General features: G+C 66.0%; 45 protein-coding genes, 1 tRNA gene and 2 pseudogenes (2 of these 48 running past the window's edge). 28 read left to right on the top strand and 20 right to left on the bottom strand.

Annotated elements, in window-relative coordinates; all coding sequences use genetic code 11:
* Both pdxH and EPN51_RS06610 read left to right on the top strand, forming a co-directional pair.
* Window positions 1–272, top strand: the final stretch of a protein-coding gene (gene pdxH, locus EPN51_RS06615; RefSeq protein WP_293038999.1) for a pyridoxamine 5'-phosphate oxidase. 358 nt of this gene lie to the left of the window's left edge; 272 of the gene's 630 nt are visible here — the last part of the coding sequence; its start codon lies beyond the left edge, outside the window; the stop codon is at window positions 270–272.
* 183 nt (window positions 273–455) lie between these two features.
* Window positions 456–1751 carry a citrate synthase gene (locus EPN51_RS06610; RefSeq protein ID WP_293038838.1) on the top strand — a complete coding sequence of 432 codons (1296 nt, stop codon included), beginning with the start codon at window positions 456–458 and terminating at the stop codon, window positions 1749–1751.
* Between the two features lie 45 nt (window positions 1752–1796).
* Here EPN51_RS06610 and EPN51_RS06605 read toward each other — a convergent pair whose 3' ends face one another.
* The 5 genes from EPN51_RS06605 to EPN51_RS06585 form a co-directional block, all read right to left on the bottom strand.
* Window positions 1797–3389, bottom strand: a complete 1593-nt coding sequence (locus EPN51_RS06605; RefSeq protein WP_293038996.1) for an NAD(P)/FAD-dependent oxidoreductase — start codon at window positions 3387–3389, stop codon at window positions 1797–1799.
* Window positions 3386–3649 carry a DUF2630 family protein gene (locus EPN51_RS06600; protein ID WP_293038836.1) on the bottom strand — a complete coding sequence of 88 codons (264 nt, stop codon included), beginning with the start codon at window positions 3647–3649 and terminating at the stop codon, window positions 3386–3388. Before EPN51_RS06600 ends, EPN51_RS06605 begins: the two co-directional genes overlap by 4 nt.
* 71 nt (window positions 3650–3720) lie before the next feature.
* A complete protein-coding gene (locus EPN51_RS06595; RefSeq protein WP_293038834.1) occupies window positions 3721–5058 on the bottom strand; it encodes a HAMP domain-containing sensor histidine kinase in 1338 nt (445 codons plus the stop codon).
* 15 nt (window positions 5059–5073) lie between these two features.
* Window positions 5074–5784, bottom strand: a complete 711-nt coding sequence (gene prrA, locus EPN51_RS06590) for a two-component system response regulator PrrA (RefSeq protein WP_293038832.1) — start codon at window positions 5782–5784, stop codon at window positions 5074–5076.
* Window positions 5785–5904: 120 nt separating this feature from the next.
* A complete protein-coding gene (locus EPN51_RS06585) occupies window positions 5905–7386 on the bottom strand; it encodes a carboxyl transferase domain-containing protein (protein WP_293038830.1) in 1482 nt (493 codons plus the stop codon).
* A gap of 27 nt (window positions 7387–7413) precedes the next feature.
* On the opposite strand from EPN51_RS06585, the gene EPN51_RS06580 reads away from it, so the two are divergent.
* The 8 genes from EPN51_RS06580 (at window position 7414) to EPN51_RS06545 (ending at window position 15451) form a co-directional block, all read left to right on the top strand.
* Window positions 7414–8145: an enoyl-CoA hydratase gene (locus tag EPN51_RS06580; protein ID WP_293038828.1), complete on the top strand. Its 732-nt coding sequence runs from the start codon at window positions 7414–7416 to the stop codon at window positions 8143–8145.
* A gap of 6 nt (window positions 8146–8151) precedes the next feature.
* On the top strand, window positions 8152–9261 hold the full coding sequence (locus EPN51_RS06575) for an MBL fold metallo-hydrolase (protein ID WP_293038827.1): 1110 nt from the start codon (window positions 8152–8154) through the stop codon (window positions 9259–9261).
* Between the two features lie 96 nt (window positions 9262–9357).
* Window positions 9358–10941 (top strand): serine hydrolase, encoded by a 1584-nt coding sequence (locus tag EPN51_RS06570; RefSeq protein ID WP_293038825.1) that lies wholly within the window; start codon window positions 9358–9360, stop codon window positions 10939–10941.
* Complete coding sequence (locus EPN51_RS06565; protein ID WP_293038823.1) at window positions 10938–13331, top strand: cation-translocating P-type ATPase; 2394 nt, start codon at window positions 10938–10940, stop codon at window positions 13329–13331. The genes EPN51_RS06570 and EPN51_RS06565 overlap by 4 nt, the downstream gene beginning before the upstream one ends.
* 66 nt (window positions 13332–13397) lie before the next feature.
* Window positions 13398–13586: an antitoxin gene (locus EPN51_RS06560; protein ID WP_293038821.1), complete on the top strand. Its 189-nt coding sequence runs from the start codon at window positions 13398–13400 to the stop codon at window positions 13584–13586.
* A 3-nt stretch (window positions 13587–13589) separates the two neighbouring features.
* Window positions 13590–14063, top strand: a complete 474-nt coding sequence (locus EPN51_RS06555; RefSeq protein WP_293038819.1) for an SRPBCC family protein — start codon at window positions 13590–13592, stop codon at window positions 14061–14063.
* 89 nt (window positions 14064–14152) lie between these two features.
* Window positions 14153–14923, top strand: coding sequence for a VOC family protein (locus EPN51_RS06550; RefSeq protein ID WP_293038817.1), 771 nt, complete (start codon window positions 14153–14155; stop codon window positions 14921–14923).
* Window positions 14924–15016: 93 nt separating this feature from the next.
* Complete coding sequence (locus EPN51_RS06545; RefSeq protein WP_293038815.1) at window positions 15017–15451, top strand: hypothetical protein; 435 nt, start codon at window positions 15017–15019, stop codon at window positions 15449–15451.
* A gap of 4 nt (window positions 15452–15455) precedes the next feature.
* Here the strand turns inward: EPN51_RS06545 and EPN51_RS06540 are convergent, their stop codons facing one another.
* From EPN51_RS06540 to EPN51_RS06530, 3 genes and pseudogenes are all read right to left on the bottom strand, one after another.
* Window positions 15456–15944, bottom strand: a complete 489-nt coding sequence (locus tag EPN51_RS06540; RefSeq protein WP_293038813.1) for a VOC family protein — start codon at window positions 15942–15944, stop codon at window positions 15456–15458.
* A complete protein-coding gene (locus EPN51_RS06535) occupies window positions 15944–17458 on the bottom strand; it encodes a carotenoid oxygenase family protein (protein WP_293038811.1) in 1515 nt (504 codons plus the stop codon). The genes EPN51_RS06540 and EPN51_RS06535 overlap by 1 nt, the downstream gene beginning before the upstream one ends.
* Before the next feature lie 2 nt (window positions 17459–17460).
* Window positions 17461–17694 (bottom strand): annotated as a pseudogene (locus EPN51_RS06530) (hypothetical protein); the annotation flags it as partial.
* 1066 nt (window positions 17695–18760) lie between these two features.
* On the opposite strand from EPN51_RS06530, the gene EPN51_RS06525 reads away from it, so the two are divergent.
* Both EPN51_RS06525 and EPN51_RS06520 read left to right on the top strand, forming a co-directional pair.
* Entirely contained in the window at window positions 18761–20296 is a 1536-nt protein-coding gene (locus EPN51_RS06525; RefSeq protein WP_293038809.1) for a DUF4185 domain-containing protein, read from the top strand.
* Between the two features lie 47 nt (window positions 20297–20343).
* Complete coding sequence (locus EPN51_RS06520; protein ID WP_293038807.1) at window positions 20344–20730, top strand: hypothetical protein; 387 nt, start codon at window positions 20344–20346, stop codon at window positions 20728–20730.
* A gap of 47 nt (window positions 20731–20777) precedes the next feature.
* Here EPN51_RS06520 and EPN51_RS28975 read toward each other — a convergent pair whose 3' ends face one another.
* The 3 genes from EPN51_RS28975 to EPN51_RS06510 form a co-directional block, all read right to left on the bottom strand.
* Window positions 20778–20996 carry a hypothetical protein gene (locus EPN51_RS28975; RefSeq protein ID WP_366509397.1) on the bottom strand — a complete coding sequence of 73 codons (219 nt, stop codon included), beginning with the start codon at window positions 20994–20996 and terminating at the stop codon, window positions 20778–20780.
* Between the two features lie 262 nt (window positions 20997–21258).
* Window positions 21259–21331, bottom strand: a tRNA-Arg gene (locus EPN51_RS06515).
* 463 nt (window positions 21332–21794) lie between these two features.
* On the bottom strand, window positions 21795–22916 hold the full coding sequence (locus tag EPN51_RS06510) for a dihydrodipicolinate reductase (RefSeq protein WP_293038805.1): 1122 nt from the start codon (window positions 22914–22916) through the stop codon (window positions 21795–21797).
* 63 nt (window positions 22917–22979) lie between these two features.
* On the opposite strand from EPN51_RS06510, the gene EPN51_RS06505 reads away from it, so the two are divergent.
* The 3 genes from EPN51_RS06505 to EPN51_RS06495 all read left to right on the top strand — a co-directional run bounded on the left by EPN51_RS06505 (window position 22980) and on the right by EPN51_RS06495 (window position 25194).
* Window positions 22980–23396 (top strand): hypothetical protein, encoded by a 417-nt coding sequence (locus EPN51_RS06505; protein ID WP_293038803.1) that lies wholly within the window; start codon window positions 22980–22982, stop codon window positions 23394–23396.
* Window positions 23397–23478: 82 nt separating this feature from the next.
* On the top strand, window positions 23479–24552 hold the full coding sequence (locus EPN51_RS06500) for a dihydrodipicolinate reductase (RefSeq protein WP_293038801.1): 1074 nt from the start codon (window positions 23479–23481) through the stop codon (window positions 24550–24552).
* Between the two features lie 78 nt (window positions 24553–24630).
* On the top strand, window positions 24631–25194 hold the full coding sequence (locus EPN51_RS06495; RefSeq protein WP_293038799.1) for a TetR/AcrR family transcriptional regulator: 564 nt from the start codon (window positions 24631–24633) through the stop codon (window positions 25192–25194).
* Between the two features lie 52 nt (window positions 25195–25246).
* On the opposite strand, the gene EPN51_RS06490 is transcribed toward EPN51_RS06495, so the two are convergent.
* The 6 genes from EPN51_RS06490 to EPN51_RS06465 all read right to left on the bottom strand — a co-directional run bounded on the left by EPN51_RS06490 (window position 25247) and on the right by EPN51_RS06465 (window position 30435).
* Window positions 25247–25444, bottom strand: a complete 198-nt coding sequence (locus tag EPN51_RS06490) for a hypothetical protein (protein ID WP_293038797.1) — start codon at window positions 25442–25444, stop codon at window positions 25247–25249.
* A gap of 31 nt (window positions 25445–25475) precedes the next feature.
* Window positions 25476–26453, bottom strand: coding sequence for a nitronate monooxygenase (locus tag EPN51_RS06485; RefSeq protein ID WP_293038795.1), 978 nt, complete (start codon window positions 26451–26453; stop codon window positions 25476–25478).
* Between the two features lie 113 nt (window positions 26454–26566).
* A complete protein-coding gene (locus EPN51_RS06480) occupies window positions 26567–27535 on the bottom strand; it encodes an alpha/beta hydrolase (RefSeq protein WP_293038793.1) in 969 nt (322 codons plus the stop codon).
* Between the two features lie 48 nt (window positions 27536–27583).
* Window positions 27584–28738: an NADH:flavin oxidoreductase/NADH oxidase gene (locus EPN51_RS06475; RefSeq protein ID WP_293038791.1), complete on the bottom strand. Its 1155-nt coding sequence runs from the start codon at window positions 28736–28738 to the stop codon at window positions 27584–27586.
* A 2-nt stretch (window positions 28739–28740) separates the two neighbouring features.
* Window positions 28741–29634, bottom strand: coding sequence for a hypothetical protein (locus EPN51_RS06470; protein WP_293038789.1), 894 nt, complete (start codon window positions 29632–29634; stop codon window positions 28741–28743).
* Between the two features lie 69 nt (window positions 29635–29703).
* Window positions 29704–30435 (bottom strand): ArsR family transcriptional regulator, encoded by a 732-nt coding sequence (locus EPN51_RS06465; protein WP_293038787.1) that lies wholly within the window; start codon window positions 30433–30435, stop codon window positions 29704–29706.
* A 143-nt stretch (window positions 30436–30578) separates the two neighbouring features.
* Between EPN51_RS06465 and EPN51_RS06460 the strand changes: the two genes are divergently transcribed.
* The 5 genes from EPN51_RS06460 to EPN51_RS06440 all read left to right on the top strand — a co-directional run bounded on the left by EPN51_RS06460 (window position 30579) and on the right by EPN51_RS06440 (window position 46188).
* A complete protein-coding gene (locus EPN51_RS06460; RefSeq protein ID WP_293038785.1) occupies window positions 30579–30725 on the top strand; it encodes a hypothetical protein in 147 nt (48 codons plus the stop codon).
* Window positions 30726–30883: 158 nt separating this feature from the next.
* Window positions 30884–31759 carry an LLM class F420-dependent oxidoreductase gene (locus tag EPN51_RS06455; protein ID WP_293038783.1) on the top strand — a complete coding sequence of 292 codons (876 nt, stop codon included), beginning with the start codon at window positions 30884–30886 and terminating at the stop codon, window positions 31757–31759.
* A gap of 1330 nt (window positions 31760–33089) precedes the next feature.
* Entirely contained in the window at window positions 33090–39887 is a 6798-nt protein-coding gene (locus tag EPN51_RS06450; protein ID WP_293038781.1) for a type I polyketide synthase, read from the top strand.
* Window positions 39877–45189, top strand: a complete 5313-nt coding sequence (locus tag EPN51_RS06445; protein WP_293038779.1) for a non-ribosomal peptide synthetase — start codon at window positions 39877–39879, stop codon at window positions 45187–45189. The genes EPN51_RS06450 and EPN51_RS06445 overlap by 11 nt, the downstream gene beginning before the upstream one ends.
* A gap of 12 nt (window positions 45190–45201) precedes the next feature.
* Window positions 45202–46188 carry an NAD-dependent epimerase/dehydratase family protein gene (locus tag EPN51_RS06440; RefSeq protein ID WP_293038777.1) on the top strand — a complete coding sequence of 329 codons (987 nt, stop codon included), beginning with the start codon at window positions 45202–45204 and terminating at the stop codon, window positions 46186–46188.
* A 312-nt stretch (window positions 46189–46500) separates the two neighbouring features.
* Here EPN51_RS06440 and EPN51_RS06435 read toward each other — a convergent pair whose 3' ends face one another.
* The 3 genes from EPN51_RS06435 to EPN51_RS06425 all read right to left on the bottom strand — a co-directional run bounded on the left by EPN51_RS06435 (window position 46501) and on the right by EPN51_RS06425 (window position 49190).
* The gene (locus tag EPN51_RS06435) at window positions 46501–46899 is read right to left on the bottom strand and encodes a hypothetical protein (protein ID WP_293038775.1); all 399 of its coding nucleotides are present in this window, start codon (window positions 46897–46899) and stop codon (window positions 46501–46503) included.
* A gap of 92 nt (window positions 46900–46991) precedes the next feature.
* Entirely contained in the window at window positions 46992–48026 is a 1035-nt protein-coding gene (locus EPN51_RS06430) for an alpha/beta hydrolase (RefSeq protein ID WP_293038773.1), read from the bottom strand.
* 207 nt (window positions 48027–48233) lie between these two features.
* Window positions 48234–49190, bottom strand: coding sequence for a hotdog domain-containing protein (locus EPN51_RS06425; protein WP_293038771.1), 957 nt, complete (start codon window positions 49188–49190; stop codon window positions 48234–48236).
* Window positions 49191–49631: 441 nt separating this feature from the next.
* Between EPN51_RS06425 and EPN51_RS06420 the strand changes: the two genes are divergently transcribed.
* The 8 genes and pseudogenes from EPN51_RS06420 to EPN51_RS06385 form a co-directional block, all read left to right on the top strand.
* Entirely contained in the window at window positions 49632–50117 is a 486-nt protein-coding gene (locus EPN51_RS06420) for a hypothetical protein (RefSeq protein ID WP_293038769.1), read from the top strand.
* Between the two features lie 85 nt (window positions 50118–50202).
* On the top strand, window positions 50203–51246 hold the full coding sequence (locus tag EPN51_RS06415; RefSeq protein ID WP_293038993.1) for an ABC transporter permease: 1044 nt from the start codon (window positions 50203–50205) through the stop codon (window positions 51244–51246).
* Window positions 51247–51248: 2 nt separating this feature from the next.
* Window positions 51249–52301 (top strand): ATP-binding cassette domain-containing protein, encoded by a 1053-nt coding sequence (locus EPN51_RS06410; protein ID WP_293038767.1) that lies wholly within the window; start codon window positions 51249–51251, stop codon window positions 52299–52301.
* A gap of 202 nt (window positions 52302–52503) precedes the next feature.
* Window positions 52504–52680, top strand: a pseudogene (locus tag EPN51_RS28970) (DUF4190 domain-containing protein); the annotation flags it as partial.
* Between the two features lie 801 nt (window positions 52681–53481).
* Window positions 53482–54000 carry a DUF4190 domain-containing protein gene (locus tag EPN51_RS06400; RefSeq protein WP_293038763.1) on the top strand — a complete coding sequence of 173 codons (519 nt, stop codon included), beginning with the start codon at window positions 53482–53484 and terminating at the stop codon, window positions 53998–54000.
* Between the two features lie 132 nt (window positions 54001–54132).
* Window positions 54133–54639 (top strand): hypothetical protein, encoded by a 507-nt coding sequence (locus EPN51_RS06395; protein ID WP_293038761.1) that lies wholly within the window; start codon window positions 54133–54135, stop codon window positions 54637–54639.
* Between the two features lie 51 nt (window positions 54640–54690).
* Window positions 54691–57333: a vWA domain-containing protein gene (locus tag EPN51_RS06390; protein WP_293038759.1), complete on the top strand. Its 2643-nt coding sequence runs from the start codon at window positions 54691–54693 to the stop codon at window positions 57331–57333.
* Window positions 57333–57671, top strand: partial view of a tubulin-like doman-containing protein gene (locus tag EPN51_RS06385; RefSeq protein WP_293038757.1) — the beginning only. The gene runs 3237 nt beyond the window's last position; 339 of the gene's 3576 nt are visible here — the first part of the coding sequence; its start codon is at window positions 57333–57335; its stop codon lies beyond the right edge, outside the window. Before EPN51_RS06390 ends, EPN51_RS06385 begins: the two co-directional genes overlap by 1 nt.

Raw genomic sequence — 57671 nt, 5'->3', positions numbered from 1 at the left:
CCGAGGACTACTGGTCCAAACGGCCGCGCGGGTCACAGCTGGGCGCCTGGGCATCGCACCAGTCGCAACCGATCGCGTCGCGGGCGGCGCTGCTCGACCGGCTGGCGGGGGTGACCGCGCGCTTCGCCGACCGCGAGCGGGTTCCGGTGCCGCCCGGCTGGGGCGGCTATCTCATCGCGCCGGAGGTGGTCGAGTTCTGGCAGGGACGGGAAGACCGGTTGCATAACCGCATCCGGGTCAGCGGCGATCGCGTCGAGCGCCTTCAGCCGTAGCGTGCCGCGCAGGGGTGCCCGGAGCGGTTCGCGCCCACACCGAGAGCAAGGCTCACGCCACCGATTGGTGGCATGACCAGCAGACTCGACCCCGCGCAGGCGCCCCGTCGCCATAACGACTACCTTCAGCAGTAAGCATCCAAGTCAGGGCAGCGATATCAGCCGGAGCGCAAAGGGGTTCTCGTGGCCGACACCGACGACACCGCCACTCTGAAGTACCCGGGCGGTGAGACCGACCTGGAGATCGTGCGCGCCACCGAAGGCGCTGACGGCTTCGCGCTGGGCTCGCTGTTGTCCAAGACCGGTTACACCATGTTCGACAACGGCTTCGTCAACACCGCGTCGTGCAAGAGCTCCATCACCTACATCGACGGCGACGCCGGAATCCTGCGGTACCGCGGTTACCCCATCGAGCAACTGGCCGAGAAGTCGACCTTCATCGAGGTGAGCTACCTCTTGATCTACGGTGAGCTGCCCAGCAAGGAGCAGCTGGCCGAGTTCACCCAGCGGATTCAGTTGCACACGATGCTGCACGAGGACCTGAAGCGGTTCTTCGACGGTTTTCCCCGCAACGCCCACCCGATGCCGGTGCTGTCCAGCGCGGTCAACGCGCTCTCGGCGTACTACCCGGACTCCCTTGATCCCACGGACAACCGGCAGGTTGAGCTGTCCACGATCCGGCTGTTGGCCAAGCTGCCGACCATCGCCGCCTACGCATACAAGAAGTCGGTCGGTCAGCCGTTCCTCTACCCGGACAACTCGCTGACCCTGGTGGAGAACTTCCTGCGCATGACGTTCGGGCTGCCCGCCGAGCCCTACCAGGCGGACCCCGAGATCATCCGGGCGCTCGACATGCTGCTCATCCTGCACGCCGACCACGAACAGAATTGCTCGACGTCGACGGTGCGGCTGGTCGGGTCGTCACAAGCCAATCTGTTCACCTCCGTTTCCGGTGGAATCAACGCGCTGTGGGGACCGCTGCATGGCGGCGCCAACCAGGCGGTCCTCGAGATGCTCGAGCAGATCCGCCAAAGCGACGACAACGTCGGTGAATTCGTCCAGAAAGTGAAGAACCGCGAGGCCGGCGTCAAACTGATGGGCTTCGGCCACCGCGTCTACAAGAACTACGACCCGCGGGCCCGCATCGTCAAGGAACAGGCCGACAAGATCCTGGCCAAGCTCGGTGGCGACGACGACCTGCTCAGCATCGCCAAGGAGCTCGAAGAGGCGGCGCTGACTGACGACTACTTCGTCGAGCGCAAGCTGTACCCCAACGTCGACTTCTACACCGGCCTCATTTACCGCGCGCTCGGGTTCCCGACGCGGATGTTCACGGTGCTGTTTGCGTTGGGCCGGATGCCCGGTTGGATCGCGCACTGGCGTGAGATGCATGACGAGGGTGACAGCAAGATCGGCCGTCCGCGCCAGATCTACACCGGTTACACCGAACGCGACTACGCGACGATCGACGCGCGTTAGTTTCCCCGGCCGAGCGGATACAAAAACACCCCATACGGGCACTTTTCAGGTGCTTTGACCTCCGCTCGCGACGGAAGCGAGCACTGCCATCGCGGCGTTGTGCCCGCCGATGCCCGATACCGCTCCGCCGCGGCGAGCGCCCGAGCCGCACAACATGATTCGTTCATGGGCGGTGGCCACGCCCCAGCGCCGCGCCGGGGTGTCCAGCGGGTCGTCATCGTCGGCGAACGGCCAGCGCAGGCCTCCGTGGAAAATGTTGCCGCCGCTCATGCGCAAGGTGCGCTCCAGATCCGACGTGGTCGTCGTCTCGATGCACGGCCGGCCGTGTGCGTCGTGCAGCAGCAGGTCTTGAATTGGTTCGGCCAGAACAGAATTCAGTGACACCAGCACCTTGTCGGTGAGCTGGTCGCGCAGGGCGTCGGGGTCGGCGTTGCGCAACAGCGAGTGCGGGGTGTGCAGGCCGAACACCGTCATCGTCTGCGCGCCCGAGTCACGCAGGTCGTCCGACAGGATGCTGGGATCGGTCAGGGAATGGCAATAGGCCTCGCACGGCAACGGATTCGGCGCCTGTCCCGCCGACGCCTGCGCGTAGGCCGCATCCAGTTGGGTCCAGGTCTGGTTGGCGTGAAACGTCCCGGCGAATGCCTGTGCGGGTGTGACACCCCGGTCGCGTAACCGGGGCAGCCGCCCCAGCACCATGTTCACCTTGACCTGCGCGCCGGTGGCCGTCGGTGTCGGTCGTTCGCCGAGCAGCCCGGCCAGCACCGTCGGTGTGACACCGGCAAGCACGAAGCGGGCCCGGACCCGGTGCTCTAGCTCGCCGATGCGGTAGCGCACCTCGCCGCTGGGATCGATCGCGTAAACCTCTGCGCCGGCGAGTATTTCGGCGCCGTGGCCGACTGCCGCGGTGGCCAGGGCGGCGGTCAGTGCCCCCATCCCGCCGATCGGGACGTCCCAGTCGCCGGTACCACCGCCGAGCACGTGATACAAGAAGCAGACGTTCTGCGTCAACGACGGGTCGTCGAGGCGGGCGAAGGTGCCGATGAGCGCGTCGGTGGCGATCACCCCGCGCACCAGGTCGTTGCCCACCGCCGCGGCGATGGCCCCGCCGATCGGTTCCTCGATCATGGCCCGCCATGCGGCCGCGGCGCGGTGATCGCCACGCGCCACGACGTAGCGGCGGGCCTCCTCGCGGCCGCGCAGCGGTTCGAGCAGCGTCGGCCACAGCCGTCCGGTCACCAGCCGGCACCGTTGGTAGAAGGCGGCGAAGCCGTGCGCGTCGTCGGCGGCGCCGACGGCGGCGAAGGTCGCACCGTGCGCCCCGATCAGCAGCCCGCTGCGGCCACCGGTGGCGGGGTCGGGCGTGTACGAGGAAAAGGGCCGCCGGGCCAGCCGCACCCGCGCGCCCAGGTCGTCGACGATGCGGGGCGGCAGCAAGCTGACCAGGTACGAGTAGCGCGATATCCGGACCCCCACACCGTCGAAGGCTTGCGCCGAGACGGCCGCGCCGCCGAGCTGTTCCAGCCGTTCCAGCAGGCGCACCCGCAGGCCCGCCCGGGCCAGATAGGCCGCCGCGACGAGGCCGTTGTGACCGCCCCCTACGACGACGACGTCGACGTCTGCCGCGTGGACGCTCAGCTCAGGTAGCCTTCGACGTCGTCGGGCGGGCGCACCTCCGCTTCCCGCGGATCACCGCCGCTGTCGCGGAGCGCCCGGCGTTGCCGCAGCAGATCCCAGCACTGGTCGAGTTCGATCTCCATCCGCCGAAGGCGATCATGTTCCTCCGACGTGTCGATGTCGCCGCGCTGCAACTGGGCCCGCAGCGCCTTTTCCTCGGCGACCAGCTCGCGGATGTGTGCCAGGGTGTCGTTGTCGGTCGGTTTGCTGCCGTTGGCCATCGCTCCAGTCTGCCCGACTCGAGAAGGGGCTGATTGCCGTCGACCGCCAAAATCCGGCGGTGCCGGCGCGGCTAGCTGGGCCCGGGGAGGCGCAGCACCAGCCGGGCACCACCCAGCGGACTGCTTTCCAGCGCGGCCGTCCCGCCGTGCAGCTCGGCCTGCTGGGCCACCAAGGCCAATCCCAGGCCCGACCCGGAATGGGAGGCCGTCGATCCGCGGGAGAACCGAGCGAACACCGCTGTGCGCTCGTCCTCGGGCACTCCGCCGCCGTTGTCGTCGACGGCGATCTCCACGCCGGCGCGGGAGCTGACCGCCGACAGCTCGACCCGGGTGGCGCCGCCATGCTTGACGGCATTGGCGATCGCGTTGTCGACGGCAAGGCGCAACCCGGCCGGCAACCCGACGATGATGCAGGTGGGGGAGGGCACCAGCGAGACATCGAGCCCGGGGTAAATGCGGGTGGCGTCGTGGGCGGCGCGGTCGAGCAGCTCGGTGATGTCGACCGGGACGTGATCGTCGGACGTCGAGAGCTCGCCCTGGGCCAGCCGCTCGAGGGCGCTCAGCGTGGCCTCGATCCGCGACTGGGTGCGGATGACGTCGCTCAGCACCTCTTTGCGTTGGTCATCCGGCATGTCCAGGGTGGACAGCACTTCGAGGTTGGTGCGCATCGCGGTCAGGGGGGTGCGCAACTCGTGCGAGGACACGGCAGCGAAGTCGCGCGCGGACGCGAGGGCCTCCTTGGTCCGGTCCTGTTCGGTCCAGATGCGCTGCAGCATGCCCCGCATGGCCTCGGCGACCTCGACGGCCTCGGTGGCGCCGCGCACCGCCACCTGTGGCCGCTCGTCGGCGTCGATCGAGCGGGCCTGCTGGGCCAACCGCTTGAACGGCCGGACCGCGAAAGCCGCCAGGAGCCAAGCGAATACCGCCGCCGCGCCAATCGACAGCGCGCAGATCAGGATCACCCGGCGATGCAAGTTGTTGGTCTGGGCGATCGTGTCGTCGTAGGTGGCACCCACTTCCACCGTCGCCGGCTGCGGTGTGCGGAGTTCCAGGGTTCGCACGCGATAGCGCACCCCGTTGATGGAGGTGTCGGCATAGCCCTCCTGAAGCGGGGGCAGCGTGATGTCCGAGTTGGACTTGACCTGGCCGTCGCGTCGCACCGTGATCACGGTGTCCTGGTCGTGGGGGGCACGCGGAATCTCGCCGAGCCCGCGCGGCAGGAAGGGAATGGCGAAACCCGCCGCCTCGTCCAGCCGGCGATCCAGCCGCTCCTTCCAGGCGCTGGTGATGCCGAACCATACGACCGCTCCCGCGATGACCACCACGATGGCGGTGCCGATCGCGGTCGCGACCGCGACCCGGGCCCGTAGCGACGGCGTACGGGTCAGGATCCGGGACAGGAAGTTCATGGCCGCTCGACCGGGTTACTGCATGCGCAGCACGAATCCCACTCCACGCACGGTGTGCAGTAGCCTGGGCCCGCCGTTGGCCTCCAGCTTGCGGCGCAGGTATCCGATGAAAACGTCGACGACGTTGGTGTCGGCGGCGAAGTCGTAACCCCACACCAGCTCGAGCAGCTGCGCGCGGGACAACACCGCGGTCTTGTGTTCGGCCAGCACCGCCAGCAGGTCGAATTCCCGCTTGGTCAGGTCAACGTCGACGCCGTTGACGCGGGCGCGCCGACCCGGGATGTCGACTTCCAGCGGACCCACCGTGATGGTTTCCGAGGAAGAGCTGGCGGTGGCGCCGCGGCGACGCAGCAGCGCCTTGACCCGCGCGACCAGCTCGGCCAGCACGAACGGCTTGACCAGGTAATCGTCGGCCCCGGCCTCCAGGCCCGCCACCCGGTCGTCGACCGAGCTGCGGGCGGACAGCACACAGACCGGGACGTCGTTGTCCATGGCGCGCAGCGCGGTGACGACGCTGACGCCGTCCAGCACCGGCATATTGATGTCGAGCACGATAGCGTCCGGTCGCGTCTCGGTGGCGCTGCGCAATGCCTCGGCGCCATCGACCGCGGTGGACACCTCGAATCCGGACAGCCGCAGGCCACGTTCCAGCGACGCGAGCACATCAGAGTCGTCGTCGACGACCAAGACCCGCGGTGAGCTAGTTCCTGTGTCCATGCCGCCCATCTTGCCTGATTGTTGCGTGCGGGGGTGGGAGGCGCGAGCTGGTCGCCACCCTGACGCTGAGACGCAAAAGCACCCGGCACGCCGAGGAAAAAAGGCGCTTTTGTGTCTGCTCGCCAGGAGTCAGGGCACACCGATGTTGCGGTAGCGCCGCAACCGGGCGGCCAGCCGCTCGGCGGCCGGGATCGCGCGCAGCGCATGCACCTCGTCGGCGATGGCGCGCGACAATCGCTGCGAGAACTCGACCGGCTCGTCGGCGGCATCGGGATGTTCCGCGACGACGACGTCAACAATTCCGGACTCCAAAAGATCAGCCGACCGAATACCTTGTGCCGCAGCGAGTTCAGCGGCGTGATCGGTGTCGCGGAACACGATCGCGCTGGCGCCTTCCGGCGGTAGCGGCGCCAGCCAGCCGTGCAACGCGGCCAACACGCGGTCGGCGGGCACCATCGCCAGCGCCGGCCCGCCACTGCCCTGGCCCAGCAGCACCGACACCGTCGGGGTATCCAGCGTCACCAGCTCGGCCAGGCAGTGGGCGATCTGGCCGGCAAGCCCACCCTGTTCGGCTTCGGCCGACAGCGCGGGCCCCGCGGTGTCGATCACCAGCACCAGCGGCAGACGCAACTCGGCGGCCAGCGCCATGCCGCGCCGCGCCTCGCGCAACGAAGCGGGGCCCACGGTACTTGCCCGGCCGCCCGCTATCCGCTGTTGGCCGAGCACCACGGCGGGCTGGCCGGAGAATCGGGCCAGCGCCAACAGCGTGGTCGCCGCCTCTCCTCGGCCGGTCCCCGACAGCAGCACCCGGTCGGTGGCGCCGTGCCGCAACAGAAGTCCGACGCCCGGCCGGTCGGGCCGCCGCGATGCCACCACCGAGTCCCATGCCGCGACGTCGGGTGTCGCCTCGGGTGGTGGCGCCGCGGGGAGCGGCGCGGGGGCGTCGGCGATGACGGTCATCGCACGATCCAGCGTGCGACGCAGCTCGTCGAGCGGGATGACGCCGTCGATGACGCCGTGCCGCTGCAGGTTCTCCGCGGTCTGGACGCCCTTGGGGAACGGTTCGCCATAGAGCAGCTGGTACACCCGTGGTCCGAGGAAGCCGATCAATGCGCCCGGTTCGGCGAGCGTGACATGGCCCAGTGAACCCCACGACGCGAACACCCCGCCGGTGGTCGGATTGCGCAGATACACCAGGTAGGGCAAATGCGCCCGGGTGTGCAGCCGGACGGCCGCGGCGATCTTCACCATCTGCAGGAACGCGACCGTGCCCTCTTGCATGCGGGTGCCGCCGGAGCTCGGCGAGGCCAGCAGCGGCAGGCCCTCGGCGGTCGCCCGCTCTACCGCGGCGGTGATCCGTTCGGCCGCGGCCACCCCGATCGAGCCGCCCAGGAAGCCGAAATCGCTGACCACCACCGCGACCCGGCGCCCAAAGAGGCGCCCCTCGCCGGTCAGCACCGATTCGTCCAGACCCGTCGCGGCCCGGGCGTCGGCCAGCTCCCGCGCATAGGACGCGCTGAGCGGAACGGCGAGCGGCGCACTGTCCCAGCGGATGAAGGAATTCTCGTCCAGCACCGCGTCGCGTAATTGACCAGCCGTGATACGACTCACGTGACGAGGCTATATAGGGTGGCTGCCATGATCGGGGTTAGCCAGGCCGAAGCCGTTTTGACCATCGAGTTGCAGCGCCCCGAGCGCCGCAACGCCTTGAACTCGCAGCTCGTCGAGGAGCTGCGCGAGGCCGCGTCGAAGGCGGGCGACGGCTCCATCCGCGCGATCGTGCTGACCGGTCAGGGCACGGTGTTCTGCGCCGGCGCGGACCTGAGCGGTGACGCGTTCGCCGCCGACTACCCCGACCGGCTCATCGAGCTGCACAAGGTCTTGGACGCGACCCTCATCCCGGTGATCGGCGCCATCAACGGCCCGGCCATCGGCGCGGGTTTGCAGCTGGCCATGCAATGCGATCTCCGGGTCGTCGCGCCGGACGCCTTCTTCCAGTTTCCGACGTCGAAATATGGCCTGGCCCTTGATAATTGGAGTATCCGGCGGCTGTCGTCACTGGTCGGTCACGGCCGGGCCCGCGCGATGCTGCTGGCCGCGGAAAAGTTGACGGCGGACGTGGCGTTGCAGACCGGGATGGCCAACCGCATCGGGACGCTCGCCGACGCCCAGGCCTGGGCCGCCGAGATCGCCGGCCTGGCCCCGCTGGCGATCCAGCACGCCAAGCGGGTGCTCAACGACGACGGGGCCATCGAAGAGGCCGGGCCGGTGCATAGGGAGCTCTTCGACAAGGCCTGGGGTAGTCAAGACGTCGTCGAAGCCCAGGTCGCCCGGATAGAGAAGCGGCCACCGAAGTTCCAAGGGGTCTGACGAACCATGCGGGGGACGCTACGGCTGGTCGCCGGCACGGCGTCGCTGGCGGGCGGGGGTTGGCTGGTGCGCGCGCTGCACGGTGCGCCCGACGCCCTCGGCGCGCACCCCGCTTCGATCGCCGCGGTGACGGCCGGGTCCCCGCATTATCGCGACGGTGTCTTCGTCAACCTCGAGCCCGCCTCGGACGCCAAGATGGACCGCGAGCAACTGCGGCTCATCGCGTGGGAGCTGATGGGAAACCGGGGTGGGAGCCGGCCGCGGGGGCCGATTCCGCTGACGGCGCCGGGAATCTTCGGTGCGGATCCCAGCCGGCTGGCCGTCTGCTGGTTCGGCCACTCCACGGCGCTGCTGGAAATCGACGGCTACCGGGTGCTCACCGATCCGGTGTGGAGCGACCGGTGTTCACCGTCGGACATCGTCGGGCCGCAGCGGCTCCATCCACCGCCGATTCAACTCGAAGGGCTGCCCGCCGTCGACGCGGTGGTGATCAGCCACGACCACTACGACCACCTCGACATCGACACGATCATGGCGTTGGCCCGCACTCAGCGGTCGCCGTTCGTCGTCCCGCTCGGTGTCGGCGCCCACCTGCGCAAGTGGGGGATACCCGGGCACCGCATCGTCGAGCTCGATTGGCACCAGAGCGCAAAGGTCGACGAGCTCACCGTCGTTTGCGTGCCGGCGCGGCACTTCTCGGGTCGCTTTTTCGGGCGCAACAACACGCTCTGGGCATCCTGGGTCTTTCGTGGGCCGACCCATCGCGCGTACTTCGGCGGCGACACGGGCTACACCAAGAGCTTCGCGCGGATCGGCGCCGACCACGGGCCGTTCGACCTGACCCTGCTGCCCATCGGGGCCTACAACACGGCGTGGCCCGATGTGCACATGAACCCCGAGGAGGCGGTGCGGGCGCACCTGGACGTCACCGACGGTGGACTGCTGGTGCCGGTCCACTGGGGCACTTTCCGGTTGGCGCCGCACCCGTGGGCCGAACCGGTCGAGCGGCTGCTCGCCGCGGCGGAGCCCGAGCGGGTGAACGTGGCGGTGCCCGCGCCCGGTCAGCGCATCGATCTCGCGGCGCCGGTGGAATCGAACCCGTGGTGGGAGCTCTGATTCATGCGGCGCTCATCGTCAGCGGGCTTTGCTCGATTGCCCGCTTCCTCATCGCGCCGCACGCGGCGCTCATCGTCAGCGGGCTAAGGTCGCGCCATGACCAAACGCGCGGCCGCGGCCGCTGTCACAGCGGCGCTGCTCGGGCTGACGGGATGCGGCTCGGCGCAGCCGACAGCCGCGCCGCCGTCCGCACTGTCTGACGTTCCGCCCAACCAGGTGTCCGGTGTGGCGATTCCCGCCGGACGCATCGACGAAGCCGTCGCCAAGGTCGACGGCTTGGTGGGCGACCTGATGAAAAGCACCGGTGTCCCGGGAATGGCGGTGGCCATTGTGCACGGTGGGAAAGTGTTGTACGCCAAAGGCTTCGGCGTCAAGGATGTGAGCGAGGGGCAGGGTCAAGACAACAGGGTGGACGCCGACACCGTCTTCCAGTTGGCCTCGGTGTCCAAATCGGTCGGTGCGACGGTGATCGCGCACGAGGTTAGCGACAACGTGGTCGCCTGGGACACGCCCGTGGCCTCCAAGCTGCCGTGGTTCACCGTGAGCGATCCCTATGTCACCAGCCACGTGACCGTCGCCGACGTGTATTCGCACCGCTCCGGGCTGCCCGACCACGCCGGCGACAAGCTCGAAGACCTGGGTTACGACCGTCGTCAGACCCTCGAGCGGCTCAAGTACCTGCCGCTGGATCCCTTCCGGATCAGCTATGCCTACACCAACTATGGGGTCACCGCCGGTGCCGAGGCGGTGGCGGCCGCGGCGGGCAGATCATGGGAGGACCTGTCCGACGAGGTCCTGTACCGCCCCCTGGGAATGACGTCGACCAGCTCGCGCTTCGCCGACTTCACCGCCCGGCCCAACCACGCGGTCAACCACATCAAGATCGCCGACAAGTGGGAGGCCCGTTTCCAGCGTGACCCGGACCCCCAGTCACCCGCGGGCGGCGTGAGTTCCTCGGTGAACGATATGGCGCGCTGGCTGATGATGGTGCTGGGCAACGGAACTTACGATGGCCGGCGGATCGCCTCGCCGGAAGCCTTGCTGCCCGCCATCAGCCCGCAGATGGTGTCGACACCCGCGAAGAACCCTAAGGCGCGCACCGGATTCTACGGATACGGATTCAACGCTTCGGTCGACTCCTCGGGCCGCACCGAGTACAGCCATTCCGGCGCTTTCGATTTGGGGGCAGCGACAAACTTCGTGGCGATGCCCTCGGAGGACTTGGGTATCATCGCGCTGACCAACGGTGCGCCCTACGGCATCCCGGAAACACTGACCGCCGAATTCTCCGACCTCGTCCAGTACGGTCAGATCCGCGAGGATTGGGGCCCCTTGTACAAGAAGGCGATCGGTTGGCTGAATGATCCGGTGGGCTCGCTGGTCGGCAAGCAACCCCCCGCCAACGCCGCCCCGGCCAGACCGCTCGGCGACTACGCCGGCGTCTACGCGAGCGACTACTGGGGTCCGGCGGTCGTGACCGAACACGACGGCACCCTGCAATTGGCGATGGGCCCGAAAAACCGGACGGTCACCCTCACCCATTGGGACGACGACACCTTCACGTTCCCATTGACCGACGAAAACGCCCCGCCCGGAACGATTTCCAAAGCTGTGTTCGCCGGCAACACCCTGAACCTGGAGTACTACGACTCGGAGAAGCTGGGGACCTTCACCCGATGAGCCCATCGGCGATCAAAGGCCTGACCGACACCGAGGTGGCGCAGCGGGTTGCCGACGGCCAGAGCAACGCCGTGCGGAAACGTGCGACGCGCAGCATCACCGATATCGTCCGGGCCAACGTGTTCACCCGGATCAACGCGATCCTGGGGGTGTTGCTGCTGATCGTGCTGGCGACAGGCTCGCTGATCAACGGGATGTTCGGCCTGCTGATCATCGCCAACAGCGTCGTCGGCATGGTCCAGGAGATCCGGGCCAAGCAGACACTGGACAACCTTGCGATCGTCGGACAGGCGAAACCCTTGGTGCGCAGGCAATCCGGGACGCGGGCGGTGCCACCCGAGGAGGTGGTGCTTGACGACATCATCGAGCTTGGACCCGGCGATCAGATCGTCGTCGACGGAGAGATCGTCGAAGAGGCGAACCTGGAAGTCGACGAGTCGCTGCTGACCGGTGAGGCCGACCCGATCGCCAAGGCCGGCGGCGACGCGGTGATGTCGGGCAGTTTTGTCGTCGCGGGTACCGGCGCCTACCGGGCCACCAAGGTCGGGCCGGACGCTTACGCGGCCAAGCTCGCCGAGGAGGCCAGCAAGTTCACCCTGGTGAAATCCGAACTGCGCAACGGCATTAACCGCATCCTGCAGTTCATCACCTACCTGTTGGTGCCGGCCGGCCTGCTGACGATCTACACCCAGCTGTTCACGACGCACGCGGGCTGGCGGGAGTCCGTGCTGCGCACGGTGGGTGCGCTGGTGCCGATGGTGCCCGAAGGGCTCGTCCTGCTGACATCGGTCGCGTTCGCCGTCGGGGTGGTCCGGCTCGGTCAGCGCCGCTGCCTGGTGCAGGAGCTTCCCGCCATCGAGGGACTCGCGCGGGTCGACGTGGTCTGCGCGGACAAGACGGGCACCCTGACCGAAAGCGGCATGCGGGTCGCGCGGGTCGACGAGCTCGACGCTGCCGGGGATCGGGATCGGGATCGGATCGCCGACGTGCTGGCCTCGTTGGCCGCCGCCGATCCGCGGCCCAACGGGAGCATGCAAGCGATCGCCGGGACCTATCACGAGCCCCCCGGCTGGACTGCCACGGCGACAGCACCTTTCAAGTCGTCCACCAAGTGGAGCGGCGTGTCCTTCGAAGGCCACGGCAACTGGGTGATGGGGGCGCCCGACGTGTTGCTCGACCCGGCGTCGGCGGCGGCCCGACAGGCCGAGCGGATCGGGGCGCAAGGGTTGCGGGTGCTGCTGGTAGGCGCCGGGGACGTGGCCGTCGACCACCCGAACGCGCCGGGGCATGTCACCCCCGTCGCGCTGGTGGTCCTCGAACAGAAGGTCCGTCCGGACGCGAGGGAGACGCTGGATTACTTTGCCGACCAAGGTGTTTTGGTCAAGGTGTTATCCGGGGACAATGCCGTCTCGGTCGGTGCCGTCGCCGACAAGCTCGGGCTGCACGGCGAGACGATGGATGCGCGCCAACTACCCTCAGACCCGGTGCAATTGGCTGACGCGTTGGACACCCATACCACGTTCGGCCGGGTGCGGCCGGATCAGAAACGCGCCGTTGTGCACGCCCTGCAATCGCGCGGGCACACCGTCGCGATGACCGGTGATGGCGTCAACGACGTGCTGGCCCTCAAGGACGCCGATATCGGCGTCGCGATGGGTGCCGGCAGCCCGGCTTCTCGCGCCGTTGCGCAGATCGTCTTGCTGGACAACAGGTTTGCCACGCTCCCATACGTCGTCGGCGAGGGACGGCGGGTGATCGGCAACATCGAGCGGGTCGCCAACCTGTTCCTGACCAAGACGGTGTATTCGGTGCTGCTGGCGTTTCTGGTGGGCATCGAATGTCTGTTGTCCAAGGTGCTGAAGGTTGATCCGTTGCTGTATCCGTTCCAGCCGATCCACGTCACCATCGCGGCATGGTTCACCATCGGGATACCGTCGTTCATCCTGTCGCTGGCGCCCAACAACGAACGCGCCGAGCCGGGGTTCGTGCGCCGAGTGCTCAGCTCGGCCCTGCCGTCCGGGCTGATCGTCGGCACCGCGACCTTCGCGTCGTATCTGGTCGCCTACCCCGGTCGTCACGCCACCTTCGAGCAACAGGATCAGGCGTCGACCGCGGCCCTGATCACCTTGCTCATGACGGCGCTGTGGGTGCTCGCGGTGGTCGCACGTCCCTACCAGTGGTGGCGGGTGGCGCTCGTAATCGCCTCGGGCCTGGCCTATGTGGTGATCTTCAGCCTCCCGCTGGCCCGCAAGCAGTTCCTGCTGGATCCGTCCAACGTCGCGGTGACTTCGACCGCGCTGGGAATCGGTCTGTTGGGCGTCGCCGCGATCGAGGCCATGTGGTGGATCCGGGCCAGAGTGCTGGGCGTGCAGCCGCGGTTGTGGTGCTGAGCGCACCCAACTCAGCGTCGGCAGGCTTTCACCGGCCAAGTACGATGCCGGGGAAAGGGAGGGCGCATGGGATTCCTGGACAAGGCCAAGGATCTGTTGTCGCAGAACGCCGACAAGGTCGAGATGGCCATCGACAAGGCCGGCGAGTTCGTCGACGAGAAGACGCAGGGCAAGTACTCCGACACCATCCACCAGGTGCAGGAGCAGGCGAAGAAGGCCACCGGCGCGACGGACACGGGCGACCAGCAGAACTGAGCCATGGCCAAGCTTTCGGGATCCATCGATGTCCCGCTGCCGCCCGAGGTGGCCTGGCAGCACGCCTCCGACCTGTCCCGCTACCAGGATTGGCTGACCATCCACCGGGTGTGGCGCAGCACATTGCCCGACGACATCGAAAAGGGCTCGGTCGTCGAGTCGATCGTCGAGGTCAAGGGCATGCACAACCGGATCAAATGGACGGTGGTGCGCTACAAGCCGCCCGAGGGTATGACGCTCGACGGCGATGGTGTCGGCGGCATCAAGGTCAAGCTGATGGCCAAGATCGCGCCCAAAGCCGACGGCTCCATCGTCAGCTTCGACGTGCACCTCGGCGGCCCGGCGCTGTTCGGCCCCATCGGCATGATCGTCGCCGCCGCACTGCGCGGCGACATCAACCGATCGCTGGGGAACTTCGTCACGGTGTTCGCCAGAGCTGACCCGAGCACGAACGGAGACGGTGGGGCTCATCGCTGATCGCCTGCGCCGATGAGTTTTCGGCCCGGCGCCAGTCGATAGTGTGAACCCCCTTTTTCCCGGGGCCAGGAAACGATCAGGAGGTCACCGTGCCTATCCGTGACAGCGCCCCGCTGGGCGCCCCATGCTGGATCGATCTGACCACGTCCGACACCGCCCGCGCCCAGGAGTTCTACGGCGCGGTCTTCGGCTGGACGTTCGAATCCGCCGGACCCGACTACGGCGGGTACGTCAATGCCGCCAAGGACGGTCATCCCGTCGCCGGCATCATGGCCAACCGGCCCGAAGCCGAGTCGCCGGACCACTGGGCCACCTACTTCCACACCGCCGACATCGCCACCACACTGTCCGCGGCGACCGGGGCGGGTGGTTCGGTGTGCATGGCGATGGAGGTGCCCGCCAAGGGCCACATGGGGCTGGTGACCGACCCTGCGGGCGCGATGTTCGGGTTGTGGCAGCCGCTCGAGCACCGCGGTTTCGAGCTCATCGGAGCGGCCGGCGCCCCGGTCTGGCACCAACTGACCACCCGCGACTACCGCGCGGCCCTCGACTTCTACCGGGCCGTCCTCGGCTGGCGGACCGAGCCCGTGTCCGACACCGACGAATTCCGCTACACCACAGCGTGGTTCGGCGACGAGCAATTGCTCGGCGTGATGGACGGCGCCGCGATCTTGCCGCAGGGCGTCCCGTCGAACTGGGTGACCTTCTTCGGCGCCGAGGACGTCGACAGGACCCTGCGAGCGATCGTCGACAACGGTGGCGCCGTGGTGCGCGACGCCGAGGACACGCCGTATGGACGGCTGGCCGCCGCGAGCGATCCGACGGGTGCCCTCTTCAACCTGTCCTCGTTGCAGACCTGACACCCCGGACGGCGGGGGACACGCCGAGCGGCGCCACGCGAGCGCGACGCTCGCTCACGCGAGCCGGCGCAGCAGTCGGTTAACCTCGCTACCATGACTCGCCGACTGCGCCCTGGTTGGCTGGTCGCGTTTTTCGCGGTGGTGGTTTCGGCCAGCGCGTGGCTGCCGTGGCTGCGGACGGCTGTCAACGGCGGGGGCTGGGCGAACGCCATCGGCGGCGCCCACGGCAACTTGGAACTGCCCCGGGGCTTCGGTGCCGGCCAACTCATCGTGCTGCTGGCCTCGACGCTGTTGGTGGTGGGCGCCATGCTGGGTCGTGGCTTGTCGGTAAAGATCGCTTCGGTTGCGGCGCTGTTGATTTCGTTGCTCATCGTGGCGCTCACGGTGTGGTATTACAAGCTCAATGTCAACCCGCCGGTGTCGGCCGAATACGGCTTCTACGTCGGTGCGGGCGGAGCGGTGTGCGCCGCCGTGTGCTCGATCGTGGCCGTGATCGCTGCATTGGCTTCCGGCCGGTCGGGGCGCTGAACCGTCAGGCCGACGGGAACTCGTGCTTGCCCGTGGCGGCGCTGTTGTCGGGTTCGTTGACGCCGAATACGAAGGGCGCGAACACGATTTCGCGCCCGTCCGGGTCGCGGAAGGTGACCGCACCCGTCGCCGCCCAGTAGGGATGCTGGTCCACGGGTTCGACGCCCGCGGCGAGCAGGCGGGCAAGAGCCGCCTGCTGCGCCTGCGGGTCGGGAAAGTACAGGCAGAGCTGTTCGTGGTGGTCCACCGCGACGGCGTCGACGGCCTCCACGATCTCCATGGTGAGGTTCCAGCTGGGTAGTCCGAAGATCGCGCCGTTGCTGCCGTAGCTGTCCTCGAACGTTTCGTAGAGCGGCAGCGCCACCAGATCGCGGTAGAACCGCACGGTTTCCGCGAAGTGTGAGGAGCGGCGCGCGAAACGGATGGCGCCGATCGGTGCCAACCGCGGCGGCCAGTGCGTCGTGCGGTGATGCTTGTGCTGGTCGGCGCTCATCACAGTCCGATGGTGTCCGCGGCCGACTCGGCGGCACCCCAGCGCCGTAACTCGGAACCGGGCGCCCATGTCGAGTGTGTGCCGCTGGAAATGCGTTCCGGGAGTTGGAGTTTGCACACCGGCCCGTCTTCGACGCGGGCGGCGTCGAACACCAGGCAATACGAGGCGTCGGTGTTCATGTCGGTGGTCAGGGTGACCAGGTAGCCGTCGTCCTCGGCGGTGCCGCCGACGCGCGGCGCCATCGCGGTCTCGCTGCCGTAGACGCCGTCCCCGAACGAGAACCCGTCTTCGGTTCCGGTGAGCACGTCGTGTTTGACCAGGCCGTCGAACAAGAACCAGCCCGGTTTCCCGGTGGTGGCATAGGTGTAGCGGTAGTCGGTGGCCGCGTAGTCGGGGTTGATGGTCCCGAACTCGGTGATGGATTCCGAGAGCTGCTCTTCGCTCACCGTGCCGGTGACCAGGTTGAAGCGCCACCGATGCAGGCGGGCCTGCAGGCGATCCAGGTCCAGGAAGCGAAACAGCTTGTCCCACTGGGTTCCACCGGTATCCAGCGGGGACGGATCGCCTTCGACGAAACCGTCGAGCACGATCTCGTCGCCCTCCTCGTAAGCGTTGGTGAAATGCAGCACGAACGTGGGGTCGGCCTCGAACCAGCGAATGTCCTCGGTCGCGCCGCGGCGCGGGATCACCGCAAACCGCGACGGGATGTCGGGGTAGAAGCGCGGCAGGTGCACGTCGTGCTCGAGCAGCTGGGGATCCCAGAACAACGGAAAATCGTTGAGGATGGCGTAGTTTTCGGTGAACGCCATGTCGTGGGGGAGACGCGGTCCGGGCAGCGGGACGTCGACGTAGTGGGTCAGCTCGTTGCGCTCGTCGACGACACCGTAATGCATGTACGGGGCTTGCTTGCTGTAGTTGAAGAACAGCAGTTCACCGGTTTTGTTGTCCACCTTGGGATGTGCGGACACGCCCCACCCGGCGGGGAAGCACCCGTTCCAGGCCTCCTTGCCGAGCGTGTCGGCCGAGTACGGATCGATTCGGTATAGGTCGCCGCACTGGTAGAAACTGGTCAGCGCGATACCGCGATGCACGATGACGTCCGTGCTCGACGCGTCCTTCAGCCGGGTTCGCGCGCCCCACCCCCGCCGGCGCCGGGCCAACTGCACGGGCTCGGCCAGACCCGGCCACAGCGGCCCACCGGCCTCTTTCTCGGCCAGGAACCCGTCGGTTCGGATAAAACGGTTGCGGTAGAAGGCTTTTCCATCACGGAAGCCGACCACGTGCACCATGCCGTCGCCGTCGAACGGATGATAGGTCTTCAATGCCGGGTGCAGCGGGTTCTCGGTGTTACGCAGGTAGATCCCGTCCAGATCGCGGGGGATTTCACCCTCGACGGCGGCCAGATCGTCGGCGTCCCACTCGGTGGTCTGCGGACGCCACGGTCCCGTCCGGTAGGGGTGGTCGTCGTCCTCGGGCAGGGTGGACAGGAACTTGCCGACGATCTCAACATCCATCGTCAGATACCTTTGCCGACAACGAAACTGACGGTGGTGGCGGTGCTGCCGCCGAAATTGAGGGTGCCGAAGTTTTGCGCGCCGTCGACCTGATAGTCACCGGCGGCGCCGCTGACCTGCTTGGCCGCGTCGAGCACCGCGGCCCGGACGTGCGGCAGCACGTACGGATCTTCGGCCGCCCGGTCCAGTTTCTGCCGCAGACCCAGCCCGACCGTGCGGTGCCCCTAGCCATCGATGCGACCGACCGGGCGCACATCGGGATGATCGGGCGATAGGCGTTGCCGACGTGCACCACCCCGATGTCGGTGGCGTCCATCTTGGCCGAGGCCAGCGCGGCGCCGACGACCTCGGCGGTCAACGCGGCGAAGTCGTGGCCTTCCTTGGTGAGGTTGCGAGCAAAATCGCTTTGGTAACCGCCGAGAATCCAGGCATCGGTCGACCGATCCATACGCCGACGGTACCCCTGCACGGCCGGGTTGTTGAGCCTCGTTGGCGGCCGGGGCCGGTTGGGGGAAGTCCATGGCAGGACCGATAGGGCGGCCCCGTCGGCTCTCGGGCTGAACCGACGGGACCTGGGCGAGCGCGAAGGCCGGCCGACGCGCGCGCCTACTGTTGCATCATTGCCCCCAATGGGTATCGACAAACATGCGGCCTCAATCTCTTTGACGACGGCGCCCCGACGGCACCGGTCCGACTTAACGGCGATTCACGTTTTCCGGGTGCGCGCAAAGCGTTCGGGGATACCGCCGGCGGGAAGCCTGAGCTGCGGCGATGAGGTGCGCTTGTACCGGCGCGGAGTCGGTGGGACAACGAGGGGGCCAAGCAGCAACTCGGCTTTCCAAAAACCTGCGGCGCAGGCCGATATACGCACCGCTGGCCGTTCGTTTGGCGGCCGCCCAGCAAAATAGCCGAAACGTATCCCGGCGGCTCGCGACAACCTCAGCGCCTCCCTCGATCGCATATGAGAGGCGCCGGTTCGTGGCGGCAAGCCGACACCCGCGGGACCCAGCACTCGGGCGGCGTCGGTCCGCGGTCCATCGTGACATCGTGACATCGTGTGGATTGCCACCCAGCCCGAGCAGGCGCAGCGATGGCAAAGCAGCCAAGCTTCTCCATCTCGCCATATCGACTGTCAGCTAATTACTCGAGAGGGAGATTCGCCCGGGAACCGATGCGTTGCGACCCGGTCACGGATGCATACCTATCGGCTCATCACTGGTCACATACGCCCCGTAGGTCACTATCGTCACATGAGCCAACTATGGACGGCCATGCGGTGTCCTGCCCCTCGAAAGGTGTTACATGTCGGCGATTCTTCGAAGTGTGTCGCTATCGATGGCGTCGGCGGCCGCTATCGGATTCGTCCTTGTGGTGGGGCCCGCGCCTACTGCGAACGCCACACCGTGTGGCGCTCCCGAAGCGAACGTCGACCCTCCCGCCGCGCAGCCGGCCATGCCCGCGCCGCAGCCGGTCGTTCAGCCCCCGACCGGGCGCCGGCCCACTCACACGAATGACCAGGCGCCGCTGCCGAGGCTGGGCCCGCTGATCTCGTCGTTGCTCAAGCCGGCGACACCGGGGCAGCGCTACTCCGCACCGGTGCATCCGCGGGCCGAGGGGCCGACGCCCGGACCCGGCCCGTCCGCGCCGTTGCAACAGCAAGCCGAGGTGTTGCCGCCGGGACCCAACCCGCCCGCGCCCGCGGTTCCGCAACCGCCGAATGCCAACCCGCTGCGGCCGAACGCCGCCCCGATGCCGCAGCCGCAACCCGAGCCGGGGCCGCCGCCTCCGTCGATCGCGGGCGCCCCGACATCCCTCGTCGACTGGGTGACCGGACCGGACGGACCCAACAAGACTCTGCAACGTTTCGGCATCTCCGGCACCGACCTCGGGATTGCTTGGGACAACGGCGATCCCGCCAACCGTCAGGTGCTGATGGCCTTCGGTGACACCTTCGGCTACTGCAAGGTGCACGGCCAGCAGTGGCGCTACAACACGTTGTTCCGCAGCAACGATCGTGACCTGTCCAAGGGAATTCACATCGCCGACGGCGTGCCGAACGACAAGTATTCCGGCTCACCGGTGTGGGCGCCCGGACTTTCCAAACAGGTCGTCAACACCATCCACAAGGCGGCGCACGAGACGGGAATCATCCCGACCGCGGCGATGTCCATGGGCAGAACCCAGTACATGAGCTACATGTCCATCCGTCAGTGGGGCCGTGACGGCGAATGGTCGACGAACTATTCGGCGATCGCCCGGTCCAACGACAACGGCCAGAACTGGGGGATCTTCCCGACCAGTATTCGTACGGCGTCTCCGGATGCCATTCCGGGAGCAGGCTTTACACCTGGAAATGAGAATTTCCAGATGGGCGCGTTCTTGAAGGGTAACGACGGTTACGTCTACCAATTCGGGACGCCGTCGGGCCGTGGCGGTGCGGCATTCCTGTCGCGCGTTCCACCGAATCAATTGCCCGACCTGACCAAGTACCAATATTGGAACGGCGACAACGGCGGGCATTGGGTCGCGAACAATCCGGGCGCGGCGACGCCGATTTTCCCGGGACCGGTGGGCGAGATGTCGGCCCAGTACAACAGTTATCTCAAGCAATATCTGGTGCTCTACACCGACGGCGGCAGCAACGACGTCATCGCACGGACCGCGCCGACGCCGCAGGGACCATGGAGTCCCCCGCAACCGCTGGTGTCCTCGTTCCAAATGCCCGGTGGCATCTATGCGCCGATGATCCATCCCTGGTCGTCGGGACGGGACCTGTACTTCAACCTGTCGCTGTGGTCGGCGTACGACGTGATGCTGATGCACACGGTGCTCCCATAAAAACGTCGCCGTCGAAGATACGATGGCCCAGTGAGAGGAGGGCGACGATGATCGCCTTGGAGTATCACGACAATTGTTGCGGCCTCGCCGACCCACTCACTCCTCTCGCCGCGGCGGCGTTAGCCGACGATGTGCCCACCTCCTCGGCGGGCGAACTCTCCCACCGGGAGGACGTCGGCGGTGCGGATACCCACACCGTCTTCGATGGGCATCGCCCGGATTTCTGGACGGTGGGCAGGCCGGGGCTCCGGGACATCGAGGTGTGCATCGAGAGCACCCGCGCGGACGGCGCGATCAGTCTGGGCCTGGTGGTCAACGGGCTGGACTGCAGTGGGCTCCCCATTGACCAGGCGCTTTCGCTCGCAGACGCCCGGGGGGATGCGGGCGTCTGCGGCGTTAGCTGCCGGGGCGGCGGACACCTCAAAGCCAGTTAGTCAGCGGCTGAAGGGTTTTCGAGGGGCGACGTCACGGGGGGTATCGGTCACGACGGCGGCAGCGGAATCCACCGCTTGCCATCCGTTGTCCATCCGCAGGGCAGGTAGTTCCAATGCGCGGGCGGCTGGGAATCGAAACTCAGGCACTTCGGTCCAAGGACCGGCGGGCCCGGTGGAGGGGCGGGCGGGGGGTTGTCGGCGTGTGCGGTCGCCCCGCTGAGCATCAACGCCCCAACGGCCGTCAGTGTCGCGACTAGCTTCCGCATCGCAGGCTCGGCAAGTGTTATGCCCCGACGAAGCGACGGTCGCTACGGTTCTTCCGTCACACGCACGGTATCGATGCTAGTCCTGATTTCTCCGCTCATAGGAGCACCCTCTCCCACAATGCCGCCGATTCGCCACGCTCAACTCCCTTATCCAGGGAGTGTCCAGGATCAGGCGAAGTAACTGTCAAGCATCAGCCGAAACGCCGTCAAGCATCACCCGAAGACAAACGTCAAGCATCAACCGACGTCATACAAAAGGAAGTGCCCCCGGCAGGATTCGAACCTGCGACACCGGCTTTAGGAGAGCCGTGCTCTATCCCCTGAGCTACGAGGGCGGGGCACGTCTTTGAATACCCGACGAAAACCCCGGCGAGGCGCGATTTCAGCGGCTTCTTGGACGTTGTGGCGCCGTTGTCGGCGCTGCGACGGTGGGCGTCGTGTTGTCGAGTCCGGCGGGTGCAAGTGTATCGGGCCCAATGAGATCGGGTGAATTCGCGCGGCCCTCGCAACACGTGGGCCATTGACCTCGCTCCGTCAGAATCCGGTCACCAAGGAGGCCGCCTCGAACCGACGATGCCTTTGTAGGAGGTCGGGGAGGCGGCCTATCCGGCTGTTCTGGTGTCGTGGTGCCCTTCGACCGGGGCGATCGGCGATGGCGCGGATCGCCAATCGTCCGACACGTCCGGTCGCCCACACCACCACGTTGTAGGTCCGCTCCGGGTCCTCCAGCGGTGCTGGGCTCGTCGTTGACACTCCCTCTTGTGTTGGTTGCTGACCGGTGCCTGCTCCGAAACGGCCTCAGAAGGCGGGGACGCCGTCGCGGTGCGGGTGCAGAGCGCCCAGCGGTGAGGTCAGCGGCAGGTGCAGGGCGTCCACGATGCCCGGTGCGGCCTCACACACCCACGGGATCGCGTTGACCGCACGCATGCCGGTGGCCAGTAGCCCATGGTTATTGGCGCTTTCGCCGGCGCGGTGGCCGACTTCGAATTCTCCGTCGAACGACGGTTCGCCGTCGATGAGTACCCGCCAGATTCCGTCGGTGGCTCCCGTTCGGCCGGTCGGCCAGTCCGGGGCCAGATCGTCGGCCATCCGGTCGACGTGTTCGAGGCTGACCACCTCCTGGCCGTCGACGACGCCGATGCATTTGGCATAGGTGGCACCGACGGTGCCGGCCGGGATAAGGCCGCACGCAGTGTGCAGATCGCGCGGAGTCGGCAGGAATTCACACGTCTCCCGGATCTCGTCGAACTCGACACCCAGAGCGTCGGCAACCATCGTGATCGCCGCCCCCCAGCCCCACTTCAGCACGCCCGGCCGCTTCAGGCCCCCCTCGTAGTCGAGCGGCTGGCCGAAGCCGAACAGTTCGCGCACGTCCCACTCGACCGGGTACTCCGAGTAGTTCGTGATCTCGATGCCGCGCACCGAGTAGACCGTGTGTGACATGGTGAGCAGCGCGATCGGGAAGAGGTCGCAACCGAAACCTGGCTCGATGCCCGAGGAGAAGATCGAGCTGCGGCCCGCTGCGGTCGCTTCCCGGATCGGATCGAGGAAGCGCCTTGAGAGAGAACCCTTTTCGTAGACCAGGCCGGGCAACGACGTCGTGACGACGTTGGTGCCGGAGGAGAGGATACGGCAGAAGTCGGCGAGCGCCTCGGCGGGCCGTGGGCCGGCCGGCGCGGCGTACATCACGCAGTCGACACCCGCGGACAACAGCGCGTCGGCGTCGCGGGTGGCCGCGACCCCGACCGGATCGATGCCGGCGAGAACACCGACGTCTTGGCCGTCCTTGGCTTCCGAGTGGACCCACGCACCCACGAGTTCGAGGTTGGGTCGGTCCACGACGGTCCGGACGGCATAGCGCCCGACTCCGCCGGTGGCCCACACCGCGACGCGATAGACCTTGTTTGACACCTGAGTCATCGATTTCTCCTCATCACGCCAAAACCCCTACCGCAAAAACATAACAACTGTAATCTCTTTGGCGTGGCCGAAACCCGCGAACAACCGAATCTGCACCACGCGGTGCTGGCCGTCGCACCGCATCGACTGCCCACAACCGCGCGACTGTTCACCGACCTGGGGTTCCAATTTCAGGCATTTGAACTGGATGACGTCGGTTTACACGTGATGCTGGACTGGGCTCGTGGGCTGGAGCTGGTCACGCCGACCAAACCTGGCACCGACAACCCGGTGCAGGAATTCCTCGACCGCCACGGCGACGGCGTGTTCAGCCTCGCTCTGCGTGTCGACGATGCGCCCCGCGGCGAGGAGATCGCACGCCGGTACGGCGCGATCACGAATTTCCGCCAGCACCGCGACGGTGATGGATGGCAGCTCGACGAGATCGAGATGACAGTTCTAGGCCTGCCGTTGACGTTGTTGGCCACCGATCTTCCCTGAGAATGGAGATGAAGGTGGGTGAACTCGATGGCAAGGTCGCCATTGTCGCCGGCACCAGCCGATCTGCTGTAGAGGACGGCCAATGACCCGACGAATCATCCAGTTTTCCACCGGCAATGTCGGTGTGCATGCCCTGCGGACGATCATCGAGCGCCCCGACCTCGAGTTGGTCGGGCTGCATGCTGCCAGCCCTCACAAGATCGGCCGGGACGCGGCAGACCTGTGCGGGCTCGGCGGCTCCACCGGTGTGATCGCCACCGACGACATCGACGCGTTGATCGCGCTGAACGCCGATTGCGTGGTCTATACGAGCCAGGCAGAGACACGTCCCACCGAGGCGATGGACGACATCGCCCGCTTCCTGCGAGCCGGAACCAACGTCGTCGGCTCGTCCTTCGTCTGGTTGGTCGCGCCGGAATACACCGACGACTGGCTGCGGAACCCACTCGAAAAGGCTTGTCAGAACGGCAATTCCACGCTGTACATCAACGGGATCGATCCCGGATTCTCCGGGGACACGCCCGTGTACACGGCGCTGAGCCTGGCCGGGCGCGCCACCGCGGTGACCGTTCAGGAGATCTGCGACTACGGCACCTACGACGACGCCGAATTCACCGGAGTCAGTTTTGGTTTCGGTACCGACCCCGAGCATCAGCCGATCCTCTTCGCGCCGGGTGTGCTGGCGTCGATGTGGGGGATACAGGTGCGCAGCCTGGCCGCCGATCTCGGCGTCGAGCTCGACGAGGTGCGCGAGCGTCACCAGAAGTGGGTTACTCCCGAACCGATCTCGTGCACGATGATGGACGTCGAGGTAGGCACGGTGGCAGCGGTCCGCTTCGGGGTCGAGGGGATCCGAGACGGCAAGGTTGTGATCACGATGGAACACGTGAACCGTTTGACGGCAGCGGCTGCACCGGATTGGGCCTTTCCACCCGACGGCCGGCCGAGTGTGCACCGTGTGGTGGTCGAGGGTGATCCCGGTATCGAGATCAACACTCATGTCGGTCGCTCGGGCACCGACCATAACCAGGGGGGCGTGATCGCCACCGCGGCGCGACCGATCAACGCCATCGAAGCGGTGTGCAGGGCTCCTGCCGGGATCCTGGCCGCGCACCACCTGCGACCGTTGGACCATACCCGCGGCGTCATGTGGTGAAGTCTCGATATGGCCGACGCAACACCACCACGGCGACCGCCGGGAGGCAATCAGCTGCGTGCCGAGCGGACCAGGCAAATGGTCATCGACGAGACCGTTCGCTACATCCTCGAAGAGGGCTTCGCCGCCCCGAGTGTTCGTCGCATCACCCAACGGGCCGGGGTGACGTGGGGAGTGGTGCAGTACCATTTCGGCGACCTGGGCGGACTCCTGATCGCCGTTGTCGATGAAGGGTTCCGTCAGCTCAACGATATTCTGGACGGAGTGCCGGCGGCGATCGCGGATCTCTCGATCGAGCAGCGCACACAGGTCGTCGTGGACGCGGCATGGGCGGCATTCTCCAGCCCCACCTCGATGGCGGCGATCGAAATCTTGATCTCTACCAGATCGGGGCGAGGCGATGCCGTTAACGAGCGGCTCGCCAAAGCGATGCACGAGCTCACCGAACTGGGCAGGCACCTCGGTGCGGGCTTGGATCCGCGACACGCAAGCGAGATAGGCAATTTGATCTGGGCTGCTTTGCGCGGAATTGTTGTCGCGCAGCTTATTTCACCTACACCGCTCGATACCTCGAGGGAACGCCGTGCGTTAGTCGACGTGCTGACCGCCTACGCGCAAGTACACAGCGGACAACCGCAATAGTAGTGTCGGCTGGCACTTCGTCCGCACCGACCTCGACCATGCCGGGTGGCAATTATCCGGGCCCGCAATCTATCCGCTGATGTTCGCTGCCGGCCGGCGGTTCGGCGAGCACCTTGGTCTTCCAGTTCCGGTCCAGCAGTCGTTTCTCGATCATCGCCATGCCGGGGCTGGTGTTGACGTCGGAGTCAGCCGCCGTTTGGCTCAGTCGAACAGGCAGTCCGGGGTGTTGAGGGTGGCCATCGAAAGCCATTCATATCCGTTGGGCCACACGCAGATTCGGCTCAGGCGAGTAGTGACGCCGCCCTGGAGCGCAAGATCTGTTCGGCCTCACCACAGATCCGTTCCAGCACTTCCGCGGCGGGACGTATCGCGTCGATCGATCCGGCGCCCTGCCCGTAGGCGATCGGATCGGTCTCCGGGTTGGGGTCCTCGACCAGGAACGGATTTTCCCCGGCCATCTCCTCGCGGCGCTGCTCCAACTCGGCTTCCCGGAGCGCCCACTCGTCGGTGAACCGGTTGCAGCGCACGCGTTCCCCGATGGAACTGGGCCACGGCAAGCCGCTGACGATGTCGTAGGCGCGGGTGCGGATCGTGTCGGTGCCATCGGACGCGACGATGAGTTTCTTGTGCGCGTCATGGACCTCGATCACCTCGGGGGTGGCCAGGAAGGCGGTGCCCATCACGGCTCCGTCCGCGCCGGCGGTGAGGGCGCCGGCGAACGGGCGTCCGCCGCTGATGCCGCCGGCCGCGAGCAGTGGGACGTCGGGGTGCCGGGCGGCGACTGCGGACAGCAGCGGCAGCAACGCCATCGTCCCGGTGTGTCCACCGGCCTCGGTGCCCTGCGCGACGAGAACGTCGGTGCCGGCCTCCACCGCGAGATCCGCGTCCTCGAGCGTCTGGACCTGGCAGATCGTACGGGCTCCGGCGGCGGCCGCCCGCCCGATCCAGGGTTTCGGGTCGCTGAAGGAGAAGACGACGACCGGGGGCGACGCGGCCAGGGCGGCATCGAACAGTGGCGCGCCGAGGTCCAGGAACGGGGTGATGAAGCCGACCGCGAAAGGACGGTCGGTCTGAGCGCGGATCGCCGTCACCTGAGTGTCGATCCAGTCCGGTCCCTTCGGGTTCATGCCTCCGAATGAACCCAAGGCGCCCGCCGACGAGACCGCCGCGGCGATCGTCGCCCCACTGTGCATTGCCATCGGCGCGGACATGACCGGGTACCGCAGGCCGAACATCTCGGTAAATCGTGTGCGCAACATCGACTTAGATCACCTCGCGAAATTGTGAATAGAATGAATGTTTGCTGAACTCGTGTGTACCGAATTCGGTTGGCGGGCGTGGAAATACATAAGATTTGGGCCGGTTTCGAGTTCTATGATCTGGCCGTCACACCGGCCAGGAAATCCAGCAACAGCCGGTTGATCTCCTCGGGTCGCTCCTGCTGCAGCCAGTGGCCGGCGCCCTCGATCATCACCTCGCGATAATCACCGGTGAACATCTGCCGCAGGTTCTCGTGCGGCAGGTAACCGAGCACCGGGTCCGCGGCGCCCGCGGCGTAGAGCGCGGGCACCCCGATGGTCTGCGGGGTACCGGCGGTCAGTTCCCAGTCCCGGTCCAGGTTCCGGTACCAGTTCAGCGCACCGGTGAAGCCGGTGCGGGCGAATTCGGCGGCGTAGTGGTCGAATTCGGCGGCGCTGATCCAGTCGGGGAGGCCGTCGGGTTCGGGAAGTCGGTCGACGAAGCCCTCCGGGCCCTGGCCGATCATCCGCAGCACGGTGGCCTGATCGTCGGTGACCTGCAGGCCGAACATGCGTCGCATCGTCGTGGCGGCATCGGCGCCCAGATCGGCGTCGGCAGGGCCGGGCTCTTGGAAGTAGAGCATGTAGAAGAAGTTGTCACCGAAGGTGTTTCGGAATGCCGCGGTGGGTGCCACGTCGCCACGTTGTTCGGGCGGCACGCTCATGCCGACGATCCCGGTCAAACGGTCCGCGTGCAGTTTTCCGGCGGCCCACACCACGGGCGCGCCGAAGCCGTGGCCGACGAAGACGCCGCGCTCGGCGCCGACGTCGTCGAGCAGGCCGACCAGGTCGGCGCTCAGCGTCGTCATCGTGTAGTTGTCGCCGGTGTTCTCGGGCCGGCTGGACCCGCCGTAGCCGCGCTGGTCGGGTGCCAGCACGTGGTATCCGGCCGCGGCCAGCGCCGGGATCTGGTGGCGCCACGAGTAAGCCAGCTCGGGGAAACCGTGCGCCAGCACCACCACCGGCGCCCCGCGGTCGCCGGCTTCCAGGGTGTGCAGCACTATCCCGTTCGTCTCGATGTCGCGTTCGGTTATCGCCGTCATGTCACGACCATTCCTTCATCGCACCGTCCGATATTTTTCGATTGCTATTCATGTCAGGGCGTTCGACGGTTCGGGCCAGCCGATATTCGGTTGGAATGCACGTGAAGCCTGCAGCCACCAGCTCCAGTCCTCCGGCAGCAGTAAGAACTCGGATTTGACGCCGAGTTCCCGGGCGGCCCATACCGGCCAGTGCGGGTTGGCCAGTGCCGGGCGGCCGAGCAGCACCACGTCGATCTTGTCGTCGCGGATGGCCCGGTCGGCGTCGCCGGGCACACCGAGGTTCCAGCTGACCGCCACCGGGATGCCGACCTCGCGGCGGGCCCGTGCGCCGCGCTCCACCCACGCCGAGGGCTGCAAGAACAACGGATCGCGCACATCGTCGGTATTGCCGCCCATCGACAAATCGATCAGATCCAGGCCATGGTCTTTAAGCCAGGCCATCACCTGCAGCGATTCCTCGAACGTCACCCCGTCGGGGTGGAAGTCATCACAGCCCAGCCGGGCCGTCAGCGGCAGCCGCTCGGGCCACACCTGCCGCACCGCATCGAGCGCCTCGAGCAAAAACCGGGCCCGGTTGGCCAGGCTGCCGCCGTAGTCGTCGCTGCGGTGATTGGCCAGCGGCGAATAGAACTGCGAGGCCAGGTAGCCGTGCGCGAAATGCAGCTCGAGCCACTGGTAGCCGGCCTGCAACGCGCGTGCGGCGGCGTCGGCGTACTGCCGGTGTACGGCGCCGATCTCCGCGCGGGTCAGCGCATGCACCGGATAGGTCCGCTTGCCGAAACCGTAGGGAACATCCGACGGCCCCACCACCTGCCAGCCCTCCGGGTCATCCGGCGCCAGCTGACGCCCCAACTCCCCGGCCACCCACGGCTTGACCTCACTGCCATTGCGCCCGGTATGACCCAACTGAATCCCGGGCACCGCGCCCATGTCGTTGACCATCGCCGCTACCCGGGCATGGCCCTCGATCTGGTCGTCGTCGTAGATTCCGGCGCAGTGCACCGAGGTGCGCCCCTCCGGCGCGATCGCCACCTGCTCGGCGAAGACCAGCCCGAACCCCCCGGCGGCCCGCGCACCCAGATACATCACGTGGAAGTCGTTCATCTTGCCGTCCACCGACCGGTACATCGTCATCGGCGACATCCCGATCCGATTCCGCAGCGTCACATCCTTGAGGGGGAACGGACTGAACAAGTCGGCCACGATCACGCCCGGCCCGTGCTGGCGAGTGCCGCGAGGTCTTGCGGTCCGGCCAGATAGCCGCCCGCGGACTGGATCTGCGCAGACCACCCGCCCGCGATGCGCAGCAGTTCGTCGAGGTCGTCACCGAGGGCGGCGACGATCGGGGCGCATCCGTCGTCTGTGGCCACCTCGATTGCCTCACGGGCGGCCCGGCCACTGTCGGTGAAGGCGCCGTCGCGGATCAGACCCCGCAATCGCAGCCGCTCCTCGGCCGCATCGAGGTCCTCGTCGCTCCACGCTCTGCTGCGCACGTAGCTGCGCAGCGGCACCCCCCAGTAGAGCTCGGTGATGAGCCCGATCTCCACCGCGTCGAAACCGGCTGTGGTCCAGGCGTTGATGTGGACGTCGCCGCGATATTCCCGCAGCTGGTCGGCCAACCGCCACGCGTCGGCCAGCGGCTCACCGGGCAGGCCCTGGGCGACCAAACCGGAGAACAGCGGCTTGCCGGCCAGGGACAGCCGCTCGGTCGCCCGGTACAGCAGTTCCACCGCCCTCTCGAGCCCGTCCGGGGCGGCGCCGAGGATGCGCCGAAGTTGCTGCACCGCACCGTCGGTGCGGGCCGCGCAGATCGTCTGCGCGTCGGTCAGGGTCCAGCCGTAACTGACCGCCGGTATCACCGCCGCCGGGTCGAACACCCCGAAAGCCGCCGCGATCACCGCGCCGGGCACCTGACCCATCACCGCGCCGCGGCTGCAGAAATAGGCGGGGCCGTCGGGCATCTCGACTTCGCCCGCCTTGCCCGGGCTGGGGCCGAATCCCAGTGCCGCATAGCCGTGGTGGCACTCCGGGGAGAAGTACACCTGTCCGGCGAAGGGTTCAATCGCCAGGGCGAGGGCTCGAGACGGCGGGACAGTCATGCGGTATCTCCTCGGGGTGTGGCATCCGTGGTGGTGAAGGCCGTTGCGCCTTGCACTGTTGGCTCAGGGTTACCCGTCGTTGTTTCGCGTCTGCCGCTGTGCCGGTTTGCGCCCGCGGGCGGATGGCTTCTCGGCGCCGCGCCGTTGGGTACGCAGCACGACACAGCATCGGTCCTCACGCGGCGCCAGCACCGCCCGCCCGGGGCCCTCACCGGCCGCCTCGAGCATGCCGCGGATCAGTTCCAGGTTGAGACCGCACACCAACTCGCGGTACTGGCCGGCCAGAAGATGGAAAGGACAGTTACGCAATTCGATGTCGCCATCGGCTCGCGGAGCAGGTTCATACCCGCACACGTACAGCGCATCGTTCATACCCTTGTCCGCCACGCTGGCCCGTCCGGCCTCGCGTGCCGCGGCCGCCAGCGCCGAGGCAACCTTTCCCGACTCATCGGCGTCCACCGCTTCGGCAAGCAGCTTGGCCAACAACTGGTAGTTGCGCGGTGGCACGCTCGCCCACAATTCCTGTTGGGTGCGCGTGTATCGCTTGGCGGGACGCCCGGCCCCGGGACCAGACCGGCCGGAGGGCCGCGCATAACTCACGGCCAGGATCCCCGCTTCGGCCAGCTTGTCGAGATGGTAAGCGGCTAGCGTGCGGCTGATGCCCACGGCTTTCGCGCTGTCGTCGCGCCCCACCGGCTCGTCACAGGAGGCGACGTAGTCGTAGAGGCGGCGTCGGATCGGATCGTCCAGGCTGCTCAGCCCGGGCACGGCATCAAGGCCATCGCCTGCACTGACATCCATACAGCCAATCTAACACCAACGGATCTTGACGAACTTGGTCAAACGACCCAAAATCTAAAAGTAATGTTGCTTAACAATACACAAAGAACGGGGGTGACCGCCCCGGCCGCTAATGCCATCGGTTCGACCACACCGTGAGACTCGTGGTCTTCGCGCAGGGCGGTGCTCGAAAACCTGTCGCCAACGTGTTGCGTGGCGTGTGGCTCGATCTTCCCGCGACGAAAACTGTGACCGTTCTGGCGCACGCCGACGAAGGGGAGCGCGACGTGATTCCCGTGCCCCATCGGTGACCCTTGGCGACCAACAACTCGAGCGGCTCGACAACCGGCTGCCGTCGCGCATCGAGAAGTTGCGTGCCTCCAGAATCGAATGAATTCACGGCGCGCCAGGGCACCCTTGCTGTGAGCGCTGCGGCCGCCGAACCGGGACCGAAAGGACCAGTACCCCAGTGGAATTGGGCATACACTTTATCGATTATCTGCCCGGCGACCCAGCGCGGCTGAGCTCGACGTTGGCGCTGGCGGCCAAGGCCGCCGAAGACGGCGGTGCGTCGATGTTTACTTTGCAAGATCATTTCTTTCAGATGGAACAGGTCGGACGCGCCCAGGATCCTTGCCTCGAGGGCTACACGGCACTGGGTTTTTTGGCTGGGCAGACCGAGAAGATCGCATTGGGGACGATGGTCACCGGCGTCACATACCGCTATCCCGGAGTGCTGGCCAAAACGATCACCACCCTCGATATTCTGTCGCGCGGCCGGTCGATATTGGGTCTCGGAGCTGCCTGGTACGAACGCGAGCACGTCGCGTTGGGCGTTCCGTATCCACCGCTGGGCCGGCGATTCGAAATGCTGGAGGAAACGCTGCAGATCTGCCGGCAGATGTGGAGCGACGACGACGGGCCCTATGTCGGCAAGCACTATCAGTTGGCCGAGACGATCTGTGAGCCGAAACCGATTCGACGCCCCCCGATCCTGATCGGCGGCGGGGGCGAGAAGAAGACACTGCGGTTGGTGGCGCAGTACGCCGACGTGTGGAACCGCAACGGCGCGGTGCTGACATCGGACGGACTCGAGCACAAGATCAATGTGCTGGCGCGTCATTGCGACGCGGTGGGCCGAGATCCCGCCGAAATCCGGAAGACCGTCGGTGTATTCGCCGACCCTTTCCACGACCTTGACGGATACCTCAAAACTGTCGAGCACTACATCAAGCTGGGCATCGATTTGATCCACGTCGGTCCGCTCCCCGGCAATCCGGACCCTGTCGGGTTCATTCGTCGCGTCGGGGATGAGCTGGTGCCCAGGTTAAAAGTCATGTGCTGACCGCACGTCCGCTGAATCGGCGGTTAGCAATCGAGGCCCGTAGTCACCATGCCGTTGGTGCCCAGCGCCTTTCGTGTGCATGCGACGCGGCCGACGAGTAACGGGTCGACGCGCGATGCAGCCGCTAGGCCGCCCGCTCGGCACGCGTGTCAACCGCGCTTCGCCCGTACCCGATGTTCGTGTGTCCGTTCTAACATCAATACATCTTGACGAATCGCACTCTTGCGGATCAGACTCTAAAAGTAATCTTCATTATTCAAACATCGGTATCTTCTTTGAAGTCAGAATGTAGATGACCACTTGCCGCGACGCCCAGACGCGATCCAAAACATCCCGTATGAGCGTGCCGGCGTCTGTCGATGGTGTAAATGGCGTCGCCTACGCGCCGCCCATCGAGATCCATGAATATGGTCCCAATCCGCCCACCCAGCTGCCTTGTGGAGGCCCGGGCATGCCCCTGCATTTCACCGTCGACAACGCGGGTGCCCACTCGCTCGTCACGTCAGATCGACCCAGCAGCGCCAGAACTGAGCGGGTAAACCGTGTGGTTTGTCCTTCTATGCCAAGACGCGGGGCGCCAATATCGGCGCCGTCGACGGTCGGGCGTTATGAGTGCCTCTAGCGATCGTGCCCGTCGTGGCGAGGGAGGGAGCAAAATGTCCGCTGAACAGATACCGGCTGAGACGCTTCGCGAAGGAATGTGGTTCAAGACTCCCGATGGACTCACGGCGTATGTGACCCTCATCCACGTCAATGAGCCTCGTAACGAGGTGGCGGTGACATACCGTTCACCGGTGGTCTTCGGTACCCACGTCTACACATTGGGAAGCCTGGTGCCCCTGACTTCAGCGCCGACCGCCCCGCTCCGATGAACGAACATCCTCGCCTTCTTCGGCCGCTCCAGCGCCCACCGCCCAACCTCGCCGGCGCGGTCAACGATCGTACAGCGGGAACATGAGCCGCTTCAGTTGACCGGATGCGCCGTTTGGTTCCCAGACCTATTGCCGGCCAAGGAATTTTGAGTAATTACACATGTGACTGGTTTCGACCATCCGGGAAACTTTCGACGGCCCGAGGTCCGGTCATCTGAAGGGCGCCTGACGTGGCCGGTGGCTGAAGGAGACTACGTCCGGCACCGGTGCACCTCAACGTAAATGGCCGGCCCTGGTGTGTCGCCAACCACAAATCGCACGGGTACGCCTCGTCACGAGAAATCCCGGCGCACAATGTAACACCAATGCATCTTGACAATATGGGCCTCGGTGGCCCAATCTAAAAATAGTGAAAATTATTGATAGATAGAGCGAGATGGGCGCCGCCGAAAGGCATCATGCTGAACAGGGCAGAGGAACACGCGCACTTAGGCCACGAGATGCGAGACCGCGCGCCGCTGGGTGCGCGCACTCTGACGGGGCTATTGCAGCAGCGAGCCGCGGAGTATCGGGACAAAATTGCGTTCAACTTCTCCTACGACGGCGAAGAAGTCCACGGTAAGTCGCTGACGTATCAAGGTCTCGATATCAAAGCGCGGCAGATCGCTTCGAGCCTGCAGCAACAGGGCGCTACCGGCGAACGTGTACTTGTCCTATGCCCCCCGGGCTTGGACTTCATTGCCGGCTTCTTCGGGTGCCTTTACGCGGGGTCCGTCGCTATTCCGGTACATCCGCCGGTGCGCGAACACCTGGTGCCGCGCGTGGCGTCGATCATCGCGGACGTGCGACCTCGCTTCGCACTCACCACCGCCGAGTCACAAGCGAAAATCGAGGCGCGGGTGGACGGTCTGGTCGATGGGCGAGCGTTGCAGTGGTGTGTCGCCGACGAGGTCGTCGGTGATGGCGAGAAGTGGATCGCGCCGGAGATCGATTCGAGCGCCGTCGCCATGGTGCAGTACACCTCGGGCTCCACCAGCACACCGAAGGGCGTCGTCCTGACGCACGGCAACCTGGTGCACAACTTGGAGACAATTCGGCAGGCGTGGAACGGTGACGACCAGGGTATCGGCGCCTTCTGGCTGCCGCCGTTCCACGACATGGGCCTCATCGGCGGCCTCCTCGAAACGCTCTACGTCGGCTGCACAACATTCTTGATGTCCCCATCCGGCTTCATCAAGTACCCGATGCGGTGGCTGGAAACCATCTCCCGGCACCATGCCACCATCACCGCCGCACCGAACTTCGCTTACGACATGTGCGTCGAACTCAGTACCCCGCAACAGCGTGCGGCGCTGGATCTGTCTAGCTGGTCGACCGCCATGTGTGGCGCAGAGCCGGTGCGCATGGCAACCCTGCAGAATTTCGCGAATGCCTTCAAGCCGGCCGGTTTTCGTCCGGAGTCGTTCTATCCGGTGTATGGGCTGGCGGAGGCGACGCTACTGGTATCCGGCGGGTCGGATTCCGCGGTCCCGACGGTGCAACACATCGATCGCATTGCGTTACGTGAAAACCGTGTCGTCGAAGTCGCGGCGGAACATCCGGCCGCGGCAACGCTCGTCGGCTGCGGCCGACCGCGGGGAGGACAGCGGGTCGTCATCGTCGATCCGGAGACTCGTACCCAGTGTCGGACAGACGAAGTCGGCGAGATCTGGGTCGCCGGCCCGGACGTTGCACAGGGTTACTGGGGAAAGCCGGAACTCTCCGAAGCGGTGTTCTCGGCGTCGTTGTCGGAGACGGATGAGGGCCCGTTCCTGCGCACCGGGGATCTGGGTTTCCTGCGCTCCGGCGAACTATTCGTCACCGGACGCCGTAAGGACCTCATCATCATCCGCGGCAGCAATTACTATCCCAACGACATCGAGCTGACCGTGCAGGATTGCCATCCGGCGTTGCTGCCCGGCCGAGGTGCGGTCTTCGCGGTCACGCCCGAATCGGGTGCCGCCGAACAGCTTGTCGTCGTGCAGGAGGTCGATCACAGCCGGATCGGTGAGGCCGAACACAACGACATCGTGCACGCAATCCGGACGGCGATCACCGAACGCTACGGGATCCGGCCCCAGTCCGTTGTTCTGTTGGAGCCGTTGCGGATTCCCACAACATCCAGCGGCAAGATCCAGCGGAACTCGTGTCGGCAGCAGTTCCTGGACGGCGACTTCGAGGAGGCCATCGCCACCTGGCACGCGCCGTCACCGCGCAATGCCCAGCCCGCGGCACCGGCCACCCAGGTACCACCGAAACGCAGTGCGGCGCAGATCGCGGACTGGTTGATCGCCCACCTTTCTACCGATCTCGAGCTCGCCGCAGCCGAGATCGATCCCTCCCGTCCGTTCGCCTACTACGGCCTCGACTCCATCCACGCCGTCCGGCTGACCGCCGCATTGGAATCCTGGCTCGGGCGTGAGCTTTCGCCCACGCTGGCCTACGAGTACCCCACGATCGACCTGATTTCCGCTCAGCTAGCCGAGGAGATCCCGGCCAGTAACCGCGCCGCCGCGCCAGCCGTGGAGAGCCGTGCCGCCAATGAGCCGATCGCGATCATCGGTATCGGCTGCCGGTTTCCGGGCGCCGACGGGCCGGCGGCCTTTTGGCGACTGTTATCGGACGGCGTCGACGCGACCACCGAGATTCCGACGGACCGTTGGGACGCCGACGCCTTCTACGACCCCGATCCCTCCGTGCCGGGCACTGCCGTCAGCCGGCGGGGCGGTTTCCTGCGTGGGGTCGACCAGTTTGATTTCCAGTTCTTCGGCATCTCGCCGAGAGAATCGGCACAAATGGACCCCCAGCAGCGTCTGCTCCTCGAAATGTCCTGGGAGGCATTAGAAGACGCCGGGCAGGTGCCGGAGCAGCTGGCGGGCAGCCGCACGGGCGTATTCGTCGGCATCTCCACCAACGACTACGGATATCTGCGACTTGGCCAGCCGCAGCTCGTCGACGCCTACACCGGCACTGGAAACGCGTTGAGCATTGCCGCTAACCGGCTTTCGTATGTCTACGACTTCTGCGGACCGAGCATGGCCATCGACACTGCGTGCTCGTCTTCGTTGGTCGCCGTGCACCTGGCGTGCCGCAGCCTGCGCGACGGTGAGTGCACGCTGGCTCTGGCCGGAGGCGTGAACGTCATCCTGTCGCCGGCCCTGGCGATCAACTTCACCAAGGCCAAAGTGATGGCTCCCGACGGCCGCTGCAAGACATTCGACGCCGGCGCGGACGGCTACGTGCGCGGTGAAGGCGCCGGGATCGTCGTCCTCAAACCGCTCGGCCGCGCACTGGCCGACAACGACCCGATCTATGCGGTGATCCGCGGCACCGCCACCAACTCCGATGGCCGCACGAACGGGCTGATGGCACCCAGCCGGAAAGCGCAAGAAGCCGTGCTGGCCGACGCCTACCGTCGCGCCGGTCTTTCGCCGGGCGCTGTGCAGTACGTCGAAGCGCACGGCACCGGAACACTTCTCGGCGACGCGATCGAGGCGAAGGCCCTGGGCACGATCCTGGCGAACGGTCGCCCTCCGGGCAGCCAGTGCCTGATCGGCTCAGCCAAGACCAACATCGGTCACCTGGAGGCGGCGGCCGGAGTTGCCGGGCTCATCAAAGTCGTACTTGCGCTGTGGCACCGGGCGATCCCGCCGAGTCTGAACTTCGCCGAGCCCAACCCCACCATTCCCTTCGACAGCCTGCCGTTGCGGGTGGCGCGGACCCTGACGCCGTGGCCGGAGAACGGCGGCCGAGCGATCGCCGGGGTCAGCGCGTTCGGATTCGGCGGCACCAACGCGCACGTCGTTCTCACGGAAGCCCCGCAGGTCCGGCTCACCGTGGCCGATCACGCCGCCACCGCCGATCGGGCCGAGCTGCTGCCGCTCTCCGCCCGCTCACCCGCGGCCCTGGCCGCGCTGATCGGCCGGTACGAGTCGTCGCTGGCCACCGGAGTGCCCCTTGCCGACCTTTGCTACACGGCCGGCGCGCGTCGCGGCCACCACGAGCATCGGCTATGCGTTGTCGCGGACTCCCATGCCGCGATGTCCGAGTCTCTCGCCGCCCACCGGCGCGGGGAGTCGCGGCCCGGGCTCTCCGTCGGACGTTGTCGTCGGGGCCACCCCGAGGTGACCTTCGTCTTCTCCGGCCACGGCTCCCAGTGGCATGGCATGGGGGAGCGGTTGCGGGCGGAGGAACCGGTGTTCCGCGACGCCCTAACCGCCTGCGACCGCGCGCTGAGCCCATATCTGGGCAGTTCCCTGCTGGTGGACCCCGCCGTCGAGCAACTCAACGACATCGGCGTGATCCAGCCGGCGATCTTCGCTGTCCAGGTGGCGCTGGCCGCGCTGTGGCGGTCGTGGGGAGTGGAGCCCGCCGCAGTGGTGGGACACAGTATGGGTGAAGTCGCGGCGGCACATATCGCGGGTGGGCTGAGCCTGGACGACGCCGCGCGGGTGATCTGCACTCGGGCCCGGCTGCTTCGGCGGGCACACGGCCACGGAGCGATGGTGGCGGCGGAGGTCACCCTTGCCGAAGCACAGGAGCTCATCGCCGGCCGGGAGGGCCAGGTCGCCATCGCCGCGAGCAACAGCCATCGATCGACGGTGTTGTCGGGCGACAAGGCCATTTTGGCCGACCTCGTCGCGGTGCTGGAGCAACGCGACCGATTCTGCCGGTGGATCGACGTCGATGTGGCCTCCCACAGCCCCCAAATGGACGCGCTCGGCGCTGATCTCCGCGACATGCTGACCGGGCTAGAGCCGACCGCACCGACAATCCCCATCTACTCAACGGTGACCGGGGATTTGCTGACCGATTGTCGTTTCGACGCCGACTATTGGGTCAGCAACCTGTGCGAGCCGGTGCGCTTCTCACCCGCACTGCGGCGGCGGCTGGACTGTGGGCACGGCACATTCGTTGAAATCAGCCCGCATCCCATCCTGCTGACCGCGGTCCGCGAGGACGCCGACGACCTGGGGGCCAGTTGCACCCTGCTGCCGTCGATGCGTCGTGACGACGGGGGGCGCGCGACCGCGCTGGCGTCGCTCGGCACCCTCTACACGCAGGGTCAGCCGATTGCGTGGGAGCAGCTGTATCCCTCGGGCGGCCGATGCGTAGCCGCACCGACGTACCCGTGGCAGCGCGTCCATTCGTGGTTGGACACCACGACCACGCCGGCACCCCCGCGCGCGACGACGGCGCCGGATGTGCGCGATCGGATCTATCAGCTGCGGTGGCGGCCCGCATCCATCCCGCCGGGCCGGGACGGGCCGAGCCGGCCTGTCCAGGCGGGCAGTTGGCTCATCCTGAGCGACGGCGGTGCCGTCGCGGATACACTCCGCGACCACCTCGAATCGTATTCTCAGACATGTGTTCTCGTCGAGGCGAGCCTTGACCACCAAGGTTTCGAGCGTCTCGCGCCAGACAGTTACCGTCTTGACCCGGCGCGGCCCGAACACTTTCGGCGGCTGCTCGCGGACGCGTTCGGGAACGGACGAGCACCGTGTCGCGGCGTGGTGCATCTGTGGGATCTGCTGGCCGCACCACCCGCCGACACGTCGCCCGCCTCGCTGGAGTCGGCGATCGCCCTGGGTCCGTCAAGCGTGCTGCATCTCGTGCAGGCGCTGGCGCTGGCCGGCTGGCCGGACCCGCCGCGGCTGTGGCTGGTGACACGGGGCGCGCAGGTGACAGATGCCCCAGACAACCAAGCCCAACCCGTGTCGATCGCGCAGGCTCCGGTGTGGGGAATGGGCCGCACCGTCGACCACGAGTATCCGGAGCTGCGCTGCACCCGGGTCGACCTGTCCACTGGTGGCGGTCCCGAAGAGCTCCGGGCACTGTTCGAGGAGGTGTGGGCCGATGACCGCGCGGTTGACGTGGTATTGCGGGGCAGCCGTCGCTACGTCGCGCGGCTGACCCGTTACGACGAGGTGAAACCCGTTGAGACGCCGGCCTTCACCGCGGACGCCACCTATCTCATCACCGGTGGGCTCGGCGCGATTGGTCGCGTGGTGGCCACCTGGATGGCCGAGCAGGGTGCCCGGCACCTGGTCCTGATGGGGCGTGGCGACGCTTCGGCCTCGGCGCAGCAGACACTCGACACGCTCCGGGCGGCCGGCACCGAGGTGATGGTCGCGCGCGGCGACGTCACCAGCTCGGGCCAGGTCGCCGCCGTCCTCGAGTCGGTCCGCGCGTCGATGCCGCCACTGCGTGGGGTGGTGCATGCGGCCGGCGTCCTCGACGACGGCATCCTGCAACATCTCGACGAGCGACAACTGCGAAACGTCATGGCGCCCAAGGTCGAAGGTGCCTGGAACCTGCACGTGCTGACCCGAGACGCGGCACTGGACTTCTTCGTCCTCTTTTCGTCGGCCTCGTCACTGCTGGGCTCGCCCGGGGCGGCGAACTACGCGGCAGCGAACGCTTTCCTGGACGCGTTGGCGTGGCATCGGCGTGCCGAAGGCCGGCCGGCGCTGAGCATCGACTGGGGACCATGGGCCGGGCTGGGGTTTTCCGCTCGGGCGCAGCACCACGGCCGTCTCACCCAACACGGCGTCGCGGCCATGCCGGCGGCTGAATGCCTTAGTGCGCTAACATCTTTGATGTCGCAGCCCGTTACCCAAGTCGCCGTCCTCGACGTCGATTTGGCGCGGTTGCATTCGGCTATGAGAACGCCGCTGCTGGCTGATCTACAGCCTGAGCTCTTCGACGAGCACCGACCGGGAAGCGGCCTCGACGATGCGCTACACGCTGCGGCACCCGAGAAGCGCCAGCGGCTACTCGAGCCGTACCTGCGCGAACTCACCGCCGCCAAACTCGGTCTGGCCCCGGCGAACCTGGACATCGAGGCACCGCTCAACGGTCTCGGCGTCGACTCGCTGATCACGCTGGAGCTGCGCCTCCAGATTGAACGCGACCTGGGCATCGCCGTGCCCGTCGCCCGGTTGTTGGATGGGCCCAGCGTGGCCAGTCTCTCCGGTTGGCTTGCCGATCAGCTGTCGGTGCCACCAACCGGTACACCCGCGCAGTCCGGCGGAGCGCCGACGTCCCCGAAGACGACCCGCCAGAAAGCCGAGGTTGCTCCCTCACGGGAAATCGACGTGCTCACTCAAGTATCCGAGCTTTCCGACGAGGCCGTGGAAGAGCTACTCCAGAAGGTCCTCAGCGAACGGGGGCCCGAGCGCGAGTCTGTCCACAAGGAGGGTAGTGATGACCGATAAGTCCATCGACATCTCCGGTCTGTCTCCCGAGAGAAAGCGTGCGCTGCTTTCTCGGCTCCTCATGGAGGAGGCGGAGCACTCCGCCTCGGTGCATCCGTTGTCCTACGGACAGCGGTCCCTATGGTTCCTCCATAAACTCGCACCGGACAGCGCCGCGTACACCATCACCTATGCCGGGCGGATCAGCGGCGAACTCGACGTGCCCGCGTTGGAACGCGCGGCCCAGGCACTCGTCGACCGGCACCCGATGCTGCGGACCACCTACGCCGAACGCGACGGGAAACCGGTTCAACTCGTGCATCCGCAATGGCCGGGGCGGATCGCCCGCCACCGCCTCGGCCCCGGTGAGTCCGAACTCGGTGAGTGGATCCGCCGGGAAACCGATCGCCCTTTCGACCTGTACACCGGACCGGTGCTGCGACTGACGCTGCTGGAACGTACCCCCGATGAACACGTACTCGTGTTGGCGGTGCATCACATCGCCGTCGACTTCTGGTCCATCGACGTCATGCTCGACGAGCTTCGGCTGCTCTACGCGGCCGAACACGGCGCGACGCCGCCCCGCCCACCCGCGGAGCGTTACGTCGACTGCCTCGACCGGCAGTTCACGACGCTCGAAAGTGCCGAGGGCGAACGTCTTTGGGAGTACTGGCGTGACCAGTTGGCCGGCGAGTTGCCGGTCCTCGAACTGCCCACCGACCGGCCGCGACCGGCCGTCCAGACCTACGGCGGCGCCGTCCACCGCTTCACCATCGACCGCCGGACAATGGCTGGGCTCAAGCAGGTCGGCCGGACCGCGGGCGCGACGCCCTACATGACGCTGCTCGCGGCCTACGCCGCGTTGCTGCACCGCTACAGCCGCCAGGACGACCTTGTCATCGGCTCACCTTTCGCGTGCCGGGAGCAGGCCGGGCTGATGGGTCTGGTTGGCTACCTTGCCAATCCGGTGGCCCTGCGCGTCCACGTGCACGACGACCCGACCTTTATGTCATTGCTCGGCCGCGCCAAGGACGCCGTGCTGGGCGCACTCGCACACCAGGACTACCCCTTCCCGCTACTGGTCGAGCGGCTTCGGCCAGTGCGCGACGCGGGCCGCACCCCGCTGTTCCAGGTCTCGTTCGCTTGGGAACAGACCCGCCGCTTTTCCGGTGGAACCGGCGTGAAAAACGGTGAGCTGCAACTAGAAACCATCCACATCGAACAGGGTGGCGCGCCGTTCGACATGACGCTGCAGATGGGCGAACAGGACGGCGTGCTAGCCGGCGCGCTGCAGTACAACACCGATCTGTTCGACGCCGCGACGATCGAGCGCATGGCCGGAAACTTCACCACGCTCCTCGACGGCATCGCCACCGATCCCGACCGGCACGTTTCGCAACTCCCGCTGCTCACCGCCGACGAACGCCACCAACTCGCCACCTGGAACCAAACCCGAGTCGACTACGCCGCCCCGGCCTGCCTACACGAAATGGTCGCGGCAACGGCCGCACGCGTCCCCGATGCCGTCGCGGTGACCTGTGACGACCGCGCGTTGACGTACGCGGAACTCGACCGCCGGGCCGACGGTCTGGCGCACCGGTTGCAGCGTCTCGGCGTGGGTCCCGATGTCATCGTGCCCGTCCTGCTGGACCGCTCCGAAGATCTGGTGGTGGCGCTTTTAGGCGTCCTCAAGGCCGGCGGTGCCTTCCTGCCGTTGGATCCCGCCCAGCCCACGCACCGCATGGCCACGATGCTGGCCGATGTGCCCGACGCGCCGGTCTGCGTCACATACCGGCGGCATCTGGCAACCGTGCCAACGGATTTCACCGGCCACCGGTTGTGCCTCGATCTGCCGGCGACGTCAGCGGTCGACGAGGCAGCTACCGCATTCGCTCCTACCGGGTCGACGAACCTCGCCTACGTCATCTACACGTCCGGCTCGACCGGTACGCCGAAGGGAGCGCTCAACACCCACGCCGGGATCCGCAACCGGCTGCTATGGATGCAGGACGCCTATCCGCTGACCGCCGACGACCGGGTGCTGCACAAGACCCCGGTGAGCTTCGATCCGTTCGTCTGGGAGATCTTTTGGCCGCTGATCGCCGGTGCTCGGGTTGTTATCGCAAAGCCCGAGGGTCACAAGGACGCCTCCTACCTGATTCGGACCATCGTCGAACAGGGCATCACCACAATGCATTTCGTGCCGCCACTGCTACGCCGCTTTCTCGCGGCGCCCGGTGTGGCCGGCTGCGTCGGACTGCGCAGGGTGTTCTGCAGCGGGGAAGCGCTGCCGTATGACCTTCGGGACCGCTTCCTGGCCGCCCTGAACGCCGAGCTCTACAACCTCTACGGTCCCACCGAGGCGGCGATCGACGTCACCCATTTCCACTGCAGGCGCGACATATCCGACGCCTTGGTCCCGATCGGGCGACCGATCGCCAACATCCGCATTCACCTGTTGGACGCCCATCGCCAACCGGTCCCGGTGGGGGTGCCCGGCGAGCTGTTCATCGGCGGGGTCGGGGTCGGACACGGCTATCTCAACCGGCCCGACACGACGGCCGCGACCTTTGTCGCCGATCCATTCGGCGGCGATTCGAGGGGAATGCTCTACCGTACCGGCGATTTGGCCAGATATCTGCCCGACGGGAACATCGAATACCTGGGACGCCTCGACAACCAGGTGAAGATCAACGGTTTCCGGATCGAGCCGGGCGAAGTGGAAGCCGCACTGGCAAAACACCCCGCGGTGGCCGAGAATGCCGTGGTGGCCGGCAACGATGGCCACGGCAATACGCTCCTGGTCGCCCACATCGTGGCGGCCGGTGGCGCGCCGTCCACCACCGAGTTGCGCCGCTTCCTGCTCGAGTTGCTCCCCGCCGCAATGGTTCCGGCCGCCTTCCACGTGACCGACGCGCTCCCGCTCACGTCGAGCGGAAAGGTGGACCGCCGAGCGCTGCTGGCGGCCGATCAGGCGCTGGGTTCAGCACGGCCGGCGTTCGTCGCGCCGCGCACCCGCACCGAGCAGGTTCTGGCCGAGACCTGGTGCGAGGTACTCGATTTAGACCGGGTCGGCGTCACCGACGACTTCTTCGCACTCGGTGGTGCCTCCACCCAGGCCCTGGAGGTCGCGGTGCGGGCGAACGCAGCCGGCCTGCCGTTGCGGCCGGAGTCGATGTTCGTGTACGGCACGATCGCCGATCTGGCCGCCGAATACGGGCCGGTCACCGACGACGCCCCGCAACACCTCGAGGACCGTGCCGAGGCGACCCCCACCGCACCAGCCTGCGAGGAACCCGTGCAGGCGATCCCAAACGAGGCGCGCAACACGGTGATCGAAAGTCTCGGCGTGTACCTGCCGGCGCGGACAGTGTCGACCGAGACCGTTCTGGCCGAGTGCGCCAACGAGATCCGCATACCGCTGGAGCGCCTCACCGGCATCAAGAGCCGACGGGTGGCCGGTGACGACGAGTTCTCCATCGATCTTGCCCGCAAGGCTGTGGCTGACTGCCTGACGCGGTCGAGCTATCGCCCCGAGGAGATCGACCTGGTCATCTCCTGCAACATCTCCCGTTGTGACGGGCCCGGGCACAGGTTCACCTTCGAACCCAGCACCTCCGCACGGCTGCGCGATCAATGCGGCCTTGTCAACGCGGTTTCCTTCGATATCAGCAACGCGTGCGCGGGGATGTTCACCGGCATCGCCGTGGCGGACGCTTTCCTGCAGACCGAGCTGGTTCGGTCTGCCCTGGTGGTCAGCGGCGAATACATCACCCACCTCACCGAGACCGCGCAGAAGGAAATCGAAGACCCGATGGATCCGCGGCTCGCCTGCCTGACCCTCGGGGACGCCGGTGCGGCGGTGATCCTGGAACGCGGCCCCAACGGTCGGGTCGGCTTCCACGACATCGACATGGCCACGTTCAGCCGGTATGCCAAGCTGTGCATCGCCAAGGCGACCGACCGCCCGCACGGCGGTGCGATCATGGTCACCGACTCCGTCACCCAGACGGCAATCGCCGTCAAGCATTCGGTGCCGTACGTCGCTGCGGTGATGCAGCGGCACGGATGGCGGCCCGAGACCTGTGACCACCTGTTGATGCACCAGACATCGGAGGCGTCGATCAACGACGCGGTGCTGGCCGTCAACCGGGTGTTCGGGCAAGGCGCCGCCCATCGCGGCAACACCATCTACAACCTGGCCGAGCGCGGAAACACCGCCACCACAACGCACTTCGTGGCCCTTAGCGACAACATTCGCAACCAGCGGATCAACTCCGGCGACAACGTGGTCTTTTCCATCACCGGCTCCGGCCAAACCGTCGGCACCGCGTTGTATACCTTCGACGACCTGCCCGACAGGATGCGCCGCGGGGCCGATGATCAGCACGGTCGTAGCCTCCGGGCCGGTAGCTACCGCAAGGATCTACCGGCGACCCCGCGCGTGCGTATCGCCGGTGTCGGCATCGCGCCGACCGGGCAATCGATGCCCCCGAGCTCGATACAACTTGCGGTACAAGCGGTAACGGACTGCCTCGATCGCAGTGATCTCGACCCAGAAGAGCTTGGTCTGATCATTCACACCGGTATCTACCGCGACGACTACCTCAGCGAACCTGCCGTAGCCGCGCTCGTCGCAGGCGAACTCGGCATCAACGGCGAGGTGCAGTCCCCGGACGGGCCTAAAACACTTGCCTTCGACGTCCTCAACGGTGCGGTCGGCTTCCTCAACGCCTGTCATGTCGCCGCCGGAATGATCGGGGCAAAAAAGACCGGACATGCGATGGTCGTGGCCTCCGAGATCGAAAACAATTCCCCCGAAAGCGGTTATCCGCTGAACGGCATCACCGAGATGGGCTCGGCGGTACTGCTGAGCCGAAGCGATAGCGCCGAAGGCTTCGGCCGGTTCGTCTTCCAACACCATCCCGAGTACAGCGGAGTGCTGGCGACCTATACCCAGCAACACCAGGGTCGGACCTGGCTACAGATCGACCGCGACCCAAACCTCGCCGCCGTCTACCTGAACTGTATCCGCTCTGCCGTCAAGGAACTCCTGACACTGGAGGGACTGGACCCCACCGACATCGCGGTCGTGCTCCCGCCATACCTGTCCCCGACGGCCCTCGACGAGCTGGCCGCGCGGATCGGCATTCCGAGGTCACGGTTCGCGGAACTTGACACCGGCACCGACCCCTTCACCTCGTCTGTGCCCTACGGACTGGGGCAGGTCCGACGGCAGGGACTGGCACGGCCGGGCGATATCGCGCTGATAGTTGCGGTCGGCTCGGGTGTCCAGGTCGGCTGCACCACCTACCGCTTCTGAACGCGAAGCCCGATGGCACACACTGTGATAACCGGAGCAAGCGGGCTGCTGGGCGCCAATCTGGCCGCCGAACTCGTCGCCCAGGGCCACACCGTAGCCGCGATACGCCGGCCGAGCACCGATACGAGTTCGCTCGCCGACGTCCCGATCGAGTGGGTGTGCGCCGACCTGGGTTCGGCTGACCAGCTCCGCGATGTGTTCACCGGTGCCGATGTGGTGTTCCATTGTGCCGCATGTGTTTCGACGAGACGTACGATCACCCCGGCGATATCGGCCATCAATGTCGACGCCACGCGTGCTGTCATTGAAGCCGCGATTGCCGCCGGTACGGAAAGGCTCGTCTACACTTCGACCGCCAACACGATCGGTCCCACACCCGACGGCACGCCCGCCGACGAGCAGACTCCGTGGGCGTGGGACAAAGCCAGGCTGGCATCGGCCTACGCGGTCACCAAACGGCGAGCCGAAATCCTCGTGGGCGAGTCCTGCGACAGGTTGGACGCAGTGATCGTCAACCCTACCTACCTGATCGGCCCGCGTGACGCCAGGCCTAGTTCCGGTCGTCTCATCGTCGAGCTCGTCAACCACAGAATTCCTTGTTGGACAACCGGATACAACAACTTTGCGGATGTCCGCGAGGTGGCGCGCGGGATGATCGCCGCCTGGCTGTCCGGAAAGCGGGGCGAGCGCTACATCCTGGGCGGCCAGGAATTGACGTATCGCGACTTCATGGTCCGGGTAGCCCGCGTGGCCGGGGTCGACCCGCCGCGTAACCGCCTCCCCCATGCGATCGCATGGCTCGCCGGCAGGGGTGGCGATCTACTCGAACGCACCGGTCGGGAGACGACAGTGAATTCGGTCTCCGTCGGATACGCGTTCACCGACCGTTACCGGTTCCGCAGCGACAAGGCGGTGCGAGAACTGGGCTATGTGGTACGCCCCATCGAGCCCGCGATCCGCGACGCCATCACGTGGTTCCGCGCTCGCGGCGTGGTGTGACGCCCGAGGACTCCGGGACTGAATAAATCGCAGACAGCCACAGTTCCTCGGACGCCGACTACGGTATCGAGCTGTCGGCTTTTCGTTCAGCTATGAGCCGTAACATCTCGGCGATTGTCGTTGTGTGCTGTGAAACATGGTGCTTATCACCGGTTTTCATCGTCACAATCGCCCCTACTTCCGTATGGGAATAGACGTGGTCGGTGTGGATGAATGATCGTACCGATTCGATTTCTGACGGTATGATCAATACTTCGCCCTGGTGATCTGAAACCCCGTGCTTGTTTATCAGGTTAAACCTTAGAAATTGCATTAACGCTCCAGGTGCCTGCTGGGTATGGGGGTTTCAGGTTGGTTGCCTTGCTTGACCGCGCGCAGGCGCAGTGCTCGCCAGGCGGGATCGATCGACACTTCTTGGACCATCTCGACGCCGTATTGGTGAAGGGCCCGGACAAGCCAATCCCGACGAAGGGCGGTTCCCGGCTGGCCGGGTTCTGGATAGCTGACCCAGGCCAGGCGACCACCGTGAGCAGCCGCATATGCAGGTTTGAGCCATGCCAGGTCCACGGGTCGAGTGGCAAACCCGATGACCACATCAGCCTGATCCGGGTTGCGGTTACCAGCCGACAGCAACCTCAACGTCGATTCTGGCGGCGCATTGATTACCGCCACGCTTCGGCCGGATTTTATCTGCAGCTTCTGCTCAAGCATCCGAAGTCCGAGGGCGCCGGGCAACGGGGCGGTGGGGTGGCCCGGACCGGTCTGGCATTCACGACTTCCTGATGTCATCGCCGCGGCATTTCTCACGCCGCCGGGACTGATCGCGGGTCTCGAGACACCGCCTCACGAATGTAATCACCGATATGGCGCAACGAGCGGTCGGCCTCGGGTACCAGTGGCGCAACGACCTGGAACACGTGAACCTGGCCTGGCCAGATCCGCACGTCCGCCGGCACTCCCGCCGCGGCGAGCTTTTGGGCGGCTTGTCGGGCGTCGTGTACCAGTTCCTCCGCCCCGGAGACGTGGATCAACGTTGGGGGCATGCCGGGCTTGATGTGGTCAAGCGGCTCATAGAGTGGTTCGCCGTGTGCGGTGATCAGCGCGGTCAACGCCGCGAATCCGTTGTGGGGCAACATAGCGCCATTGACAGATGGGCGTCCGGCCGCGAGCTGCAGGAGTGGAGACATCAGCGTCAATGCCGCGGGCTCCTCGCCATCTTCCATCAGTGCCTGTGCGAGTGCGAACGCAAGATATCCGCCCGCGGAATCACCTGCGATCGCGATCTGCTCCGATTCGTAGCCATGCCTGCGGAGCCAGCTGTAGGCGTCGTAGCAGTCATCAAGCGCCATCTTGATCGTGTGTTTGGGCAGCGTCCGGTAATTGACCGCCAGTACCGGGCTGTCGGCGAACTCCGACAGCTTGGCGATGGTCCGTACGTAGGTGCTGATACCGCCCCACAGGAACGCGCCACCGTGGCAATACAACACCACCCCACCGGTGTCGCAAGCCGTTCCGCGGACATGCAATAGTTCCGCATCGGCATGAGGCAGCTTCACCGCACTACGTATCAGGTCCCGCCGCGTGGGTAACCCGCGCGCAGCGCGTTCGAGAATGCCGTAGGGCCAAGGCAACTGCAGAGCGTGGCTGCCGAGGGCCAGCGCGGGGTGCACGGTAATTCGACTGGCCCCACAAACCAGCCGGGCAGCGAGGCTGGGACCAGACTCAGTGACCTCCACGGGCGCTCGAACGACGTCGCGTTCACGATCGAGTGACGCACCGGAACTCATCAGCAGGGCTCTGGATCGCGCGAGTCGGCCTTCGTGGTTGGTGGTGGTCATATTGCCGCCCCTTGTATCAATAACTATTATTAACAATAGAGTCTGGACCTAAGCGCTCCGTTCTTCAAGGGTTATCGGTGTTAAAACCGACACATGAATCGCGGTGTGGGCGATGGCCTTTAACGTGAGGCTCGGTCGGGTCGAGCGGCGTCCCGCTTGTCGCCATCGCTGAGCAGGGGCTGGCAGCAGTCAAAATTTGCGGGCCGCCTACCGGGCCTGGGCGCGGCGGAGAACCTCGATGAGTTCGAGTGCGTGCCGGTCAAGCCGGCGGTCCTCGTCAGTGGCCGGGCTCCATTGGCGCACGGCTTTTGCGCGGTCGTCAGTGCCGAGTGCGGCGAAGATCGCCAGTGCGTGTGCGGCGACGTCTCCCTGCCCGTTCCGCACATCGGTCGACCTGACGTGCACGCTGATGTGCAGCCGGCGGGGTTCCGTGTGGATCAACCGCGCGTGCACCTCGATCATGTTGCCGATGACGATTGGTCGGTAGAACCTGATCCCGTCGATACGCGACGCCACAACCCGCTCACCGGTCCATTGCGATGCACACACGAATGCTGCCTCGTCGATCCAGCGCATCACTTTGCCGCCGTGTACTTTTCCACCCCAGTTGACGTCCGTCGGTGCGGCGAGAAACCGCAACACGGCGCGTGGGGCGGACGTCTCGTCGCTGTAGCGCTGTGCGGCCATGGCGGCATCGACGTCGGCGCGCACTGAGACCCTGCGCCGGGCCGCCAGCTGCAGGCGCTGGTCCAGCACAGTCTGCGGTGTCCAGGCCGGCACCGGCACCGGCGCGCCGGAGTCATCGACCGCGATGAACACCGCCATGCACTGCGCGGTCTCGCCGACGCTCTCGGCTCGCGGGTCTCCGGAGGAGACCGTGACCAGGATGTGCATGCTGGTGCGTCCGGTGTATGCGATGCGCGCGCCGATCTCGACGAGCTCCCCCACCGCGATCGGCTTTGCGAACCGGATATCACCGATAAAGGCTGTCACACAGTATCTTCCGCTCCACTCCGACGCGCACGCGTAGCCGGCTTTGTCCACCCATTCGAGCACGTGCCCGCCATCGATTCGCTCGCCGTAGCCGACGTCGGTGGCCTTTGCCAGGAACCGCAGCGTGATGCCGGAACGAGGTCGCGGCGACCCTTCGAATGTTATCGGCATCGGTACTCTTTACGACTGACGTCCACAGATGACTGCGACTAGAGTCGGCAGCGGTTTTCGGGTGTCCGTTCTAACACTAGTGGATCTTGGCATATGTGGTCCAGGCATCTAATATTAATCCATATTGTCACTACAAGGTGCGCGCACCACTCCCCGCGCTGGGGTGATGGGCAAGCTCGTGCACTTTGAAAGATGGCACAGGTGAATGACTATCCGCCGTACCCACGCGAAGTACGCTGCCGCGCTGGATATACCGGCCCCGGACGGCAGCTCACCGGGTCTGTCCGCTGCAACCGCTAACCGCGGGTTCCTTTAGGGCACAGCGAAATCCGGCCGCCTAAGCCATCGCGTCGCGTGTCGGGGCGACGCCAGTGGGCCTTGACAAACGGGTCCGCGGCGGCCATTCTAAAAACAATGTAGATTACTCCTACAGGAGGAGTCATGGCTGCTGCCCGCCCGCCGATCGCGTCACCGCCTGGCGCTGGCGGCATCTGGCGGCAGGCGCGCTCCGATCCCGCGTATGCGGCGTTTTGGCTGTTGCGCATCGGCTTCGTGGTGCTGCCGATCTGGATGGGTGTCGACAAGTTCGCGGGGGTCCTCTATCAGCACTGGCCGGAAGCGCTGGCGCCGTGGGTCGTCGATATCGCGAAAGACTTGGGTTTAACCGCCCAGACCGTGATGTACATCGTCGGCGTGATCGAGATCGTCGCGGGCTTCGCCGTCGCGATCAAGCCCCGATACGCGGGCTATGTGGTTGCCGCCTGGCTCGCCGGAATCATCATCAACCTGCTGAGCTACCCGTGCTGTTATGACATCGCGCTGCGTGACTTCGGGCTCTTGGTCGCAGCGGTTGCACTGGCCCTGCTCGGTGCGGCCTACGATCAGCCCGGATCTTCTGCGAACCACGACGCTGGTGACTCCACGTGACCATGTTCAACCGCTTGGGTCACGACGCGACACCTCTCGAGGCCGGCGGGTTCATCGCTCGTCCTGAGGGCAGGAGCGCATGCGAATGCTGACCGCCGCGTTTCGGGACCTGCAGTGGCGACGGCGGCGCTTCATCGTCGCGACCATCGGCACCGGAATGGTGTTCGCGCTGACGCTCATCCTCACCGGGCTGACGCACGGCTTCCGGGTCGAGGCTCAGTACGTGGTCAATTCGCTGGGCATCGACGCCTACGTGATCAAAACGGGCGCGGCGGGCCCGTTCATGGGTTCTTCGAGGTTCCCGGAGACGGAAACACGGCTCATCGCCGGGCTCCCGGGCGTTGAATCGGCGATCCCCGTGGTCTATGGCAACACGATCCTGCAAGATCGCCGCTCGCCGCAAAACGTGAACGTCTACGGTGTGCCCGAACAAGAGATGCCGCCCATCGCGATGGGCCGCACACCGTCGAAGCCCGGCGAGGCTGCGATGTCGAACACGCTAGGGCGGTCCATTGGCGATGAGGTCGAGATCGGCGCGAACATGGTGCGGATCGTCGGACTTGTCGACAAGTCCACCACACTGGCGGGCCAACCAAACGCCTTCCTTACCGTCGTGGGGGCACAGCAGCTGATGTTTTCCGGGCAGCCGGTGGTGTCCGCGATCGGCTTGCGCGGCACGCCCGCACACCTACCCGACGGGTACCGCATCGTAGATCGTGACGCTGCGGCGGACGACATGGTGCGGCCGCTGCACGGGGCCCAGTTAGCGCTGTCGTACGTGTCGATTCTGTTGTGGGTGGTCGCCGCGCTGATCGTGGGGTCACTGATCTATCTCTCGGCATTGGAGCGCACTCGGGACTTCGCGGTGTTCAAAGCTCTCGGTGTCGAGACTTACTCCGTGCTGGCCGGTCTCGCGCTACAGGCAGTGCTCGTCGCGGTGTTCGCCGCGGTGGTGGCTGGGCTGCTCGCTGCGGTGTTGGGCCCCCTGTTCCCGATGCTGGTGGCGGTGACCACCTCGGCCTTTCTGTCATTGGTGGTGACGGCGGTGGCGATCGGCCTGTTGGCGAGCTTGGCCGGCTTGCGGCGCGCGGTAGCGGTCGACCCGGTGCTGGCGTTCGGGGGTCCGTAGTCGTGGGCGATCTGCGCATCAAAGATCTCGTGGTCGAGTACGCCAATGGCGGACAGGCGATCCGGCCCATCGACGGTCTGGACCTAGAGGTCGCAGCCGGGTCACTGGTGATCGTGTTGGGCCCCAGCGGGTGCGGAAAGACCACGTTGTTGTCGTGCCTGGGCGGCATCCTCAGCCCCACTGACGGCCGGATCCAATTCGGCGATGTCGAGGTCACGGCGATAGACCGGCGCGGGCTGACCGCTTACCGCCGCCACACCGTCGGCCTCGTCTTTCAGGCATTCAATCTGGTGGCGAGCCTGACCGCGCTGGAGAACGTGATGGTGCCGATGTGGGCGGCGAGGTGGCCGCGGCGGTTGGCGCGCGCCCGCGCCCGCGAGTTGTTGACCCAAGTCGGGTTGCAGGAGCGCATGACGCACCGGCCAGGCGATCTCAGCGGCGGTGAGCAGCAACGCGTGACGGTGGCCCGCGCGCTCGCGTTGGACCCACCGCTGATCCTGGCCGACGAACCCACGGCGCACCTGGACTTTGTCCGGGTGGAAGAAGTGCTGCGGTTGTTACGCGAGTTAGCGACGGGCGAGCGCATCGTCGTGGTCGCGACCCACGACACTCGGATCCTGCCGCTTGCTGACCACGTGGTCGAGCTCATGCCGCCTTTCGCCTCCGCTGATCGAGAGCCCGAAAGCGTCCATCTCACACGCGGCGCCGTGCTGTTTGAACAGGGCAGCGCCGGCGAGATGATCTACGTCGTCTCTGACGGCGAACTGGAAGTCGTTCGCGAACTCGCGGATGGGGGAGAAGAACTCCTCAAGTCCGTCCACCCCGGCGACTACTGCGGCGAGATGGGACCGTGGTTGCATATGCCGCGCTTGGCCACGGTGCGCGCCCGCACCGACGCCACCGTGGTGGGCTACAGCGTGCAGGCATTCCGCGAAAAATTCGGGACTTTCACCGAGCATCATCGCCCCGAGGATCCCGAGATCGACACAGCGCGCGGCGCCGTCGGTTTTATGGATGCCCCGAGACTAACGAAGCCACGCCGATGCCCCCGATGATCGTGAGAGCCAGTCGCGGTCACCGCGGCGAAAACCCTTGGAGGCCTTCGTGAGTTTCCTCGGACAAGGTGCGGATGCAGGAATTCCCGGGGACGCCGACCCATTCGACACGACGCTGGCATCGGCGGAATATGGCGCTGCACAATTATTCCCGCCGCCGGAAGGTCACCGACACTTCGCAGCGCCCCCGCCGAGCGGCGAAGTCAACACTCTTGCGACGTTGTCGGTCGTCTTCGCGTTCGTGTTGGCGCCCGCGGGTGCGGTGCTGGGTCACCTTGCGCTGTCACAGATCAAGCATCGGCCGCAGCCGGGACGTAGGCGTGCGATTCTGGGCCTGACATTCTCGTACGTCTTGATTGTGCTGGCGGTGGTGGCGTTGCTGGTGTGGCTATTGCTCGGCGCCGGCCGCACGACAGACGCGGCTTCGACGACCGCCACCATGACGCCCAGCGCTACCCCCAGCGTGCGATCGACCGTGATCACCCCGCCCGCGCAGGGCAGGCCCAGGGTGAGCGTTGCGGACCTACGGGTGGGGGACTGCGTCGAAATCCAAAAAAACGAACCTGTTCCGACAAGGCGCGCTGACAAAGTTTATATTTACCGGGCGCATTGTGTGGTCGGCGATGGGATTTTCATGGTGCGCCAAATCGTATCGGATGGCGAGCATTGCCCAACCGGAGAATATCTCGCCAATGAACAAGAAACTATATGTGCTTGCTTTGTGAAATATAGTCCATAAGCTGTCCGGTACTCAATGAAAACAACCGATGCCACGGCGTCGCTTTATATAGGTTTTCGGCGCCATCAGAGCGCCCGAAACATGCTGCGAAGACTGATATTTCCGGCATGAGATGCCCGGCTGTCGGCCCGAACGGTGACAAATTTCATACTATTTATGCGTGTAATATTAGACCCATTCAACTAAAATTTAGTTGTGTTGCCTGATCGCGATCCCTTCCAGTCGGTATTAAGCGATGCGCCCGGATCTCGGGATTCGACCGCTCCGTACGTAGATACCCTCACCGGCTACCCTATGCCGACTTCACGCGTCTCAGGACCACCGTTATTCGCACCGTGGAGTGACATCCAATCAAGCGCCACACCAGGCGATTACCCCGTTGGTATTTCGGTGTGGCCACAGCGACCCCCAGCGCGGCCACCGTTGAACACCTATGCGGTCTTGGCGCTGATTTTCGGCATCCTGGTTCCGCCCGCTGGTGTCGCAGTCGGGCACTTGGCGCTGCCGCAGATCAAGCGCACCGGGCAGCGTGGGTGGCTGGCGGCCGTTTGCGGGTTGGTCATCGGCTATCTGCTCTGCGTCGTGTTGTGCGTTCTCCTGGTCTGGCTGGTTGCTGTCGGCGATCGCGGATCGAACGGTGCCGCAGCCATGCAGCCGTCAGCACCCGTCGCGAATCCGCTTCCCAGCGTGGTCACTTCGATCGCGCCAGCGCCGATACGGCCGCATATCAAGCTCGATCTGGACCGGGCGACGGTCGGACAGTGCGTCGAGATCGAAAAGCGCGATGAGGCTGGCGAAGGGACGCGTGATGACGCGCTGGATCTGTACCAGGTACCGTGCCGGCACCGCCCGGGTGTTTACATGGTCGTGGCGCGAGTACCCGCCGATGCGGAGTGCAACTCCACCTATGTCGCGTCGCCTCCCGATCGCTCATTCTCTGTCTGTCTGAACCGGTACTGAATTCATGTACACGACAGGGTCTTTCGAAACGCCGGCGGCGGTGCCGGCCGCGGCTGAGGCGGCCGATACGCGATACGGGAGCACGGAGAATGCCAAGCGACAGCACCTGGGCAGGCGGGATGGGCAGCTGAGATGACTTCTGGCAGCGATCCCTTCGACTTCAGCGATTTCGGCGGTCGCGCGTCTGCGGGTGCACACCCCACCGACGCCCGGCCCAGGCCCTACAGCACCGCGGGCGGTTTCGATCCGTTCGCCGACGAGCCATCGCTGCTACAGCAGACGGCGGACAAGCCTTTCGGCGCCTCCGCGGGGGAGACGACCGCCCCGCTTGCGGTCACTCGTCCGCCGCTGGCGCTGGTCGTCGTCGCGCTCGCCTTTGCCGCGGTTGGCATCGCGCTAGGCGTTGTCGCGGTGTACACGGGTTCGGCCGTGCCGGCGTTCACCGGTTGGCTGCTGGCCGGTCCGGTCGCCATCGGAACATTGGCCCGGTTCACCCATCTCGACACCCGGCGTCGGGTTAGTTCGCTGTACTCCGCTCCGACCTGGCTGAGCGCTGTCTATTGGGTGGTGGTAGCCCCTTGCGCGGTTGGAATCGGCATCGGTGCTTGGCAGATCGCCCTGTGGGCCGGCAGGTGGTAGGAGTCGATACCCATGCGTCCACGACTGCTCCGATACCCTTGCTTGCTGCGGGTGGCTGCGGCGGGAGCGTTGGCGCTGGCCATGTCGGCCCCCGGGTGGATCGGTGCGACTGCTGATGCGGCCCCGGAGGATCCCGATAACGCCGCCGTCAACCGCTACGGGGGTTGTCTGGCTTCGCAGAAGGCCGGCGATCTGCTCATCCTGGTCGACGAGTCGGGCAGTCTGAAGGGCACTGACCCGCAGGCGGCCCGGGTCGAAGCCGCGAAGTATTTAGTGAAAACCCTTGCCGGCTATGCGGATCGCACGAGCTCCAAGCTCGATGTGGCTATTGCGGGCTTCGCCGAAGGCTATAGCGTCCGGCAGGACTGGACTCCATTGACCGGTGCTTCGGCGGACTCGGTCAATAGCCGGCTGCAGACTTTGGCCGGCCGCAACAGCGGCGCGGATACCGATTACTGGCTAGCCCTCGACGGAGCCCGGCAGTCGTTGACCGACCACGCGCAGGGCAACCCCCACCGCTGCCAGGCGATCGCATGGTTTTCCGACGGCAAGATCGATTTCTCCCAGCGCGCCGGCAGCCGTCCGTACGCCCCGGACGTCGACCTTGGCAGCCCAGCGGGTATCACCGAAATGATCCAACGGGCAACAGATTCCATCTGCCGGCCGGGTGGGATGGCTGATCAACTGCGGTCCGCACACATCGTGATGCTCGGCGTCGGCCTCGGAGACCAAGCGGCCACCCGCGACTTCGACGTGATGTCAGCGATCGCTACCGGAACCGGGCCCGGCGGCACCAAGTGCGGCGGTATCTTGGACCCCAAACCCGGTGCGTTCTACCAAGTCTCCAACATCGACCAGATGTTGCTCGCTTTCGACGCGCTCAATCCGACTCCGCGTTTCGTCGACAGCAAGCCGGTCTGTCACCAGAACGTCTGCCAGGAAGCGCGGCACAATTTCGTGGTGGACCGTTCGGTGAAATCGGTCAACATCCTGGGCTCGGGCGGCATGCCCGGCATTGTCCCGTACCTGATTTCACCGTCCGGCCAGCAGCTGCAGCTCCCCAACAAGGGGCATCAAGTCGATGCCTCCCTCGAGGGCATAGCGGTCAGCTACCAGTGGCAGTCGGAGTCCGCGCAGACGATCTCGATCCACGGCGGGAACAGCCCGAAATGGCCGGGCCAGTGGGCGATCGTGTATGTCGACACCACCGGGCAGCATCCCGACGCGGTATCGCGGGTAGCCATCCATATCACCACCGACATCTTCCCCACCGTCAACCAAAATCCGAACTCTCCGTGGCGCGCCGGACAAGTGATGCGGGGCGTGACGTTCGGCCTGGTCGACGAGCAGGGCAAGCCGATCGACCCGAACGGCCTCGCCGGCGAGGCGGCGATGTCAGCGGTGCTGGCGGTCGACGGCGCCGCACCGATCAAGGTGCTGGACTCGGTGTCCAAGAACGAAATCGGCAAACCGGTCGACATCGACCTGACCAACGTCAAGCCGGGTGCGGCCAGTGTGCGGATGTCGTTGGTAATCACCACCGCACCGGCGCCCAACGCGCCGGGCACCCAACTTTCACCCCAACAGGTGGACAAGCCCATCCAAATTCTGCCGAGGCTCGGGCTGCCCGCGCCGGGTGAGCGCATCGACTTCGGCACTGTGCAAGGGACCGAGCAGGCAACAACTCAGTTGCAGATTACCGGCCCTGGTTGCGTGTGGATCGCGAACGGCGAACGGCCCACTATCCGGACCGCCCCCGACGGTGTCGCCACGGTCGATGTGACATCGACGGCGACCGGTCCGGGCAACTGCCTCAATCTCGACGACGGGCAGAAGGCCGGCCTGCCCGTCACATTGCACACCGACCACGAGGGGCATGGCGGACTTAACGGCACCGTGCCGATTCACATTGCCTCCAAAGATGATCCGAGCCAAGTACAGACCGTCGACGTCGCGTTCACAGCGTCCATGGTGAAAGCGCTGAGCACCACCAATTTCGTGCTGGTGCTTCTTGCAGCGCTGCTGCTCGGGCCGGGCATTCCGCTCGTCCTGCTGTACGCGGCCAAGTGGTACGTCAGCCGGATCCCCGGTGCGCCCATGTTGGCCCAGCGCATCCCCGTCGAGGTCGACGCCGACGTCGTCCTGCGTGACGGGGCCCCGTTCGAGATGGCCGACACCGACCTGATCAACCCGGTGCCGGGGCTGGCCGGCGGTGCACGCACTCTGCTGGTGGAGGGTGTCGAGCTATCCGTGGTCACCGGCCGCAGCCCGTTCGGTGTCGGGCATGTGAAGGTCAACGCTGCCGGGTATGTCAGCGCCGGATCGGAGATACCGTCCACCGATGCGAGCGGCCTGCAGGCGGTGCTGCCGATAACCGTCCACGGCACCTGGGTCGTGCTGCACGATCCGCGCGGCGCACCCAACAAGGCAGAAGTGTTGTTGATGGTCCCCGGTCAATCCAACGTCGCACAGCGGCGCGAGCGGTACGAGGACATCGATCGCCGGCTGCCTGAGACGTTGACCATGTTGCGGCACCGCGCGGTGGACGACGGCTTGGCGCACCCGGTCGACGGCGACGACCCGCGAGTGGCAACACCTTTCGCTGTGGCCACCACGGCGGAGGCGGGTGACGACCCGTTCGCGGATGCGCAGCTCGACCACAGTCCGTTCAAACCCTTTGGAGGAGGAGCCTGATGAGGCGGTTTTTGGTAGTGGGATGTGGTGGTTCTGGCGGTGCGACGCTGGCTTACATGATGGACCAGCTGCGGTCGGAACTGCTTGCCGCAGGCGTGTATTCGCTGCCGATGGGATGGCAGTTCGTCCACATCGACGTTCCGAGTGGGGCCGAGACCGGGCCGGACGGCCTGGGCAATGTCGTCGCGCAGGGCGGCACCTACATCGGCGCCGGACCGCAGGGCAGCAGTTACGCGATCCTCGACAGCGCGTTGTCGCAGCGGATGGCATCGGAGTCCGCGCTGGACACGATCGCGACCTGGGCGCCGCGGCAGCCCGACGAAGTCACCAACCCGATC

Origin of the sequence: Mycobacterium sp. (assembly GCF_004298145.1) — a bacterium.
Classification (GTDB): Bacteria; Actinomycetota; Actinomycetes; order Mycobacteriales; family Mycobacteriaceae; genus Mycobacterium.
The sequence above is the reverse complement of the archived record's forward strand: the minus strand, read 5'-3'. Positions and strand labels throughout refer to the sequence as shown.

Bases quoted from the DNA above. Each gene is read 5' to 3' on its own strand.
- EPN51_RS06535 (WP_293038811.1), bottom strand. From the start codon at position 17,458: ATGGATGTTGAGATCGTCGGCAAGTTCCTGTCCACCCTGCCCGAGGAC.
- EPN51_RS06510 (WP_293038805.1), bottom strand. From the start codon at position 22,916: ATGACTCAGGTGTCAAACAAGGTCTATCGCGTCGCGGTGTGGGCCACC.
- EPN51_RS06500 (WP_293038801.1), top strand. From the start codon at position 23,479: ATGACCCGACGAATCATCCAGTTTTCCACCGGCAATGTCGGTGTGCAT.
- EPN51_RS06595 (WP_293038834.1), bottom strand. From the start codon at position 5,058: ATGAACTTCCTGTCCCGGATCCTGACCCGTACGCCGTCGCTACGGGCC.
- EPN51_RS06525 (WP_293038809.1), top strand. From the start codon at position 18,761: ATGTCGGCGATTCTTCGAAGTGTGTCGCTATCGATGGCGTCGGCGGCC.
- EPN51_RS06480 (WP_293038793.1), bottom strand. From the start codon at position 27,535: ATGACGGCGATAACCGAACGCGACATCGAGACGAACGGGATAGTGCTG.
- EPN51_RS06425 (WP_293038771.1), bottom strand. From the start codon at position 49,190: ATGCCGATAACATTCGAAGGGTCGCCGCGACCTCGTTCCGGCATCACG.
- EPN51_RS06545 (WP_293038815.1), top strand. From the start codon at position 15,017: ATGACTCGCCGACTGCGCCCTGGTTGGCTGGTCGCGTTTTTCGCGGTG.
- EPN51_RS06440 (WP_293038777.1), top strand. From the start codon at position 45,202: ATGGCACACACTGTGATAACCGGAGCAAGCGGGCTGCTGGGCGCCAAT.
- EPN51_RS06465 (WP_293038787.1), bottom strand. From the start codon at position 30,435: ATGGATGTCAGTGCAGGCGATGGCCTTGATGCCGTGCCCGGGCTGAGC.
- EPN51_RS06560 (WP_293038821.1), top strand. From the start codon at position 13,398: ATGGGATTCCTGGACAAGGCCAAGGATCTGTTGTCGCAGAACGCCGAC.
- EPN51_RS06555 (WP_293038819.1), top strand. From the start codon at position 13,590: ATGGCCAAGCTTTCGGGATCCATCGATGTCCCGCTGCCGCCCGAGGTG.
- EPN51_RS06520 (WP_293038807.1), top strand. From the start codon at position 20,344: ATGATCGCCTTGGAGTATCACGACAATTGTTGCGGCCTCGCCGACCCA.
- EPN51_RS06485 (WP_293038795.1), bottom strand. From the start codon at position 26,453: ATGTTGCGCACACGATTTACCGAGATGTTCGGCCTGCGGTACCCGGTC.
- EPN51_RS06435 (WP_293038775.1), bottom strand. From the start codon at position 46,899: ATGCTTGAGCAGAAGCTGCAGATAAAATCCGGCCGAAGCGTGGCGGTA.
- EPN51_RS06495 (WP_293038799.1), top strand. From the start codon at position 24,631: ATGGTCATCGACGAGACCGTTCGCTACATCCTCGAAGAGGGCTTCGCC.
- EPN51_RS06420 (WP_293038769.1), top strand. From the start codon at position 49,632: ATGGCTGCTGCCCGCCCGCCGATCGCGTCACCGCCTGGCGCTGGCGGC.
- EPN51_RS06565 (WP_293038823.1), top strand. From the start codon at position 10,938: ATGAGCCCATCGGCGATCAAAGGCCTGACCGACACCGAGGTGGCGCAG.
- EPN51_RS06570 (WP_293038825.1), top strand. From the start codon at position 9,358: ATGACCAAACGCGCGGCCGCGGCCGCTGTCACAGCGGCGCTGCTCGGG.
- EPN51_RS28975 (WP_366509397.1), bottom strand. From the start codon at position 20,996: ATGCGGAAGCTAGTCGCGACACTGACGGCCGTTGGGGCGTTGATGCTC.
- EPN51_RS06490 (WP_293038797.1), bottom strand. From the start codon at position 25,444: ATGGCTTTCGATGGCCACCCTCAACACCCCGGACTGCCTGTTCGACTG.
- EPN51_RS06395 (WP_293038761.1), top strand. From the start codon at position 54,133: ATGACTTCTGGCAGCGATCCCTTCGACTTCAGCGATTTCGGCGGTCGC.
- EPN51_RS06470 (WP_293038789.1), bottom strand. From the start codon at position 29,634: ATGACTGTCCCGCCGTCTCGAGCCCTCGCCCTGGCGATTGAACCCTTC.
- EPN51_RS06540 (WP_293038813.1), bottom strand. From the start codon at position 15,944: ATGAGCGCCGACCAGCACAAGCATCACCGCACGACGCACTGGCCGCCG.
- EPN51_RS06415 (WP_293038993.1), top strand. From the start codon at position 50,203: ATGCTGACCGCCGCGTTTCGGGACCTGCAGTGGCGACGGCGGCGCTTC.
- prrA (WP_293038832.1), bottom strand. From the start codon at position 5,784: ATGGGCGGCATGGACACAGGAACTAGCTCACCGCGGGTCTTGGTCGTC.
- EPN51_RS06430 (WP_293038773.1), bottom strand. From the start codon at position 48,026: ATGACCACCACCAACCACGAAGGCCGACTCGCGCGATCCAGAGCCCTG.
- EPN51_RS06575 (WP_293038827.1), top strand. From the start codon at position 8,152: ATGCGGGGGACGCTACGGCTGGTCGCCGGCACGGCGTCGCTGGCGGGC.
- EPN51_RS06580 (WP_293038828.1), top strand. From the start codon at position 7,414: ATGATCGGGGTTAGCCAGGCCGAAGCCGTTTTGACCATCGAGTTGCAG.
- EPN51_RS06445 (WP_293038779.1), top strand. From the start codon at position 39,877: ATGACCGATAAGTCCATCGACATCTCCGGTCTGTCTCCCGAGAGAAAG.
- EPN51_RS06450 (WP_293038781.1), top strand. From the start codon at position 33,090: ATGCTGAACAGGGCAGAGGAACACGCGCACTTAGGCCACGAGATGCGA.
- EPN51_RS06600 (WP_293038836.1), bottom strand. From the start codon at position 3,649: ATGGCCAACGGCAGCAAACCGACCGACAACGACACCCTGGCACACATC.